60 protein-coding genes (1 of these 60 running past the window's edge) are annotated in these 57,671 nt (G+C 43.1%); 18 read left to right on the top strand and 42 right to left on the bottom strand.

The features are described from left to right. Positions 1-78: 78 nt before the first annotated feature. The 4 genes from G493_RS33370 to G493_RS28535 all read right to left on the bottom strand — a co-directional run bounded on the left by G493_RS33370 (position 79) and on the right by G493_RS28535 (position 3,323). Positions 79-576: a hypothetical protein gene (locus G493_RS33370; protein WP_153306460.1), complete on the bottom strand. Its 498-nt coding sequence runs from the start codon at positions 574-576 to the stop codon at positions 79-81. Between the two features lie 13 nt (positions 577-589). Further along, positions 590-964 (bottom strand): hypothetical protein, encoded by a 375-nt coding sequence (locus tag G493_RS0108860; protein WP_028580088.1) that lies wholly within the window; start codon positions 962-964, stop codon positions 590-592. Between the two features lie 384 nt (positions 965-1,348). Further along, on the bottom strand, positions 1,349-1,915 hold the full coding sequence (locus G493_RS0108865) for a hypothetical protein (RefSeq protein WP_028580089.1): 567 nt from the start codon (positions 1,913-1,915) through the stop codon (positions 1,349-1,351). A 685-nt stretch (positions 1,916-2,600) separates the two neighbouring features. Continuing rightward, positions 2,601-3,323, bottom strand: a complete 723-nt coding sequence (locus tag G493_RS28535; protein ID WP_051309159.1) for a class I SAM-dependent DNA methyltransferase — start codon at positions 3,321-3,323, stop codon at positions 2,601-2,603. A 70-nt stretch (positions 3,324-3,393) separates the two neighbouring features. Here G493_RS28535 and G493_RS0108875 point away from each other — a divergent pair, with 70 nt between their 5' ends. Further along, a complete protein-coding gene (locus G493_RS0108875; protein WP_028580090.1) occupies positions 3,394-3,792 on the top strand; it encodes a hypothetical protein in 399 nt (132 codons plus the stop codon). A gap of 64 nt (positions 3,793-3,856) precedes the next feature. Here the strand turns inward: G493_RS0108875 and G493_RS31995 are convergent, their stop codons facing one another. The 6 genes from G493_RS31995 to dnaN all read right to left on the bottom strand — a co-directional run bounded on the left by G493_RS31995 (position 3,857) and on the right by dnaN (position 12,724). Beyond that, complete coding sequence (locus G493_RS31995) at positions 3,857-4,936, bottom strand: META domain-containing protein (protein ID WP_161629813.1); 1,080 nt, start codon at positions 4,934-4,936, stop codon at positions 3,857-3,859. 72 nt (positions 4,937-5,008) lie between these two features. Continuing rightward, positions 5,009-6,013, bottom strand: coding sequence for an NAD(P)H-dependent glycerol-3-phosphate dehydrogenase (locus tag G493_RS0108885; protein ID WP_035274094.1), 1,005 nt, complete (start codon positions 6,011-6,013; stop codon positions 5,009-5,011). Continuing rightward, positions 6,009-8,516, bottom strand: coding sequence for a DNA gyrase subunit A (gene gyrA / locus G493_RS0108890; RefSeq protein WP_028580092.1), 2,508 nt, complete (start codon positions 8,514-8,516; stop codon positions 6,009-6,011). The genes G493_RS0108885 and gyrA overlap by 5 nt, the downstream gene beginning before the upstream one ends. Before the next feature lie 86 nt (positions 8,517-8,602). Beyond that, positions 8,603-11,014 carry a DNA topoisomerase (ATP-hydrolyzing) subunit B gene (gene gyrB, locus G493_RS0108895; protein WP_028580093.1) on the bottom strand — a complete coding sequence of 804 codons (2,412 nt, stop codon included), beginning with the start codon at positions 11,012-11,014 and terminating at the stop codon, positions 8,603-8,605. Positions 11,015-11,095: 81 nt separating this feature from the next. After that, positions 11,096-11,584: an asparaginase domain-containing protein gene (locus G493_RS0108900; RefSeq protein WP_028580094.1), complete on the bottom strand. Its 489-nt coding sequence runs from the start codon at positions 11,582-11,584 to the stop codon at positions 11,096-11,098. 9 nt (positions 11,585-11,593) lie between these two features. Beyond that, a complete protein-coding gene (dnaN, locus tag G493_RS0108905) occupies positions 11,594-12,724 on the bottom strand; it encodes a DNA polymerase III subunit beta (RefSeq protein ID WP_028580095.1) in 1,131 nt (376 codons plus the stop codon). Positions 12,725-13,007: 283 nt separating this feature from the next. Here dnaN and G493_RS28545 point away from each other — a divergent pair, with 283 nt between their 5' ends. Beyond that, on the top strand, positions 13,008-14,117 hold the full coding sequence (locus G493_RS28545; RefSeq protein WP_051309161.1) for a serine hydrolase domain-containing protein: 1,110 nt from the start codon (positions 13,008-13,010) through the stop codon (positions 14,115-14,117). 72 nt (positions 14,118-14,189) lie between these two features. On the opposite strand, the gene G493_RS28550 is transcribed toward G493_RS28545, so the two are convergent. The 4 genes from G493_RS28550 to G493_RS0108930 are packed head-to-tail and all read right to left on the bottom strand — an operon-like array spanning position 14,190 to position 15,388. Beyond that, on the bottom strand, positions 14,190-14,378 hold the full coding sequence (locus tag G493_RS28550) for a hypothetical protein (RefSeq protein WP_035274058.1): 189 nt from the start codon (positions 14,376-14,378) through the stop codon (positions 14,190-14,192). Positions 14,379-14,390: 12 nt separating this feature from the next. Continuing rightward, positions 14,391-14,738 carry a hypothetical protein gene (locus G493_RS0108920; protein WP_028580096.1) on the bottom strand — a complete coding sequence of 116 codons (348 nt, stop codon included), beginning with the start codon at positions 14,736-14,738 and terminating at the stop codon, positions 14,391-14,393. A 12-nt stretch (positions 14,739-14,750) separates the two neighbouring features. Then, positions 14,751-15,083 carry a hypothetical protein gene (locus G493_RS0108925; protein WP_028580097.1) on the bottom strand — a complete coding sequence of 111 codons (333 nt, stop codon included), beginning with the start codon at positions 15,081-15,083 and terminating at the stop codon, positions 14,751-14,753. 47 nt (positions 15,084-15,130) lie between these two features. Continuing rightward, positions 15,131-15,388, bottom strand: coding sequence for a sulfurtransferase TusA family protein (locus G493_RS0108930; RefSeq protein ID WP_051309162.1), 258 nt, complete (start codon positions 15,386-15,388; stop codon positions 15,131-15,133). 279 nt (positions 15,389-15,667) lie between these two features. Between G493_RS0108930 and G493_RS0108935 the strand changes: the two genes are divergently transcribed. From G493_RS0108935 to cmk, 8 genes are all read left to right on the top strand, one after another. Then, entirely contained in the window at positions 15,668-16,936 is a 1,269-nt protein-coding gene (locus G493_RS0108935) for a YeeE/YedE thiosulfate transporter family protein (protein ID WP_232363735.1), read from the top strand. Between the two features lie 141 nt (positions 16,937-17,077). After that, positions 17,078-17,695: a 5-formyltetrahydrofolate cyclo-ligase gene (locus G493_RS28555; RefSeq protein WP_051309163.1), complete on the top strand. Its 618-nt coding sequence runs from the start codon at positions 17,078-17,080 to the stop codon at positions 17,693-17,695. Continuing rightward, positions 17,667-18,743 carry a histone deacetylase family protein gene (locus G493_RS28560; RefSeq protein WP_035274060.1) on the top strand — a complete coding sequence of 359 codons (1,077 nt, stop codon included), beginning with the start codon at positions 17,667-17,669 and terminating at the stop codon, positions 18,741-18,743. The genes G493_RS28555 and G493_RS28560 overlap by 29 nt, the downstream gene beginning before the upstream one ends. 5 nt (positions 18,744-18,748) lie before the next feature. Then, positions 18,749-19,786, top strand: coding sequence for an HD domain-containing phosphohydrolase (locus G493_RS0108950; protein WP_035274061.1), 1,038 nt, complete (start codon positions 18,749-18,751; stop codon positions 19,784-19,786). A gap of 96 nt (positions 19,787-19,882) precedes the next feature. Then, entirely contained in the window at positions 19,883-20,167 is a 285-nt protein-coding gene (gatC, locus tag G493_RS0108960; protein WP_028580101.1) for an Asp-tRNA(Asn)/Glu-tRNA(Gln) amidotransferase subunit GatC, read from the top strand. A 146-nt stretch (positions 20,168-20,313) separates the two neighbouring features. Further along, positions 20,314-21,774: an Asp-tRNA(Asn)/Glu-tRNA(Gln) amidotransferase subunit GatA gene (gene gatA, locus G493_RS0108965; protein WP_028580102.1), complete on the top strand. Its 1,461-nt coding sequence runs from the start codon at positions 20,314-20,316 to the stop codon at positions 21,772-21,774. Positions 21,775-21,778: 4 nt separating this feature from the next. Beyond that, positions 21,779-22,891, top strand: a complete 1,113-nt coding sequence (gene hisC / locus G493_RS0108970; protein WP_028580103.1) for a histidinol-phosphate transaminase — start codon at positions 21,779-21,781, stop codon at positions 22,889-22,891. Next, on the top strand, positions 22,884-23,570 hold the full coding sequence (gene cmk / locus G493_RS0108975; protein ID WP_028580104.1) for a (d)CMP kinase: 687 nt from the start codon (positions 22,884-22,886) through the stop codon (positions 23,568-23,570). Before hisC ends, cmk begins: the two co-directional genes overlap by 8 nt. Positions 23,571-23,761: 191 nt before the next feature. On the opposite strand, the gene G493_RS0108980 is transcribed toward cmk, so the two are convergent. The 7 genes from G493_RS0108980 to pal form a co-directional block, all read right to left on the bottom strand. Beyond that, on the bottom strand, positions 23,762-24,982 hold the full coding sequence (locus G493_RS0108980; protein ID WP_028580105.1) for an FprA family A-type flavoprotein: 1,221 nt from the start codon (positions 24,980-24,982) through the stop codon (positions 23,762-23,764). Between the two features lie 202 nt (positions 24,983-25,184). Further along, positions 25,185-25,532, bottom strand: a complete 348-nt coding sequence (locus tag G493_RS0108985; RefSeq protein ID WP_028580106.1) for a DsrE family protein — start codon at positions 25,530-25,532, stop codon at positions 25,185-25,187. 290 nt (positions 25,533-25,822) lie between these two features. Continuing rightward, entirely contained in the window at positions 25,823-25,981 is a 159-nt protein-coding gene (gene rd, locus G493_RS32955) for a rubredoxin (protein WP_084813495.1), read from the bottom strand. Positions 25,982-26,217: 236 nt separating this feature from the next. Further along, positions 26,218-26,592: a desulfoferrodoxin gene (locus G493_RS0108995; protein WP_028580107.1), complete on the bottom strand. Its 375-nt coding sequence runs from the start codon at positions 26,590-26,592 to the stop codon at positions 26,218-26,220. A 359-nt stretch (positions 26,593-26,951) separates the two neighbouring features. Then, positions 26,952-27,542, bottom strand: coding sequence for a peroxiredoxin (locus G493_RS0109000; RefSeq protein ID WP_028580108.1), 591 nt, complete (start codon positions 27,540-27,542; stop codon positions 26,952-26,954). Between the two features lie 58 nt (positions 27,543-27,600). Then, positions 27,601-28,242, bottom strand: a complete 642-nt coding sequence (locus G493_RS0109005; RefSeq protein WP_028580109.1) for a Fur family transcriptional regulator — start codon at positions 28,240-28,242, stop codon at positions 27,601-27,603. Positions 28,243-28,773: 531 nt separating this feature from the next. Beyond that, positions 28,774-29,394 (bottom strand): peptidoglycan-associated lipoprotein Pal, encoded by a 621-nt coding sequence (gene pal / locus G493_RS32000; protein ID WP_051309164.1) that lies wholly within the window; start codon positions 29,392-29,394, stop codon positions 28,774-28,776. A gap of 403 nt (positions 29,395-29,797) precedes the next feature. Here pal and G493_RS0109015 point away from each other — a divergent pair, with 403 nt between their 5' ends. From G493_RS0109015 to G493_RS0109035, 5 genes are all read left to right on the top strand, one after another. Next, on the top strand, positions 29,798-30,529 hold the full coding sequence (locus G493_RS0109015) for a basic amino acid ABC transporter substrate-binding protein (RefSeq protein WP_028580110.1): 732 nt from the start codon (positions 29,798-29,800) through the stop codon (positions 30,527-30,529). A gap of 68 nt (positions 30,530-30,597) precedes the next feature. Continuing rightward, positions 30,598-31,386: an amino acid ABC transporter permease gene (locus tag G493_RS0109020; RefSeq protein WP_028580111.1), complete on the top strand. Its 789-nt coding sequence runs from the start codon at positions 30,598-30,600 to the stop codon at positions 31,384-31,386. Further along, positions 31,373-32,113 carry an amino acid ABC transporter ATP-binding protein gene (locus G493_RS0109025; protein WP_028580112.1) on the top strand — a complete coding sequence of 247 codons (741 nt, stop codon included), beginning with the start codon at positions 31,373-31,375 and terminating at the stop codon, positions 32,111-32,113. Before G493_RS0109020 ends, G493_RS0109025 begins: the two co-directional genes overlap by 14 nt. After that, complete coding sequence (gene arfB / locus G493_RS0109030; protein WP_028580113.1) at positions 32,113-32,562, top strand: alternative ribosome rescue aminoacyl-tRNA hydrolase ArfB; 450 nt, start codon at positions 32,113-32,115, stop codon at positions 32,560-32,562. The genes G493_RS0109025 and arfB overlap by 1 nt, the downstream gene beginning before the upstream one ends. A gap of 58 nt (positions 32,563-32,620) precedes the next feature. Beyond that, complete coding sequence (locus G493_RS0109035) at positions 32,621-32,920, top strand: cupin domain-containing protein (protein WP_035274064.1); 300 nt, start codon at positions 32,621-32,623, stop codon at positions 32,918-32,920. A gap of 64 nt (positions 32,921-32,984) precedes the next feature. On the opposite strand, the gene bioD is transcribed toward G493_RS0109035, so the two are convergent. From bioD to G493_RS0109080, 8 genes are all read right to left on the bottom strand, one after another. Then, positions 32,985-33,686: a dethiobiotin synthase gene (bioD, locus tag G493_RS0109040; protein ID WP_028580115.1), complete on the bottom strand. Its 702-nt coding sequence runs from the start codon at positions 33,684-33,686 to the stop codon at positions 32,985-32,987. 64 nt (positions 33,687-33,750) lie between these two features. Next, the gene (locus tag G493_RS28570) at positions 33,751-34,572 is read right to left on the bottom strand and encodes a glycerophosphodiester phosphodiesterase (protein WP_051309165.1); all 822 of its coding nucleotides are present in this window, start codon (positions 34,570-34,572) and stop codon (positions 33,751-33,753) included. An 8-nt stretch (positions 34,573-34,580) separates the two neighbouring features. Beyond that, the gene (bioC, locus tag G493_RS32005) at positions 34,581-35,354 is read right to left on the bottom strand and encodes a malonyl-ACP O-methyltransferase BioC (protein WP_051309166.1); all 774 of its coding nucleotides are present in this window, start codon (positions 35,352-35,354) and stop codon (positions 34,581-34,583) included. Positions 35,355-35,631: 277 nt separating this feature from the next. Further along, positions 35,632-36,096: an SH3 domain-containing protein gene (locus tag G493_RS0109060; protein WP_028580117.1), complete on the bottom strand. Its 465-nt coding sequence runs from the start codon at positions 36,094-36,096 to the stop codon at positions 35,632-35,634. A gap of 9 nt (positions 36,097-36,105) precedes the next feature. Beyond that, positions 36,106-37,014 (bottom strand): 4Fe-4S binding protein, encoded by a 909-nt coding sequence (locus G493_RS0109065; protein ID WP_332308211.1) that lies wholly within the window; start codon positions 37,012-37,014, stop codon positions 36,106-36,108. Continuing rightward, on the bottom strand, positions 36,996-37,181 hold the full coding sequence (locus tag G493_RS34625; RefSeq protein WP_035274066.1) for a CD1871A family CXXC motif-containing protein: 186 nt from the start codon (positions 37,179-37,181) through the stop codon (positions 36,996-36,998). Before G493_RS34625 ends, G493_RS0109065 begins: the two co-directional genes overlap by 19 nt. 16 nt (positions 37,182-37,197) lie before the next feature. Next, entirely contained in the window at positions 37,198-38,067 is an 870-nt protein-coding gene (locus tag G493_RS0109075) for a ParB/RepB/Spo0J family partition protein (protein ID WP_028580119.1), read from the bottom strand. An 88-nt stretch (positions 38,068-38,155) separates the two neighbouring features. Continuing rightward, complete coding sequence (locus G493_RS0109080; protein WP_028580120.1) at positions 38,156-38,923, bottom strand: ParA family protein; 768 nt, start codon at positions 38,921-38,923, stop codon at positions 38,156-38,158. 265 nt (positions 38,924-39,188) lie between these two features. Between G493_RS0109080 and nadB the strand changes: the two genes are divergently transcribed. Next, complete coding sequence (gene nadB / locus G493_RS0109085) at positions 39,189-40,805, top strand: L-aspartate oxidase (protein WP_028580121.1); 1,617 nt, start codon at positions 39,189-39,191, stop codon at positions 40,803-40,805. A gap of 17 nt (positions 40,806-40,822) precedes the next feature. Here the strand turns inward: nadB and G493_RS0109090 are convergent, their stop codons facing one another. Beyond that, a complete protein-coding gene (locus G493_RS0109090) occupies positions 40,823-41,686 on the bottom strand; it encodes a hypothetical protein (RefSeq protein WP_028580122.1) in 864 nt (287 codons plus the stop codon). A gap of 189 nt (positions 41,687-41,875) precedes the next feature. On the opposite strand from G493_RS0109090, the gene G493_RS0109095 reads away from it, so the two are divergent. Next, complete coding sequence (locus G493_RS0109095; protein WP_035274067.1) at positions 41,876-42,262, top strand: DnaJ family domain-containing protein; 387 nt, start codon at positions 41,876-41,878, stop codon at positions 42,260-42,262. Positions 42,263-42,331: 69 nt separating this feature from the next. Here the strand turns inward: G493_RS0109095 and G493_RS0109100 are convergent, their stop codons facing one another. The 9 genes from G493_RS0109100 to G493_RS0109140 form a co-directional block, all read right to left on the bottom strand. Next, positions 42,332-45,259, bottom strand: a complete 2,928-nt coding sequence (locus tag G493_RS0109100; RefSeq protein ID WP_028580124.1) for an insulinase family protein — start codon at positions 45,257-45,259, stop codon at positions 42,332-42,334. Positions 45,260-45,276: 17 nt separating this feature from the next. Then, entirely contained in the window at positions 45,277-45,726 is a 450-nt protein-coding gene (gene dtd / locus G493_RS0109105; protein WP_028580125.1) for a D-aminoacyl-tRNA deacylase, read from the bottom strand. A gap of 309 nt (positions 45,727-46,035) precedes the next feature. After that, entirely contained in the window at positions 46,036-46,764 is a 729-nt protein-coding gene (locus G493_RS0109110; protein ID WP_028580126.1) for an RsmE family RNA methyltransferase, read from the bottom strand. Positions 46,765-46,856: 92 nt separating this feature from the next. Continuing rightward, positions 46,857-47,372 carry a dihydrofolate reductase gene (locus G493_RS28585; protein WP_051309167.1) on the bottom strand — a complete coding sequence of 172 codons (516 nt, stop codon included), beginning with the start codon at positions 47,370-47,372 and terminating at the stop codon, positions 46,857-46,859. Between the two features lie 366 nt (positions 47,373-47,738). Further along, positions 47,739-48,794, bottom strand: a complete 1,056-nt coding sequence (gene recA / locus G493_RS0109120) for a recombinase RecA (RefSeq protein ID WP_028580127.1) — start codon at positions 48,792-48,794, stop codon at positions 47,739-47,741. Between the two features lie 24 nt (positions 48,795-48,818). After that, positions 48,819-50,057, bottom strand: a complete 1,239-nt coding sequence (locus tag G493_RS0109125; RefSeq protein ID WP_028580128.1) for a CinA family nicotinamide mononucleotide deamidase-related protein — start codon at positions 50,055-50,057, stop codon at positions 48,819-48,821. Positions 50,058-50,296: 239 nt separating this feature from the next. Continuing rightward, positions 50,297-51,619, bottom strand: a complete 1,323-nt coding sequence (gene mtaB, locus G493_RS28590; protein ID WP_035274069.1) for a tRNA (N(6)-L-threonylcarbamoyladenosine(37)-C(2))-methylthiotransferase MtaB — start codon at positions 51,617-51,619, stop codon at positions 50,297-50,299. A gap of 1 nt (position 51,620) precedes the next feature. Continuing rightward, positions 51,621-52,685 carry a tRNA 2-thiouridine(34) synthase MnmA gene (gene mnmA / locus G493_RS28595; protein ID WP_035274071.1) on the bottom strand — a complete coding sequence of 355 codons (1,065 nt, stop codon included), beginning with the start codon at positions 52,683-52,685 and terminating at the stop codon, positions 51,621-51,623. A 154-nt stretch (positions 52,686-52,839) separates the two neighbouring features. Beyond that, positions 52,840-53,211, bottom strand: coding sequence for a helix-turn-helix domain-containing protein (locus tag G493_RS0109140; protein WP_028580129.1), 372 nt, complete (start codon positions 53,209-53,211; stop codon positions 52,840-52,842). Between the two features lie 573 nt (positions 53,212-53,784). Here G493_RS0109140 and G493_RS0109145 point away from each other — a divergent pair. Further along, the gene (locus G493_RS0109145) at positions 53,785-54,159 is read left to right on the top strand and encodes a diacylglycerol kinase (protein ID WP_153306461.1); all 375 of its coding nucleotides are present in this window, start codon (positions 53,785-53,787) and stop codon (positions 54,157-54,159) included. Positions 54,160-54,204: 45 nt separating this feature from the next. Here G493_RS0109145 and G493_RS32010 read toward each other — a convergent pair whose 3' ends face one another. The 3 genes from G493_RS32010 to G493_RS0109160 form a co-directional block, all read right to left on the bottom strand. Continuing rightward, complete coding sequence (locus G493_RS32010; protein ID WP_051309168.1) at positions 54,205-56,163, bottom strand: aminotransferase class I/II-fold pyridoxal phosphate-dependent enzyme; 1,959 nt, start codon at positions 56,161-56,163, stop codon at positions 54,205-54,207. A 166-nt stretch (positions 56,164-56,329) separates the two neighbouring features. Next, on the bottom strand, positions 56,330-57,445 hold the full coding sequence (locus G493_RS0109155; protein ID WP_028580131.1) for a GGDEF domain-containing protein: 1,116 nt from the start codon (positions 57,443-57,445) through the stop codon (positions 56,330-56,332). Between the two features lie 161 nt (positions 57,446-57,606). Further along, on the bottom strand, positions 57,607-57,671 hold the 3' end of the coding sequence (locus tag G493_RS0109160) for an energy-coupling factor ABC transporter ATP-binding protein (protein ID WP_028580132.1). Its footprint extends 676 nt past the window's final position; only the last 65 of its 741 coding nucleotides appear in the window; its start codon lies off the right edge, out of view; the stop codon is at positions 57,607-57,609.

Genomic DNA, 57,671 nt, shown 5'->3' on the forward strand with positions numbered 1-57,671 from the left:
AAGCCGCTAAAGCAAGGGCTCGTGGATACAGGACCAAACCAAACCTTATCACTATCGCATACATTATCGGTGGGAAACTTAATTATGGCTTACCCACATGATGTAGCGAGGAGCCTTTTTTTTCATATCTTTCGGAATATTTATTTTAATAGAGTATGAGCCATTTGATTTTACATTAACAGTTTTGTATGGTTTTGTTGAACCTCCAGATTGGAATAGAGAAACGCGGTTAAATTTAGAATCTGTTTTTCCATAAATTGTAACAGATGAAAATGGTGGTCTATTTGTTGCTGCGAATAATGAAGATTGAAAAAAAAATATGACCACACAGATAGAAAACAAGGTTGATATCCTAAATTTCATTTTGATAATCTTCTCTCTTTTTAAATAATACGTGAATATATAAATTAAATCATAATTTCTTTCACCGACTGTTGTTCGCCAAATGGCTCCGCGAGTCGCGCAATACTTGGTAAGGGCTGCTGGCTTGGCTTTGCCCGACAGGGCTTCCTGTTTTATAACAGGACACCCTGCAAGAAGCGCTAAGCTTCGCTTGGCACACGAACGTTTAACCACTCGGTTATGTGTTCTATTTTATAGTATTTTTCACAAAAACGAATGTACTGAATAATATTATTGTAAAATAGAAAATCCAGCTAAATGATAATTCAAACGGCTTTGACCAAGTAGGATCAAAAATTAAATAGCTGATTACAATACTGATACCAGAAATAATTACAGTAATTACTAAGGTTGCGTAATATATTCTATAGCTTCTGGATTTCGCTAAACCTCTTTCTGAAAATTTCTTTTTGTTCTGCTCACTCTTTGTTGCAACATAAGCAAAACCTACCAAAACGGTGCCAAAAAGAGTCCCTGTTAATTTTTGCCCAACATCCCCATCAGTTAAAAGAAGCATTGGAATAAAACTAACAGCCAATAGAATTGTTAAGATATTCCTCATTTTTATTTATCCAGTTAATTCCACTCACATTGTCGCTGTGCTTGACGCAGTCAATACAGCGATTCATGGTGGCGAAGTCGCCATGAACGTTGAGTTTACCCGCCGCCAAAGCTGTGGCCGATAAGCTTCAATAAAATTTAGAACTTTTTAATACCATAGGAACCTGGGAAAAACCGGAGGGGTTTGACGGTCAGGTCAAGCACCGGGTCATACTCTTTTTATGGCTGAGTTATTCATCTACCGTAAGCGTCTCATCACTTCAGGTGATGTTGATTTTATCCGTAATATCCTCCTTCATCTTTCATAAAGATCCGCAAAGTTGGTATTCCTTTCCTTCGTGACACACGCAAGCTTCAGCGAGTTCGCGTTGACCCGTTTTTTATCTTAATTATTTGATTTTTCATTTTTAATTGATGGTATTTTAAGCATCAGTTCATTTGCAGATTCTGAGTCATACATGTAAAATTCTTCTTCATGAGATACTGCCTCTAACCAGATCTCTCCTTGTTGAGAGTAAAACACAAGATCCTCTGGAAGACAGGGGCTTACCCAAGAGAATAGACCTGGTTTACGATTACTGTCTATACGCCAAGAAGCTTTAGATTCTCTGTCTGGACAAGCGAACTTCGCTGGAATATCTTTTAGCTCCTTTATGCTCTCATGATTAATCAGGAATTTTCTCAATATAGGAAAAATTGCTTTTTTATCAGTAACCCATTTGCTTGTAATTATTTCTTCAGATACCTGATGGCTTTTGAGCAACTCATGTATTGTTTTTGTGCTTTCATCTAAAGCTAGATCATATTTCCATACCAATGAAAATGCCGAGCACTTTGAAGCAGCAAAATCAATAAGCTTTTTATATTCTTTATTTACTGGTTCAGAGATTAATTTGATCATGTTCAAAAAAATAAATGCTGTGCTGACCAGCGTGGTGGCAAGTGCAAGCAAGCGTAGCTTGGTTTGTGATATTCACGGTATCAGGTGAAACTCTTGGTTATTTTACATTCGAGTCAATTTGCCTTGTTAGGGAAAGTTGAGTTTTTCCGCTTTCCTCACTTTAAACAGACCGAATTCACAAAACCTTTGATTAGTGGATGCGGAGCGCCTGGTGCTGATTTAGTTTGCGGCACAACAAGGTAATCAGAAAAAATTTATTGCTCGATAAGAAACATACATCCATGGTCTTCCCGGCAAGTGAGCATAATAACTTGTTAATAAAGAGTGTAGAAGACTGAGCTTCATATTCCTCGTGCTTCGGATCCTTTATTCCAAGTAGATTCCTTGCAAGTTCTATGACGGCATGTTGGAAACCACCAGCACAGGTTCCAAGATGCGGAATATCATTCAGACGCGAAAAGTAATGGCACAACGCACACACGGGCAAGGCTATTAAATGGGCTCCCAGGCGCACTCCAAATACCCACATAATTTATTAAAAGTCCATCCCTTTCTCTGTCTACGAGTTCAATGTCAATCCATTCATACTTGAAATGGTATCCTTCATTTAAATTGTCGAGAAAGTTATTTAGAGTCACATGTGGTTAAAAACCCATGAAATATTATAGCAATTCTAGATTTCATTTATCGTCTATTTTGTAAGATTCCTCAAGATAGATGGCCCACTAACAAAAAGCTAACTTACAATCCGTTTGCCGATGTAAGCACCGCCCCGCACCTTGGCTCCTGTATATTCTTCTACGACTTTCAATCCAGCATCGGTCATTGCGGATAGGTACTCTTGCCGGGAGAAAAGGCCAATCTCCATGGATTGTCTATGGTAGGTCACCTCATTGTTCTCCCCGAGCAAGTGATGGAACGTCACCTCTACAATGTTGGGTTCTTTGAGACGCACATTCTCCATGCGAGCTATTTTAAAATCCGGATTGTCGGCGCTATCAACAACAATTAGTTCCTGAAAATCCTCGACAGTGCTCCAAGGGGTAAGCAGTACCAATCCGTCGGGCCGCAAGTGGCTGGCAATACGTTTCATGGATGCACGAAGATTATCTACGGTTTGGACGAACCCGATGGACCCATACAAACAGATCATGGCGTCAAAATCTGCCTCTAATTCAAAATCGATAAGATTGCCTAAATAGAACCTGAGATCTGGAAACTTTTTTATGGCCAAAGCAAGCATATCCTCGCTGAGATCAAGACCGGAAACATGGTAATCGTCTTTGAAATAGGGTATATGCCCGCCCGTACCACACGCCAGAATCAGTAGATCGGCCTGTGAAGGAACACCATGCTTGGTCAGCAGTTCCTTCACCTTGGCAGCTTCCGGTGCGTATTCGCTGTCGTTCACATAAAGGGTGTCATAATATGTTGAAATGGTTTTAAAATCAGAATACATGATATCTTTCCTTTCTCACTATTAGCTGCATCGCGGTACTTGACGGGACATTTAAAACCGTCCCTCTCCAATGCTTGATTTTCAATTTCTCCACTTCCCCCATCAATATGCAGAAAAGCAGAAACGACAGACTTCATGGAAGGATGATTCTTACAAAATAGGCATGGCCGGTTTATATAACCCTGCAGACGAGATACTGGCCTTAGTTGCTACTTATCAAGCTTCGCCTTTTATGGAAGTCGAGGGATATCGTCGGTTGGCTCTTTTGAAGGTGCTAGCCCATGTCGAACAGGTTTCATCGGAACATATGCAGGCGTTTCTTAATGACCATGTTGCCGATTTAGGTGATCCATACACAGGTGAACCGATGTTATGGGATGCGAATAGGCTAATACTATCCGTCGAAATAATCCTATATTTCAATGAGATAGTTCTACAACAAAACTACTCGGCATTCATTGTCGCTTAATGAGGGTCGAGTCTCATTCTTAATAATATTTATTATGAATCCAGAACTATGTTGGATTTCAAATTTACTGCTGGGCCTGTAAGGTTAATACATTAACTTCTCTACTATTCTTGAGATAAAGAGTATCTTCTTCTATCTTAAATGATTCAGTCGTGTCAAGTGCTTCAAAAAAAGCCCTTTCTACTTCTGTCCCTTTTGGACAGGCCATTCTTGTTGAAGCTATCTTATTGAAAAGGAATATTTCCCCTTTGAAAAGGTAGGTTCCACTAAATCTATTGCAGCCTGCAAAACCGTTCACCTGTTTACTCTCAGCATTCAAGGTAAAAAAAGGTGTGCGTAAAGAATCCATATCATGCAATGGTTGACCTTTTATCTTTGTTACAATCCAGGTTGGGCCTATTAGCCCTTTCTTCGTTTTATAACCAGAACAATCCTGATCAGGATAGATACGATTGAATCTGTCGACTACCAGAATATCACCATTTTTTCTTGATATGAGATGTCCCTGGAAAGATGTCAGGAGGCCTTCACCTTTTTGATGTGGCGTGCTTTTATATTGCCTGTCCATTGCATAAAAATCAGCACTTGCATCAACCGGAAAAGACACTCCACTGGAACATTCTATGAGCATATTATTTGTATTACTTGCTGAATACATACCACGAATTTTAACAACATCCAAAAAAGGTTCTACGGATTGTTGCCTGTATAAATCATAGCTTGCAAGCTCTTCAGGGTTAGTATTTTCTTTATCGAGAAATCGTAATGTCTTCTCATCAACGATCTGATAGGTTTTCAGAGCTCCAGCTTCTTTACCCAGAATAATGAGCTGTTCTCCCTTATCATATCTCCATAGCCGCATCTGCGCTTCTGTTTCAGTTTCACCTGTGGAATAAATATATTCCTTACGAAGTTGGTATAAGCCGTCATCACGGAGATTTAGTGTTAAATCAACGTGTTCACACTTATCACAATCTATTTTTCCAATAAATGTAGCGGGCAAATTAAATGGAAAAGTGGATGTCTCTTCCGGCTGAGGTTCGTTTTGAGGTTGTTTGGAACTGCATCCTGCAATAAGAATAAGACAGAAAATTAAGAGACATATATATATTCTATTCCTGTAATCCCTTATTTTTTTTTTCAATCTCATCATATCTGTCCCTTGACGCAGACTGTTATGCGTCTTTAATTTGCTGCCATTAACACGTTACAAAACTCAACATGTTTCACATTTTAACCCTCTGCTGAAAAGATCTTTCACAGCAAGGCGGCAGTCCTTATTTTCGTAAAGTATTTGATAAACCTGTTCAAGTATAGGCATTTCTATGCCTCTTTCCCTGGCAAGATTATAGCATGATTTGGTTGTTTTTACTCCTTCCGCAACCATGGTCATTTCTTCAAGAGTCTGTTCCAAAGTCTTTCCGGAGCCTAATTTCAAACCAACAGTTCTATTTCGGCTTAAACTTCCAGTACATGTTAATACTAGATCTCCAAGTCCACTCAAGCCTGCAAAGGTTTTTTGATCAGCTCCCAGGCTTACCCCCAGTCGAGTAATTTCCGCTAAACCTCTGGTTATAAGAGCTGCCCTTGCGTTGAGGCCATAGCCCAGACCTTCACAAATTCCTGCCCCTATGGCTATGACATTTTTCAAGGCTCCGCAAATTTCCACCCCTAAGACATCTGTGGAAGTGTATGCACGAAAAAGGTCTGTAGAAAAAAGTTCTTGTACCAAGGTGGCTGCATCATCATCACTGAAAGCTATGGTGACAGCGGTAGGTTCTCCCGCCGCCACCTCTTCAGCAAAGCTTGGTCCACTCAGGGCACCGAAAAAGAATTTTTTTGCTACAGGAGATTCATCTTTCATAACCTCGGTCATTGACATGAGTGTATTCAACTCAATACCCTTGGTTGCTGAGACAAAGAAAGCTCCATCCTTTACGTTGGGCAATATTATTTTGAATACGTCTCTGAATCCATGGGAAGGAACGACCATGACAACACAATCTGCATCTGATACAGCCCTGGTAAGATCCGACTCCAGGCTGAGATTTGCTGGAAACGATTTTCCAGGAAGATACTTGCTGTTCTGCCTCTCCTTTTGGAGTAGTTGCATATGTTCCTGCCTATGTCCCCACAGGCAGGTTTTTTCGCCTTTCTCGGCCAGGAGTATAGCCAAAGCAGTGCCCCAACTTCCTGCGCCAATAACTGCTGTTTTGTTAATCTTCACTTGATTCGTCCGCTTGTTCGGTTAAATCATCATCGCCTTCTTCATCAACAATATCTTCTCTTGCAAGCATTGAAAGACCTACCACGTACTCGTCTTCCTCCAGGTTTATCAATCGTACTCCCTGAGTATTTCTTCCAATGATACGCAATGTATCCATAGGCATACGAATGACTTTACCGGAGTTTGCTATCAACATTACCTGGTCCATATCATCAACGGTCAGCACACCAACAACATATCCGTTTCGTTCGCTTGTTTTTATGGCAAAAATACCCTTTCCACCCCTGTTCTGAATTTTATATTCAGATACAGCTGTTCTCTTACCGTATCCATTCTCGGAAACAGTAAGGATGGAGTCATCGCCCTCTACCACAGCAACTCCCACAACTTCATCTTCCTGGGACAGGTTTATCCCCTTAACACCTGATGCCATACGTCCCATTAAACGCACATCAGATTCATGGAAATGGATGGACATACCTTTTTTAGTTACTATGAAAATCGAGTCATCTCCAGAGGTGATAGCTGCGGTGATTATTTCGTCATCATCCTTGATAGTCAGACCAAATTTTCCCCTGCGTAATGGTCTTTTATATTCTGATATACTGGTTTTCTTTACTCTGCCTTTCTTGGTAACTGTAAGGACACTTCTGCTGTCGTCTGTATTGGCAAGATCTGTCACTGGCAGGATGGCAGCGACCTTCTCGTTATCCCCTAACTCAAGAAGATTGACTATAGCCTTTCCACGTGCTGTCCTTCCGCCCATAGGCAATTCATATACCTTACGCCAGAATACCTTTCCGGTACTTGTAAAGAATAAAAAGGTATCCAGTGTTGATGCTGTGTAGAGATTGGTTACAAAATCATCTTCAAGGGTTGTCATCCCTTTGATGCCTTTGCCCCCTCGTTTCTGAGCTCTGTATAAAGACAACTGGTTTCTTTTGATATACCCGGAGTGACTAACGGTTACTACCATTGTCTCCGGTGCTATCATGTCTTCTGGCAGAATTTCATCAGGAGCATCAATAATCTCTGTTTTTCGAGAATCACCATAATCTGTTGTGATCTGCTCAAATTCCTCACGGATAATCTGCATGATGAGGCCTTCATCACTCAAAACCTTTTTCAACCAGGCAATTTTTTCCAGAATTTCATTATACTCCTGAATTATTTTATCCCGCTCAAGTCCGGTCAATCTCTGCAGGCGCATATCCAGGATAGTTTGAGCCTGAATTTCAGAAAGATCAAAACGACGAATGAGTTCTGCCTTTGCCTCAGCCGGATTGGCTGCCGCCTTAATCAATTCAACCACCTCATCAATATTGGAGATGGCTATCTTTAATCCTTCCAGAATGTGGGCTTTTTCTTCTGCCTTTCGCAATTCATAGGCAGTGCGCCGATAGACAACCGTGCGTCTGTGTGCCAGGAAATGCTGTAAAATTTGTTTCAGATTAAGAATTTCCGGACGATTATTGACAATGCATAAAAGAATAATTCCGAAACTTTTTTGTAAAGGAGTCATTTTAAATAGCTGATTTATAACCACATCAGCTATTTCATCCTTCTTCAGATCAAGAACGACGCGCACTCCATGACGATCAGACTCATCACGTATTTCAGATATGGAATTGATTCTCTTTTCTTTAATAAGCAAGGCGATTTTTTCAACCAATGCGGCCTTGTTTTGTTGATAAGGTATTTCCGTTATAACAATGGATTCGCCATTTTTTCCACGTTGTTCCACATGGGTTTTGGAACGCATGATAACAACGCCTTTGCCTGTTTCATACGCTTCTCTTATTCCTGCCCTGCCGCAGATAAAGCCACCAGTTGGAAAATCCGGTCCATGGACATGTTCCATAAGTTCATGGATACTTATATTCGGATTATCTATTAAATGTATAAGGCCCTCAATAACCTCTATAAGATTGTGTGGTGGTATTTTTGTCGCCATACCAACCGCAATACCTTCTGAGCCATTAATGAGGATGTTAGGTATTTTGGAAGGTAATACTGAAGGTTCCTGTAATGAGTTATCATAGTTTGGAACAAAATCCACTGTATCTTTATCAAGATCAGCTACCAGTTCCTGATCGAGACGGGTCATGCGGGCTTCTGTGTAACGCATTGCAGCAGCGCTATCTCCATCCATGGAGCCAAAGTTACCCTGACCGTCAACCAGAGGGTAACGCATGGAAAAATCCTGTGCCATACGTACCAGTGTATCATATGCGGCAGAATCACCATGTGGATGAAATTTACCTATTACATCACCGACAATGCGCGCTGACTTGATATAAGGGCGATTATAGGTATTTCCCAACTCACGCATGGCAAAAAGGGTTCGCCTGTGTACAGGTTTTAAACCGTCACGAACATCGGGCAGCGCCCTTCCAATGATGACCGACATAGCATAATCCAAATAGGATTTCCGTAATTCTTTTTCTATGGCTATTGTCGGTTTTTCCATTTCCTGTATTTCAGAACTATCTGTCATTATTGTTTCCTGAATGTAAAACTAAGCGGTGAATTTGTCTTTTTGTTTGCAGGTTGTTTCCCAAAACTCTCTTTTAAAACAATTCACTAAATATCAAGATCTGATACTTCCAGAGCGTGATTTTGAATAAATTCTCTTCGAGGTTCAACCTTGTCTCCCATCAGGGTGGAAAAAACATCATCTGCCATTTCAGCATCATCTATTTTTACCTGAACCAATCGCCTGTTTTCAGGATTCATAGTAGTATCCCACAACTGTTCAGCATTCATTTCACCAAGACCTTTGTAGCGTTGCAGATGACTACCTTTAAAAGTTTCTGTCTGCACAGTTTGTATGAGCTGATGCCAGTCTTCAACCTTAGATTCAGTTTCTTTACCGCCAGCACCGCTACGAATAAGTGTAAAACCACATTCCAGGTACGAAGCAATATGCGAATAAATTTCCAATGCCTGTCTGTATTCGTTAATTAATGGAATATTAGGTCCAAGGGTTGTCATATACATTGCCTGTCCCTGGAATGTTATATCAACCTCATAACAGGCTGGTCGCCAACGGCATGAACGAATGTTTCCTGTAATGGGATTAAGTGGTTCCATTTTCCGAATCAGTTCTTCAAGAAAATCCTTATCCTGAAATTGATCAGCTGAATGCACTTTTTGTTGAAGCAGAAAAAGAACCATCTTGTCTGCGATATTCATGCGTTCAAGAAAAGTCAGTATCTTTTCAAAATGGGACAACCGCTGAAGTAATTGCACCATTTCATCGCCCATTAAGATCTCATCCTGTTCTGTCTGGATGGAAAATAAACTGCTTGCCTGGGAATAGAGATGATTATTTAAATCTTCATCATCGAGGAAATATTGCTCTTTTTTACCTCTCGCCAATCTATAGAGAGGGGGTTGCCCAATATATACATACCCATTTTCAATTAATGGCAGCATCTGTCGGTAGAAAAAAGTCAGAAGCAGTGTCCTGATATGTGCTCCATCCACATCAGCGTCGGTCATGATAATGATTTTATGATACCGGAGTTTATCCATATCAAACTCTTCACGACCGATCCCAGTTCCGAGAGAAGCTATCAGTTGTTTAATTTCCTCGGAATTTAGAATTTTATCAAACCTTGCCTTTTCCACATTCATAATCTTGCCGCGTAAAGGCAATATGGCTTGGATAGTTCTGTCACGTCCCTGTTTAGCAGAACCACCTGCAGAATCTCCCTCAACAATAAATAACTCTCGTTTGGAGGGATCTTTACTCTGGCATTCTGCAAGTTTGCCTGCCATCATGACAGACAGTCCACCTTTCTTTCTTGAAAGTTCTCTTGCTCTTTTTGCTGCTTCCCTGGCTCGGGCAGCCTCTACGGCTTTGCTGAGTATTCTTTTGGCTACCGCCGGATTCTGTTCCAGATAGATGGTTAACTTTTCAGTGCAGACGGAATCGACAATGGATTTAACTTCTGAGTTGCCGAGCTTGGTTTTTGTCTGGCCTTCAAATTGAGGATTAGGCACCCTGGTAGAAATGATACAGGTAAGTCCTTCACGAACGTCATCACCACCCATTTTCTCTCGGAGATTTTTAGGGACAACGTCATCATTGGCATACCTGTTTATACATTTTGTGAGCGCAGTTCTGAAACCTGCCACGTGCGAACCTCCCTCTTTTGTATTGATATTATTTACAAAAGAGAAAAGTCTTTCCGAATAACCATCAAAGTATTGAAAACATATTTCCACCTGCACCTGATCTTTTTCGCCAGTAACAAAAATAGGATCCTGGTGAACAGGTGTACGTTTTCTGTTCAGATATTCCACATAGGAGACGATCCCACCTTCAAAATGAAATTTATCCTCTTCCCCGGTTCGTTCATCCTTGAGGTAGATGCGGATGCCTTTGTTTAAGAAGGCCAGTTCTCGCAATCTGTTTTTTATAATCTCATATTTAAAGACTGTTGTTTCTGTAAAGATGGATCCATCCGGAATAAAATGGATAATAGTACCGGTTTTGTCGCTGGTTCCTATTTCCTCCAACTCACTTGTCCGGATACCTTTTTCATAGGTTTGTTTATAAACTTTACCATTTCGCCATATTTCAGCGTAAGCAGTGGTAGACAAAGCATTAACAACCGAAACACCAACGCCATGCAAACCACCGGAGACTTTATACGTTGAGTGATCAAATTTACCACCGGCATGCAAGGTGGTCATTACCAATTCAACAGCAGATATACCTTCTGTTGGATGAATATCAACCGGGATACCGCGGCCGTTATCTGTAACTGTTACTGAATTATCTTCGTGTATGGTTACTCTAATCCGGTCACAATAGCCGGCTAATGCCTCATCTATGGAGTTATCAACAACTTCATAAATCAAATGATGTAAACCTTCCTCAGCAGTATTGCCGATATACATGGAAGGCCTTTTTCGTACTGCTTCCAGACCATCCAGAACCTTGATTTGTTCGGCTCCATATGATGATGTATTTTGTTCGCTCACTGTATTCCTTTGTGTCTATTCAATAAGAAAACACCATCAGTACTCTGAAGGTGTCAACGTGGTATGTTCTAAAAGATCTTTTCAGGTTTCAAACCTGTTTTTGCTAACGTTTTTTGAAGCGTTAACAGGATCAAAAATTCTTCCATTCATAGCAATATAAATACCTGAAGGTAATATCTGCGTTGCAGAAACAGCATACCCTATATTAAAAACCGCATCACTGATTCGTAAACTGGCTGGCTGCATTGATCCAGTAAAGACAATGGTTTTTCCTTGTATGGGTAACAATTTTCTAGCTGTTGTTATCATGGTATCAGTTCCGTGTGTGATCAAAATACGATTACAGTCTTCATTGAATACCTTGGTATAGATTACATTGCGGTCTTCTTCAGTTATATCGAGGCTATCTTTCTTTAATATAGATTCTATAGAATAAGAAAAAGTCACATTTGCCTCTTTAAGGACTTCAGATATATGCGGGTCGCCAACTTGATATTCACTTTTTGCGTCAAAATAAATTTTATCTATTGTACCGCCAGTAGTGAATATTTTTATTGTTATATCTTCCATGTAATATGATTATAATTTCATAGGCATAATAATACTAAGAAATCCAACATCATCATTGGAAGTAATTAAACAAGGGCTTTCATCAGAACTTATAGCAGCCTGCACGGTTTCTCCTTCAATAACCTGAAGAGTATCTATGAAATATCTGCAGTTAAAACCTAGAGAAAGAGGATCACCTTCATATTCAACAGAAAATTCATCTTTTGCAGATCCATAATCCGCATTTTGCGATGTCAATATCATCGTTTTATCTTTTATTTCCATTTTTATGGCATGGAAAAGATCTTCGGTGAAAAGATTAATTCTCTTTAAACTCTCTAAAAATCTAAGTCTGTTTACGTCTATAACATTATCCCTGTTAATAACGCTGATTATCGCGTTAAAATCAGGAAATTCACCTTCCATTAAGCGAACGATAAGAATGGCATCTTCGCTTTTTAAGACAGCCTGCTTTTCTTCAATTCCAAAATAGATGGCATCTCTGTTTTCACAGAATTTTCGAATTTCCTGAACACCTCGCCGGGGTATGAGGGTTGTGGCTGGCAGCTGCAGGTTATCAACACTTTCATCAACTTCTTTTGACATGATAGACAGTCGGTGGCCATCGGAAGAAACCATGCGTAGGAAGAGCTTTTCATCCTCCCTGCTCTTTTGAAACAGGGCAGCTGTGAGGCTGTACATGTTTTCTTTATCCTGGGCTATGGAAAAAATGGTTTTATCAACCAGGTCCGAAATAACAGCACTGTCGATGCTTATGAGTTTATCCTGATCATGCTCTGGGAATTGAGGAAATTCATCACTAACCATCCCAGCCAATTTATAGACGCTGGGACCCGCTGTAATTTCAACCCAGTTATTCTCTTCTTCTTTAAACGATATGGTGGTGGATCCTGACTCTCTTGCCAATTCAAAAAGCTTTTTAGCAGGTAAAGTAAGGCTTCCTTCTGAGATTACTTCTGCAGGAACGTTTTGCTTGAGTCCTATCTCGAGATCCGTTCCCGTGAAGATTACCTGATCATGACCTACTTCCAATAAAACATTGGATAAGATAGCCAATGTTCCCTTTTTACTGGTTATGTTCTGCTGGGTGCTGATTGCTTTAAGTAATTCATCCCTGCCTATGTTGAACTGAAAGGCCATAAGTATAAATCCTTTTTTATATATAAAATTTTATTGTTATTATTAGTGGTGTTGAAATGTTGGTATTGTACTTAATTAATTATTTTTGCGTTATAATTATGTGTTACAAATTTTGTTTATTGATTTAGGATAGAGTGTGGAAAAGTGATATTTATGAGTTATTAACAATCTTTTCACTTTTTCCCGAACAGGTTATGAACAGAGTTATCAAGATTAGGGTAAAAGTACTCGAAAATGACTGAAATATCAAACTAATTATGTCCCTGGCTGTATCTTAAAAGCAATGAAAAATCAAATTGATAATCAACTGGAAAGGGTCTGTTTGGAGGGGGTTTGTCAAGGTGTATTTTCTGCTGCCGCTGCGGCTGTTTGTTTTACAGCTGAAAAAGAGAGGAAGTGGTCAATATTCACATGCGGAGCTACCGGTTATTCACCTGGTTATAGCCCTGTAACTGCGCAAACGATATTTGACCTTGCGTCCTTAACCAAACCTTTGAGTACAGCTCTCTGTATTGTTCATCTGATTGTTGATAACTTATTAACGATTGAGACTACCCTTGCTGATATCTATCCTGATCTACCTGTCTCACACGCAACTATTACCATTGGTCAGCTTCTTGCCCATTGTAGTGGTTTGCCTTCATACAGAACGTATTTCACTGGGTATAAACCGGTTTCGTCTCCTACGCATACGGAGATACTCGTCGATAGTATATTGGCAGAATACCTTGAAAATGAACCGGGAAAACAGATCTTGTATAGTGATTTGGGATATATTCTGCTTGGTGATATTATCGAGAGAATAAGTGGAAAAAGGCAGGCTGTTTATTTTTCTGAAAAAATAGCATCACCACTGGGGTTATCTGATGACCTTTTTTTTCTTCACAGCTCTTGTCGTAGATCCCGTTGTGATTTTGCCGCCACAGAGCTGTGCGGTTGGCGAAAAAGGGTAATACAGGGAGAAGTACATGACGAGAATTGTTGGTTTATAGGTGGCACGGCAGGCCATGCAGGGTTGTTTGGTACTATCAAAGGGGTAACTGTACTTGTTGAAAAAATGTTGGCTTCCTGGGTGGGTGATGTGCATAGCCAGGCTTTGGGAGGGGAAGTATTTACAATTCTTCTTCAGTTTATGTATAAGGGAAGTGAAAGGTATATCGGATTTGACAGGCCAACCCCAGGAGCTTCCAGTAGTGGCACATATTTTTCAGCGGATAGCGCAGGGCATCTTGGTTTTACTGGTACATCTTTCTGGATGGATCCCCTGAAGAATGTAGCTGTTATTTTACTCACCAACAGGGTGCATCTTTCAAGATCCAATGAACGTATAAAAGCATTCAGACCATATTTTCATGATATGGTCATGGAGGCTGTTCAAAAAGCGCATAAATAAAAAAAGCGCTCTACCTAAGAAGTAGAGCGCTTGGTACTATTCACAGTAATGTGTGTAAACTGTGGACAGGTATTACCACCAGCAAACTGTTTTATCCGCAGCCCAGATTTTCTGGAACAGGGTATCATAGTTTGGGTTATTAACATAGAGCTTGAATTCATCAGCGTCACGGTCACGGTTGAGGATTTCAACCAGTGTCTGCACATCGCTGTTTGGCTCAGAACGGTATACCTGCAGAATTTTCATTTTTTCATCGCTCATTGGTAGTACTCCTTATTCTCCACATGCCGCTGGCGGTTCGTGTGATTGTTTAGGAAGCCCGTAAGGGATGATGACATCTGCTTCACGCATTTTCTCGCCAAGCTCTTCCAGAGTGATGTTTGTCATCTCTGTTCCTTCAGGCAGATCTGTTGGTGCATCGACACCGCAGCTGAATACCTCACCTTCCATATCAGCAATCCAGGCAATGTTCTCTGCCATATAATCGGACATACGCGGAAACTCGCCATTCATGATGACAGGGTAGGCGTAATGGTTTTCAACAGCAAGACCCAGGCCGGAGCGAATACCATCGTTGTATACACGGTTGGCTATCAATACATAGATTTTCAGTGATTCCATATCCGTATCTCCTTACATTACGATATATTTGGCGCATTCTTCAAGGATAGCACCATGAAATGCCTGAGTACGCATTTGCTTGTCGGTCAGTCCAGGAGGAATATCGGTTACGTTATCGAATCCCTCGCAGATGTAACTGTCAGCACAGATAGCAACATCTTCAACTTTGCACATCTGGGTCAGTTCAAGAAACTCTGGACTTTTGGTAAGGTGAACGGATTTGAAAGTAAAGAAAACCATTACCTCTTTTCCGGCTCTTTTTGCAGCACGTGTAAGTCCGAGAATATGCCGCATATTTTGATTGCTGGTAACAAAGATACCAAGTTTATTCGGATCAGCAGCCATTGGCTTTTCCTCCTCGAAAAGGATGTTTTAGTTAAATAATAGAGTAATTATCCTTTTTTGATAAAAAAGCTGATGTATCCGCTCTCTTCTTTCTCACCAAGGTATTCGTGACCGGCACGTTCGCACCAACCAGGAATGTCGTTTCTGGAACCTGGATCGGTACCCATAACGTGGAGGATCTCACCGGAACCAATTTTACCTATTTCTTTTTTGGTACGAAGCAGAGGCATAGGGCAGCTCAGGCCTTTGGCATCCAGTACTGATGCTACATCCAATCCGTCAGGTGCAACTTTTACATCACTCATTTTTTTCCTCCTGAAATAAAAGAACAGTTTAAAGGTCTGTTTTACACACGAAAAAAGACAGTTAAAAGTATAGAAGAAAGGGGGTTTTGTCAAGGTGAATCCTGAATCAGTATTCAGGTCATTATTACCCGGATCTATGAATGAATGCAAATTCAATATTGTGTTATAATGATTTGATTAATTGAGCTTATTGACAAATTAAAATGGCACAGGTATTTTAGGTACTTTTTAATGGATTCGGCTAAAGTTTTACTTTTTTAGAGGGCCTAAGGAGGGCAGATGATGGACGACATTAAGCTGTTTTGGCAAAAGGTGAAGAGGCTGTATAAGATTCTTTGCCAGGATGAGTGGAATGCAGCAACCACCGGTGTTATTGTTGCATTACTGAGTATTTTAATTATGGCCTGGTGGCGGCCATGGGGTGCTGTGGGCGCGATCCGTAACTGGGGTGACTGGATTCTGTACGGTATCGGTATTTATGGAGATAACCTCTCAGAACTCGTAGGTATTACCGATGGAGAGGATTTTCTTTTAAAACATTCCATTTGGTTTAACTCCGGTTCTGTCATTGGTCTGGGATTAATAGGTGGTGCTTTCATTTCAGCCTGTCTCGGCGGACAGTTTGCTTTTCGTTTTCCACCGGTGCGTGAGTATGTAAAAGCAATGATTGCCGGTGTACTCATGGGTATTGGTGCTGCACTTGCTGGTGGTTGTAATGTTGGCGGTATGTATAATGCCATTGGTAACCTGGCAGCAAACGGTTTTGCCATGTGGGTGGGACTTGTTCCCGGGGCTATATTTGGACTCTGGCTCCTCTATAAGGAAATGGAACATATCTCATGGGGTGGCGGCGGTTCTTTCACTCTAAATATTCCCTATCCCATTCAGTGGGTAGTCGGCGTAGCTGGTGTTGTCGGATTGGTTTGGGCTGCTCTCCAGTATGCCAATATGGAACCTGATGATGCTGAGGAATATATAAATTCTCTTTGTGGTATCGTACTTATTTCTGCAGCCATCGGATATGCAATGCAGCGTGGTCGCTGGTGTATGATTCAGGGTTTTCGTGAACCACATATGACTGGCGACAGTACCATGGCCAGATCTGTAGCGCTCTCCATCGTTATTGTAGCCGTTGGTGCAGCTGTACTTAAATATGGTGTGCCTATCCGTCTTGAAGGCGAATCTGTTCTGAATACAGCTTATTACGTCAGCCCAACCTTTGGCTGGGGTGCTGTTGTCGGTGGTTTTATTTTTGGTGTCGGCGCGATGATGGCAGGTGGTTGTGGTTCCGGTACCCTGTGGCGTGTTGGTGAAGGCCAGATCAAACTGTGGCTGGTTGTACCTTTCTTTGCAGTCTCCAACTCATTGATGAAAGCTTTTTTCAAGGCATACGAGATCGAGTCAAACGGCTGGCTTGGTAAACAGGTGTATTTACCTGATGTAATGGGATATGGCTGGACACTGGGTTTGATAATAATTTTTGCTGTTATCTGGTGGCTGATTGTTTCCTGGAATGAGGATAGCAACAAGCTCTTGCTGCCTATGTAACTTTTTGTTTGTTTATTTTATTGAAAAGGCGGTATCCTGAAAAAGGGATGCCGCCTTTTTTTATAATTTTTACAAGGGGTAGAGTTCGTTGGCTGTTTATCGCAAGGTTCATGACGACCTTTTTTCTGAGATTCTCTGAAAATGATGAGTAAAGAAAGGTTACGAAAAGATATACTTCTACTGCGCGATAATCTGAGCCCCCTGGAGCAAGAACAGAAAAGCAGACGGATAAACAATATTCTCTTTTCTTCTCAACCATACATTCAGGCAGAATCGGTTTTCACGTATCTTCATTTTCGCAGTGAAGTACAAACTTCCATGCTTGTGGAAAAAATATTACTCGATAACAAACGGTTGTATGTTCCAAAGGTTGACCCTGTTGAGCACACCATGGAAGCCGTTGAGATTACAGATCCTGTAAAGGATTTAACCATTGGATATATGGGGATTGCCGAGCCTGGAAAAGATGTTGGTAAAACTGCAGATAGTCATGGTGAACTTATGGATCTTATTGTGGTTCCTGGTGCAGTTTTCGATATAAAGGGAAACAGGATAGGTTATGGTGGTGGCTTTTATGATAAATTTTTTTCCAAGCATAGCGGAAAAACTTTTCGTCTGGCCCTTGCTTATGATCTACAGATAGTTTCCTCTATACCCGTGGAGACTCACGATGTGCCGATGGATTGCCTTGTGAGTGAAGATAACATATTCTTTTTTACAGACCATATCTATGAGAACAACAGCTGTATACAAAGATAAAAGATTTCTTGACCACAATCCTGGTAAAACCCACCCGGAAACGCCTAAAAGACTTGAAAAAATATACCAGGTACTGGAACAGAAGGATGTATCCAGACATTTTCTTTTTCCCTCTTTTTCTCCCCTCTCTGAAGATATACTGTTGTATAATCATTCTCAAACGATGATTGATGAAGTGGCTTTAACAGCAGGGAAAACAGCAGTATATCTGAGCGGTGATACACGAACATCTGCCCTTTCTTATGAAACTTCCCTCTTAGCTGCCGGAGCTGTAATAGATGGGGTTCGTCGAGTATGTGATGGAGAGGCTGATAATGCATTTTGCCTTGTTCGTCCGCCAGGGCACCATGCGGAAAAACATAAATCCATGGGATTTTGTCTGTTTAACAATATAGCACTGGCGGCTCATTACTGTTTACGACGTCTTGGGTTGAAAAAAATACTCATTGTAGATTGGGATCTGCATCATGGCAATGGTACCCAGAAAAGTTTTTATAATTCGGCTCAAGTTCTTTTTTGTTCGTTGCATCAATATCCTCAATATCCCGGTACAGGTTCTATTGAAGAAATCGGTCAGGGAGATGGAAAAGGCTACACGATAAACATTCCATTAAAAGGTGGATTCGGAGATGCAGCATATGGCAAAATATTTGAGGAAATAGTAACGCCTGTAGCCTTTCAGTATCAACCTGATATAATTCTCGTTTCTTGTGGTTTCGATATTTATCAGGGAGATCCGCTGGGGATAATGCGTGTTACGTCTGCCGGTTTTGCATATATGACCAGAAAATTGGTCAATATAGCTGAACAGATCTGTAATGGGAAAGTTCTGATAACATTGGAAGGTGGGTATAACATGGAAGCCATGCATCATGGCTCACTGGCCGTACTCCAGGAACTCTATGGAAGTCCAATTCCAGGAATAGCCCCGTATCTTACCGATGAGACAGTAATACAATCTCGTTTATCAGACAGCAATGTGGATATATTGCCTCATCTGAAAAATATTCTTGGGCAGTATTGGACCTTTCAGGATAGCAACGTATAAAAACTATGGGATCACATATTCTTATAGCTGACGATGATTTGCTTGTACGCTCAGCAATAGAAAAAATTCTGACCCTTTTTCAACACAAGGTAACATCTGTTTCAAATGGATATGAACTGCTTGAAAAGGTGAGTGACGATTTTGATGTCATAATTTTAGATATCAATATGCCGGATATGGATGGTTTTCAGACCCTGGAAGAACTCAATAAGCTCAATCTTGAAATACCGGTTCTTTTCTTAACCGGGGCTGGTTCCATGGATTATGCCGTACGGGCCATTAACCTTGGAGCCTATGATTTTTTAACAAAACCCATTGAAGATATCGAAATTTTTCATGTTCGCGTAAAACGTGCCATCGAAAAACGGCACTATATCCTCAACGAAAAACGAAATAAGGAAAATTTAAAAGCAGAGGTCCTTGAAAAGACCAAGGAACTTGCTGATAAAAATATTCTTCTTGAAAAATACAGCCATCATCTGGAGCGAGCAACTCTTTCTATCATGTCCAGTCTGCAGACGGCCATGGAAGAAAAAGATGGATACACCGCAGGACATACTTTGCGAGTAACCGAATTCAGCATGAAGTTGGCCAAGGCTACTCAATTGAATAAAGATGATCTGATTGTATTACAGAGAGCCGCCCAATTTCATGATATAGGCAAATTGGTTATTGATCTTTCCTGTATTCAAAAAGCTGGGCCACTTAATGATGAAGAATGGGCGTTAATAAAAAAACACCCTGCTGTAGGGGCAAGTATTATAGAGCCGTTGAGCTTTATGGATAGAGAAAGGGAAATAATTCGTCATCACCATGAAAAAATCGATGGTTCTGGTTATCCTGATGGTATTTCAGGCAATGAACTTGACACGCTTACCCGAATAATTACCATCGCAGACAGTTACGATGCCATGACTTCACGGCGAAATTATCGTAAAAATCTTTCCACGCAAGAGGCTGTAGAAGAATTACGTCGTTGCGGAGGCACCCATTTTGATCCTGAACTGGTAGAAATCTTTGCCGGGGTTGTTCTTTCTTCCTAATCGCAGTATAAAAACAATTCTATTGTTTCCATAAAGTAGTTTGCTGATATTTTTTTACTGGATCTAAGAGAAACTTCTATAAATATACATGATTCCATGAAAATTACCCTCCAAGAAGTACAACGTGTGGCTCGTCTCGCCCGTCTTGATTTAGGTGCTGAGGAAAGCGAAAAGATGACCCAGCAATTGGATAACATCCTCCAATATGTGGCTAAGCTCGATGAGGTGGATACTACCGGTATTCCTGTAACAACCCATACCCAGCAGGTCACAAATGCTTTCAGGGAAGATGTTGTTCAGCCTTCTCTGGATCGTGAAAAAGCTTTGGCCAATGGCCCTGAACAGAATGGAGAAGCCTTTGTAGTGCCCAGAGTTATATAGAATATTTCTTCCCGGGTATGGACAGATACTCAATACACAGCATATTTTTGTATAACCCTTTGAGTCCACATTTCTCTTCCACCTAATCCCTCACAAGATTTGGGTACGGGAAGTATACTATTTCCATCACTATTGATCAGACCGATATGCACTATTATTCACTGACATTGCATGAAGCATCGCAGAAACTTGCCCGCGGAGAAATTACTTCTCTGGAACTTACCCAGGCCGTTCTCGGACGTATTACCGCGGTTGACGGCAGAATCAAAGCCTATTTGAGTGTATATGAAGATGCGGCCTTAAAACAGGCTGAAGAGGCAGACATGATGAGAAAAAATGGTCAGGGCAATCCCTTGTGTGGAATTCCCCTGGCTATTAAGGATGTCCTCTGTACTCAGCATATGAAAACGACTTGTGGCTCACGTATTCTTGAAAATTTCATTCCACCCTACGATGCCACTGTAGTTCAGCGCCTGCAACAATCCGGAGCTGTTTTACTTGGAAAACTTACCATGGATGAATTTGCCATGGGATCCACCAATGAAAATTGTGCTTTCGGGGTTCCGGAAAATCCTTGGAAAGCCGGATATGTTACAGGTGGATCCAGCGGTGGATCAGCAGCAGCTGTATCAGCAGACGAGTGTTTTGCTGCGCTGGGCTCAGATACAGGTGGTTCCATACGTCAGCCAGCATCCCTTTGTGGCGTAGTGGGCCTCAAACCTACCTATGGAAGGGTATCCAGATATGGCCTTGTAGCTTTTGCCAGCTCATTGGATCAGGTTGGCCCAATCACCAAAGATGTACGTGATGCTGCGCTCATGATGAACTGTATTGCAGGGTATGATGAAAAAGACTCCACATCCATCAAGACTGCAGTACCTGATTATACAGGTGCTCTGACAGAAGGCCTGCAGGGAATTCGCATAGGAGTGCCCAGAGAATATTTCGGTCAAGGCCTTGATCCAGAAGTTGAAACCATCATTAATAAAGGAATTGATGCCCTGAAAGATGCTGGTGCTGAAATTGTGGAAGTTAATCTACCTCATACCGAGTATTGCGTAGCTGTTTATTACCTGATTGCTCCAGCCGAGGCTAGTTCCAATCTTGCCCGCTTTGATGGTGTGCGTTACGGATATAGGAATAAAGAGGCGCAGGAGCTTCTTGATATGTACAATACCAGTCGATCACAAGGATTCGGAGACGAGGTTAAAAGACGTATTCTCATAGGTACCTATGCCCTTTCAGCCGGATATTACGATGCCTATTATAAAAAGGCTTCCCAGGTAAGAACATTGATAAAAAGGGATTTTGAGAATGTCTTCAGCAGCTGCGATCTCATTGTTTCGCCTGTTACGCCAACACCTTCCTGGCCAATAGGCGACAAAGCTGACGATCCTCTTTCAATGTATCTCAGTGATATTTTAACACTTTCTGCAAATCTTGGCGGTATTCCGGGGATGTCGGTCCCCTGTGGTTTTACACAGGCAGGTTTGCCGGTTGGTATGCAGATGCAGGCCGGTCATTTTCAAGAAGAGGTTCTCTTGAAAGCCGGATATAACTTAGAAAAACAGCTTGGTATTGCTGGTATAAAACCTGATTTAGGATGATTCCATGAAGTTGCAAGTACCCAAAAATATAGCTGAGATAATCCCCTACCCTCCAGGAAAACCTATGGATGAACTGGAGCGGGAATATGGCGTAACCAATGCCATAAAATTGGCTTCCAATGAAAATCCATGGGGACCATCTCCCAAGGCGGTTGAGGCTGTCCGTGACCAGCTTGTTAATCTGCATCGCTATCCTGATGGTTCAAACTATTACCTTGCTCAGGCTCTTTCCCACTGGACCACTGCTGATCCGGAGGAAATCGTTTTGGGAAATGGCTCTAATGAAGTCATAGAGTTCCTCGTTAAAGCCCTGGTTTCACCCGGAGATGAAGTTATCACATCACACCCTTCGTTTTTGATGTACCAAAAGTTTGTACAAGTTCGCGGAGGTAAAAATCTGGTTCTGGATCTTAAAGGTATGCATCATGATCTGGATGCCATTATTGAGCACGTAACACCTAAAACAAGATTAATTTTCATTGATAATCCCAACAACCCAACCGGTACGTTCATAGGAAAAGCTGCTTTTGATGATTTTGTCCGCAAATTACCGGAAACAGTAGTTGTTGTGCTTGATGAAGCGTATGTGGACTTTGTCGATAAAGACCAGCAGATAGATATATTTTCCTATATAAGAAACTCTGAAGGACTTCCAGGCCTGGTGAGCATGAGAACTTTTTCCAAGGCTTTTGGTCTGGCTGGTCTGCGAGTGGGTTTTGGTCTTATGCATCGAGATCTGGCCGATATGCTGCACAGAGTACGGCAGCCCTTCAATATTAATTTATTGGGGCAAATCGGGGCGATGGCGGCGTTGAATGATACAGACCACTATGAGTATACCCTCAGGGAGACCGAAAAGGGATTGCAGTGGTTGAGTGAGCAAGTGGCTGAGCTTGGTTGTAAGCCCTACCCTTCTCACACCAATTTTTTCCTCATCGATGTTAAAGGAGACGCTACCAATTTGTATGAGGCAATGCTGCATAAAGGTGTAATAGTGCGCTCCATGAAGGCCTATGGATATCCACAGTTTATTCGAATAACAGTAGGAACAGCAGCTGAAAATCAACGATTTGTTCATGCGCTTGCCGAATGTCTTAAGGAACTGGCATATGTCTGACGCATTGCGGGTGGTAACCATCGATGGCCCATCTGGCGGGGGAAAATCAACAGTCTCCCGTGGGGTGGCCGCAAAACTTGGTTTCACTTATTTAGACACTGGGGCTATGTACAGGGCTGTTGGCTATGCCTGCAAACAAAATAATACGCATCTTGACCATCCAGCTGCGCTCTCTGACTTGCTCAGAGATTTGCGAATAGAGTTGCGCCCAGCCGTGAATGCAGAGAGTGATGTTCAGGTTTTTCTTAATGGCGTGGATATTTCTGCAACGATTCGCACCACCGAGATGGGAATGCAGGCTTCACGGGTATCTGCTTTGCCAGAGGTTCGCAGGTATCTCACCAGGCTTCAACAACAAATTGGCGCAGTTGGAGAAGTTGTCGCTGAAGGAAGAGATACGGGAACCGTCGTATTCCCTGATGCGTTATGGAAGTTTTATCTTGATGCGAGCCCTGAAATACGTGCAGGAAGAAGAGCCGCTCAACTTCGAGATAGAGGTGAACAGGTTGATGAGCAGGAATTATTGAAGCAAATCATACAACGTGATCAAGACGACAGTCAACGAGCTATAGCTCCACTAAAAAAAGCAGATGATGCTATTTTTATTGATTCCTCCAGTCTCAGCGCCCAGGAGGTAATCAATACCATGGTGAAAATAATAGCTGAAAAAGCAATGTGATTGACTTTATCTATTCATCAAAGAATTGTATTCAGATACACCTCTTGTTTTAAGGGTCACGGAAAAAAAATTATCCAATCTTGCTTGTCTCTCAACTCGGTAACGTTGTCGCGTCAATGGCTCAATACGGCCAGTATGGTACCATTGACGCGACAACGTTACCAAACCGATATCCTAGGCAATTTTTGAATCTACAGAACGGATTTAACCTCTTTACCTTCCCGCATATCCTTCATGGAAGAAGCAATGGTTTTACCTAATTCTACACATTGGGCAAGATGTTCTTCTCGTGGTACATATTGCACTTTAAGACCTTGATGACACATGGTGAATTTCATTTCTTTGAGGGCATCGTTCATAAGCCCCACTGCTTCACCGGACCAGCCATAGGAGCCGAAACAGGCACCTATTTTATTGGTAGGTCTCAACCCCCGCATATACATGAGAAAACCAGCCATTCTAGGTAGCATGCCATTATTCAGTGTTGGGCAACCCAAAATGACGGCACTTGCTTCAAGAACCACTGTCATTACATCACTGCGGTGATTTATCTGCAAATCGAGAAACGTGTAACTGACACCCTCTTCCTGCAAACCTTCGGCTATACTTCTTGCCATTTTTCTGGTTGATTCCCACATCGTGTCATACACTATTACAACAGTACCATTACCCTGGTTGTTGCACCATTTTGCATAGGCATCAATGATCTTTTGCGGATTGGATCTCCAGACAACTCCATGATCCGGTGCAATCATGTTTATGGGCAACTGCATTTCAGATACCTTGGCCAGAAGCTTTTTTATCAAAGGTGAGTACAAGGTAAGAATATTTGCGTAGTATTTTGTAGCCTCATGCATAAGAACACTTTGATCAACCTGATCATCAAATCTTTCACTGGTGGCAAGATGTTCTCCAAAAGCATCATTGGAAAAAAGAATCTGTTCTTCCTTCACATATGAAAACATGGAATCCGGCCAGTGAAGCATTCTTGTTTCCATGAAACTCAAGGTTCTCTCTCCAAGAGATAATTCGTCCCCGGAAGCAACCACATGATATGGCCAGTCTTCATTATGAAAATGCTGTATTAAGGCCTTTTGACCCATCTTTGAGCAGATAACCTTTTCAGGGGTAACAGCGTTGATGATTTCGGGTAATGCCCCTGAATGATCAGGTTCTACATGATTGACCACAAGATAATCTATCTTTTTCGGATCGATTATGGCTGTAATACAATGTAACAACTCATCAATATAAGTCTTTTTCACCGTGTCGATAAGGGTGACTTTCTCATCAAGTATAAGATAGGCATTGTAAGTGGTTCCGCGTTCTGTGGAGTATCCATGAAAATCGCGGGTCAACCAGTCAATGGCCCCAACCCAATAGATATTTTTTGCTATTTCAATAGGTTTCATAGTTGTATATAAACTGTATCAAGAAACGAGACGCAGGGGATATATAGTTTCTAAACCGGTATCTGGCGGTTGTCAGAGAAAAAATTCAGATCATGCCATTTGAGTACAATAGGCAAAGCTATGTTTTTAATATGATAGCGGTTAGTTGTTTCTGAAAAAAAACGAACTGAGCAAAAAGGGGTATTCTCAGACAGCTTCCAGCTTAAAATGTGAGAACAGTGTACCCTTGCTCCAGGTATTCAGACATTGCCGGATGTCCTGCCATATCACCGATAAGAGGAATTTTTTCCTGTTTAATGTCCTCGGCGGCTCCTAATTTGTTAGAGCAGGCTTTACAAGCCCCGATAATCAAGCCCAACTCTTTTGCCTTGATATATAGTTGATGTAAAAAATGTCCTTCTTTAGCCATCTTAGCCACAAGGGTAACTGCTTCACCTTCCAGTACGATTTTTCCTTCCATGTTTTTTTGATGCATATCTATGGCATTAAGAAGGACATGGATAAAACAAAGAGGATCTCCTCTAAAGGCAAAAAAAATAGTCTTATTCATAGGTGGCTCCCAAAAGATATATTGGTTGAAGGAAGTTGTTTTATGCCTATGCTAGAAAATGTAAGTAAGAGACGTATCGAAAATGGAATCTGTAGAGGCTTGATGTGTGCCTGACAAAATATAATTGCTATAAAAAGGTAAAGAAGAGCTTTTTTATAAGCATCTAAGAGCAAGATAATCCTGATAGCTATCTGTGTGCTACAGGAGAGTTATCACAATAGTATGTGAAAATGTGGAAAGGCAGCTATAAACCTCCGATCATGCATTCATGATCGGAGGTTTATGGTATATCAGGCTTCTTCGAACTCGTCCTTGCCAGCACCGCATGTTGGGCAGACCCAATCTTCAGGAACATCTTCCCATGCAGTGCCTGCAGCTACGCCGTTGTCGGGATCGCCAGCTTCAGGATCGTACTCGTAACCACAAACTACGCATACATATTTTTTCATTACTTTTTTCCTTTTTGAATATCAGGATTTAGAACAACAGACAAGTTATCTCTTTTCTTAGCTGTAAAAGATAACAATACTGTTAAGTTTATGTTTTTTTTGAATAAATAAACTCATACCTGCAAGGATAATGAATTATGCATTCCCTGGGAATGCATGATGATCTCCAGTGCTGGTACAGTAAATTTATAATATCTCGTACATCGTAGAACTTGTAAAAACTATTATGGCTGGGTTCAGGCTTTCCACAGACCATGCAGGTTGCAGTATTCACGGGCAGAGACCTGTTCAGCCTCAACACAGAAGAAAGCTTCCGGAGCTTCTCCTGGATTAAGATTCTGACGATAAACTTTACCATCAGCGATGAGTTCAACCCATTCAATCCAGTGTTTTTCTTCCATGGGGTGAGGTACGGAACCGACTGTGACTTTATAACCACCGTCAACTTTTTCGATTACAGGGACGTGTTTTTCCTGTGCCGCATCCACAGTATTCTCAGACATGAGATCCATTGGTTGCCCACAGCAGACTAATTCTCCGGCCCCTACATGGAGCACTTCTACAATGTTGCCACACAGCGCACATTTGTATACTTCGTTCTGTTTAGTCATCGTTAGTCTCCTTGTTTAGCTGGAATAAGGTATAGATAGGCAGCCATAGCGAAACCTTTCCTTCGTATGAAGGGTACAGCTTATTGGCTGCCGATAGATACTATTGTTACCTAAATGATAAGAAATATCCATAACTATACGCAAATTATCATAGCAGGAATATCTCTCGCACAATAATAGGCTATCTGTTTATTTCTCTGATTCGCACAATATTTTTGAAACAGCTTTTTTTCACTAGGCAGTAACAAATTATGCGTTCAGGGTTGATAGCACAAGTTACGTAAGAGAACTTTTCTGAAAAAATATTTTGCAGTAGTTATGTTATATGCTGCTACAAATTTGTCCGCAATATATTCAGATTAGTTGTGCTTGGTTAAGTAGTCTGCCACCCCTTCAGCCGTAGGTTTCATAGCGTCCTCACCGTCTTTCCAGTTAGCTGGACATACATCTCCATATTTCTCATGGAATTGTAACGCATCTACCATGCGTAGTGCCTCTTCAATATTTCTGCCTAGGGGCAGGTCGTTGACCACGGCGTGACGTACAAGACCTTCCTTGTCTATCAGGAAGGTACCGCGGAGGGCTATTCCTACATCTAACAATACACCGTAATTACGAGAAATTTTTTTGTCAAGATCAGCAACAAGCGGGTACTGAACCTGGCCAATACCTCCTTGGTTCACAGGAGTATTTTTCCAGGCAAGATGTGAAAATTGTGAATCAATTGAAACACCTATAATTTCACAATTTTTCTCCTGAAATTTTGAGAGATGTTTATTGAATGCGAGTATTTCCGATGGGCAGACAAAGGTAAAATCAAGTGGATAGAAAAAAAGAATGACATATTTACCACGATAATCAGAAAGTTTGAAATCTTCTTTTATGGAGTTATCTGCAAGAACAGCGGTTGCAGTGAAATCAGGTGCCGGTCTTGTAACTAATGTGTTCATGATGAAGATCCTTTATGTAAAAATATGAGATATATATTATATTTGAATATAAGCTTCTTTAATCGAGAGCTTTTTTCCCTTCTTCGGTTATTTCGTATTTGCATCGGACAGGACTTGCGACATAACCCTTTTTTTTCAAAGCAGTTATTTGACAACTGATTTGCTTAGGCTCCAGACTGGTTACAGAAGCGATGTCCTTACTGCCACAAGGGTCATTGCTTTTAGCGAGGGCTTCAAGTACTTCTTTTTGTTTGTCACTTAATTCGCATGATGAACAGCCCATTTTATTATCTCCTTCTAGTTCCTTTTTTTGTTTTTTTCGGCAATCAGGGCAAATACCATAAAATTCTATTCTGCATCCCGAAATGCGATAGCCTTTTTGTTCTTTTTGACGGACAACTATTTTTTGCGTTTTGGGTAGATTTATGTTGTCCACACGGTGACATTTGACACAGTAAATATGATCGTGTTCCTCTAGATCATAGTCAAAGCGTTTTTGCCGACCGCTTATTTCAACCTTGCTTATTACGCCGGCTTCGAAAAGAATTTCCAGATTTCGATACACCGTTGCGAGACTGATCCTTGGCAGTTTTTTTCTAATTCGCTCATACAATTCATCCGCAGTTGGATGGCTTGTCGATTTCCTCAGTTCAGCGAGGATAATTTCACGCTGATGTGTCATTCGTAATGTATGTTTCATGCTGAGATTTATTCTCTATTAATATTTAAAACTAAATGTACATAGTAATTATTATCAAGTCAAGAAAAAAAGTTATCCGTTAAAAATCAGGAGGTTTTGTTCACATAGAAGCGTGAAATCTCAAGAACCTCTATATATAAAATTTCGGTAATATTCCGATGGAATCTGGCTCAAACGGGTTAGTCTGGAAGGCTTACCTGATCAAAATCGCGATTGCCAAAATATGAAGCGCCTTTGGTCAATTACAGTTCGGAGGTAAGTGAAACCAAAAAGATACAGACTCCGTGATGAGTTATAAGAATGCTTTTTGAAAAATGAGGTGGGATAAAATGAGTTTCCAGGGGAAACGAGAACGATCAGGGTCACGGAAAATAACAAATATCCACAACTTTCGTAGGATATCGGTTTGGTAACGTCGTCCTGTCAAAGGTTCCATACTGACAGTATTGAGCCATTGATGCAACGACGTTACCGAGTTGAGAGACAAGCAAGATAGGATAATTTATTTCTTCCGTGGCCCTAAAAGGATAACTATTCCAGAATGAAATCGTCACGTCGATTTTGCGAAAAATCAAAATCACTTTGCCCGGTGAATAGCGGACGTTCTTCGCCATAGCTAATTGTACGAATACGGTATTCTTCAACACCGAGCTCTATGAGATAATTCTTTGCATTCTGGGCACGGCGTTCACCAAGGGCAAGGTTATACTCATTGGTCCCTCGATCATCACAGTTGCCTTCGACAAGGACGTTTTGATTTGGATTAGTTTTGAGATAGTCGGCATTATGTTCAATTCTCTGAATCTGGTCACCACGTATGGTTGCCTGATCGAAATCGAAGTACACAGGTTGCATTTCCATGGACGAACGACCATAGGTCTGCTTATATTCGTCACTGTTTTTATCTCCAGCAAAGCCTAAACTGCCAACATTTTCCCCGTTAAGAGGTGCAGAATCCAGAGATTCTTCGCTTGGACCCAGCTCTTCTGTAATCGTACCCCTACCATTGGAGTAGTCGATGGATTTTCCTTCAGGCATGTTGCTGCCTGCTTTTGACGTGTATGGGCCTACCTGTTTTTTGCCGCAACCTCCAAGCATGAGAACTGTTGCGGCTATTGCACATGCAATGGTCAAGCGTTTGGGCGTAGTCATAGAGATTTCCTCGTTCAGTGTGACAGATGATTGGCTACATAACACCGATTTATAACGGTTTATTTATCGGTGAGTCAAGGGAAACCTAACAGAGCGTTGTCTACAGGGTATGGACGATGCCGATGATATACTGTATGCATAATGGTAATTATTAAAGATTTTATCAGCCGGTTGTAAGGAATAATTTCGAATAGCTTCATTGTTTGGAGAGCATTTTATGTTACCGTTATGCATTAAAAAAAACGACATATTTTGTGTCAGGTTGTACGAAAAAAATAGCTCTATCAGATTGTTGAAAACCGGCAAAGCAGTCAATCTTTATACTTTTTATTGCCGATGTGCGACATGAATGGTACATGGTTGAACTTCAGATACTAATTCATATTTATGGGGGTTATCTCTTATGAAGAAATTGCTTTTTGTCTTAGGAATGTTCCTGATTTTATGTAATTCTGCATGGGCGGAAAAGGAAATAGTTTTTGCTACAGATGCTACTTGGCCCCCCATGGAGTTTGTCAATGACCAGAAACAGGTTGTTGGATATGCAATAGATTATATGACAGCTGCCGGAAAAGAAGCCGGTTTCAAGGCTGTTTTTAAAAACACTGCCTGGGACGGCATTTTTGCGGGCCTGGCAGCCAGCAAATATGATGCTGTTGCTTCTTCTGTTTCCATAACAGAGAAAAGAAAAAAAGCCATGGACTTTTCCGAGCCATACTTTACCGTTCGTCAGGCCTTGATTGTTGCGAAAGATTCAGCCGCCAAAAGCCTGGAAGATCTCAAGGGGCAGAAAGTCGGCGGTCAGATAGGTACCACCGGATATTTCACAATAAAAACAGTGGACGGTCTTGAGGCAAAATCCTACGATGAAGTTGGGTTGGCCATGGAAGATCTCAATGTCGGCCGCATTGCAGCAGTGGTTTGTGATGATCCTGTTGCAGCGAACTATGCACTGGATAAATATAAAGATACTCTCAAAATAGCTGCTGTTATGGAAAGCGGCGAAGTTGAAAATTACGGTGTCGCTGTAAAAAAAGGAAATAAGGAAATTCTCGACCTTATAAATAAAGGAATAGCTGCCGTTAAAGAGAAGGGAATTGACAAGGAACTTCAGGAAAAATGGATAGGCCAGTAAATCCCGCTCATATTAATATGCAATAACCGGGCTCCTGAGCCCGGTTTTGTTTTTCAGATAGTGAAGATATGTCTAAAGACGATATAACCAAGATCGAAGTTGGCGATGGTGCGGCCATTCCTTCTCCTGATGATAAAGGCCTTGTATCGGCTTGGTGGGTTGCCCTGATAGGCACTGTCGGGATGTTGATTGCCTTGCCAGTGCTCAAGCCTGACCCATACCTGACCATACTTAAATTTGTGCCTGATGGCATTGTTGTTACCTTTGAAGTAACAATCCTGGCAATTGTATTCGCCATCATTATAGGCCTTTTAACCGGTTTGGGAAGGCTATCCAGCAACCGCTTTATCAATATGATAGCCTCACTCTACGTGGAAGTGGTACGGGGCATTCCATTACTGGTGCAATTGTTTTATATTTATTTTGCCCTGGGACGTATTGTCCGTGTCCCTGATATTGTAGCAGCAGTAATTGCCATGGCGTTTTGTTATGGGGCATATATGGGAGAAGTCTTCCGTGCAGGTATCAGTTCCATTGATCATGGTCAAACAGAAGCCTCTCTTTCTCTCGGATTTGATAAAAAACAGACCATGGCCTATGTGGTACTACCCCAGGCTTGGAGAACTATCCTGCCACCAGTTGGGAATGAGTTTATAGCCCTGCTAAAAGATACTTCTCTTGTTTCCATTCTCGCCGTGGCTGATATTTTACGCCGGGGTCGGGAATATGCAGCTGAGAGTTTCAACTATTTTGAGACCTATACCATTATTGCTCTCATCTATCTGTTGATTACACTCCTTCTTTCCAAACTTATAAGCGCTATGGAGTACCGTTTAAGCCATTATGAACGTCGTTGAGCCGATAATTCAAATACAGAATATCAATAAATATTTTGGTGCTTTTCACGCTTTGAAAAATGTGAGTCTGGATATCGCACCTGGCGATAAAATTGTGGTTCTGGGACCTTCAGGGTCTGGAAAATCGACTTTACTCAGGACCATTAATAAATTGGAAACCATAGATTCCGGCACCATCATCGTCGATGGGCATGATCTTACCGATCCCGAAGAGGATATCAATGCTATTCGCATGGAATTAGGTATGGTTTTCCAGAGTTTTAACCTATTCCGTCACCTTTCAGTGCTGGATAATCTTACCCTTGCGCCTGTAAAACTCAAAAAAATGGAAAAATCACAGGCCAATGATATTGCCTTGCGTCTGCTGGACAAAGTTGGGTTACGAGACCGGGCTGGTCACTATCCAATTCAGCTTTCTGGTGGTCAGCAACAGCGTGTAGCCATTGCCAGAGCACTGGCAATGGAACCCAAAATCATGCTTTTTGATGAGCCGACATCAGCTCTGGATCCTGAAATGATAGGTGAAGTCCTTGATGTCATGGTTACCCTGGCCAAAGAAGGAATGACCATGGTTGTGGTAACCCATGAAATGGGGTTTGCCAGAGAGGTGGCTGATCAAGTGGTGTTTATGGATCAGGGGGCGATCGTTGAACAGGCTTCTCCTGATGTCTTTTTTGATAATCCACAGCATCAACGCAGCAAGTTGTTTTTGCAACAAATATTGTAATGGAAAGAGACTGGAGCACAGAAAAGGAAGTACAGATCATACCGTCACTGTCTATACCCATGGCAGAACTGCACTTTCGTTTTTCACGGAGCGGAGGTCCCGGGGGGCAGAACGTTAATAAGGTTAACACGAAAGTAACGCTGCTGTTTGAACCTGCCAACTCAGCTTCACTCACTCTGCAACAAAAAGAGTGTATATTCAATAGATTGGCTAATAGGATCAATCAGGCCGGGCAGCTGCAGATTCAGGCCAGTGAATACCGAACTCAGCAGGGCAACAGGAATGCTGCCATAGATCGCTTTGCAACCCTCTTACGTGGCGCCTTGCATACTCCTAAGAAACGAAAAAAGACAGTGGTTTCCAAAAAGGCAAAAGAGCGGCGGATCAAACTTAAAAAAACTCGATCTTTACTCAAACGTTCAAGGGGAAGGGTGGCCGGGGAAGAGTAATGCTTTTCCTGAAACTATTCTTCCACTTGGTACATTTCAGTTTACGTGAGGTGTGACCATGAAACAACTTGCTCCGGGGATATGTATAGAAACTCTTGTTGCCGGAGATTTGACCCATATGGTTAAATTTCATCTCTCAGGCGGAGCAGAATTGCCTGTTCATTCCCATCCCCATGAGCAGACAGGTTACCTGCTGAGTGGTCGAATAACCTTATGTGTTGGAGATACAAACATTGAGGCTGTGCCGGGAGATAGCTGGTCTATTCCCGGAAATATCGAGCACAGTGCCCAGGTGCATGAAGACTCAATTGCCCTGGAAATTTTTTCTCCTGTCAGGGAAGATTATCTTGAAGAGTAATCTGGCCCCCTGTCTCTCCATGATCGCCTGATTGAGGCATGAGCCAGCTTAGCAAACCAGCTTGCTAAGCCAGATCGAATGTTTGCAGGGAGTTAAGTAAAATCTGCCAGTTTACAGCCATACTTTCACGTATGTCTGGCAGCAAGAGCACATGGGAAGGAAAACCATAGTCCTTGAGTGCTTTTTTACATTCTGCGAGTGTATCCTGGACAATTTCTCCGCCTGTAGCCTTATACAGATTGTATACCAACCCAAGCACCTGGACGTTTCGGTTCTTTAAGGCCTCAAGACTTAACCTGGTGTGATTAATTGAACCAAGCTTTGGGGAAGTAACTAGAATCATGGGGTATTTTTTTTCTGCCAGGTAGTCAATGAGAAGGAGATCCTCATTCAGAGGAACCATAAGACCTCCAGCTCCTTCCACCAGTAACCATTCATGTGCCTGCTGTAACTGGAGCGTTGCCTGATCAAGTACTTCAGCTTCAATTCTTTGCTGAACCAGCCTTGCTGACAGGGCAGGGGAGGCCGGTTTGGGAAAAACATAGGGGCAGGTAGTTCCCTGAAGATCAAATGGTGTCTGCTTGATGCCCATCATCTTTCTATGCAGCAAGATATCCTCAGACACATCTTTGCATCCTGTTTGCACCAGTTTCAGCGTTGTTACTGTTTTTCCCATCTTATGGAGATAGGAAGCCAGAAGACCGGTAACAATGCTTTTGCCAATATCCGTATCAATACCTGCAATACTAACAGTTGTACAAGACATACTCTTTTACCACATGTTTAATGTTTTCTTAATGTGTTGATTTTCCGTATTATTACAGGATGCTTTATTCAAGAAAATCAGTGAAAACAGAATGAACTCCCATCTCAAAAAGTTCTTTTTTCCGGTTGGGATCATTTACCGTATATACATTAACAAGGATTTTTTTTGCTCCCAGTTCAGCAATCAGATTTGAATCAACCATATCATCAGCAGGATGGTATGCGATCACGTTAAGCGTTGAAAGATACTCCATGAGATTCTCTGGATGCTGTTCTTCAACCAGGGCAGCGGTTGCTATCCGATGATTTTTATAGCTGCAGAATTGAAGGTAGTGATGGTTGAATGATGATATAAGCACCCTATCAGTCATTTTTGCCCGGTCAATATCATATAATACCCTGTTAACAAGTGTTTCGCCTGCTTTTGAGTTTTCAAGATCCTTGAGTTCAATATTGATTGGCAGATCCTGTTTAGCTGCCCAGTCGAGAATTTCAAAGAGCGTAGATATTTGCTGGGGAAGCAATTTTTCAAGCTTTTTTGTATCAACTTTGCCTGAAGCAATTGTCTGAAAAGGATCTTTGGCAAGAAACCAGGAACCCATGTCCAATTGAACGAGTTCGCTCAGAAGAAGATGCGATACACGATTTTCACCGCTAAAGGGATTCTTCAACTGGTCAATATTGCTGGTTCGGGTAAGAGTTGCATCGTGTATAACCACAGGGATTTCGTCCCTGGTCAGACGAACATCAAGTTCTATGTAGTCACAACGTCCCAGAGAACCTGTGAAAGCTGCCCTGGTATTTTCCGGGAAGCGACTTCGATACCCCCGGTGTGCTGCAATATAAGGAGGATGTGGAAAAAATAATCGCCAGGGGTGTTCTTTCATGTTTACCACTATATTGTATGTTTGGGACGGGCCATGAAATACATGGGGTGATAGGTTAGCCGTACACCCTGTTCTTCGGCAAACCGCTCTTTATATTCCCTGATAAACTGTTTCAATTGCCTCGGTGTCCATGCTTTGGTTCCAACGGCATTGACTCCGGTCTGGCGAAGATGCTGCAGAACCGCCATTGGTGAAGGGAAAAAGAGCAGATCCTGGGATTCAAATTCTTTGATCACTGTAAAACATTGACTCGCATATCCAAGAATCGTAGACAGGGATTCATAGGCTAGACCAATCTGTGTGATATCTCTGATTTCCTGCAGATTATGTGTGCCGTAGAGTGAAATTGCCAATAATCCATTGGGATGCAGGTGCTGATGAAGCTTCGCAAATAGAGCTGGCAGGTTATGCATCCAGTGAAAGGTTGATGAGGACACTATGAGGTCATATGTACCTGTAAGCTCGATAGACTCAATATCACCGCTTATAAATGTCCCTCGGCCATTGATGGTGGAAATTTTTTGTTCCACATAGGGCCGGAAGGATTCAACCAGGTCTATGGCTGTGAAGGTGATAACATCAGGAAATTTTTGAATAAGCCTTCTGGTGAGCAACCCGGTACAGCAGCCGACTTCAAGTATGGAAGAGGGCGGCTTTGTAAGGAGAGGGCATAGAGAACCAAGGAGTTCATCAGCTACAATGTGTTGGATGGCTGCCTGTTCTTCGTAGGTTGAAGCAGCTTTGGCAAACCGCTGCTCAATGAGTTTTTTGTTTGGAATCATTGTTTTTAGGCATTTTCAGCCCGTATTTGCCATAGCTTTTAAAGATAGTAACACCTACAACAACATTGTCCAGCCACATTGCATAACTCGCTGCACAGCTTATAAAACAGTATCTGCAAAAGAGGCGCAGGTTTACCGAATTGTCTATTATGGTAAGCTCAGGACGGCAAATCTGTTGTATTGACAAGGTATTGATACACCACAGTATACCTGTTTGTACAGCCCTCCCTGTACATTAGGGATTCAGGTGCAGGGAAGGCCGTACCTTATGAAGGAATCAGTATCCCCACAGTAGACTACGTTTAATCCAACCTGTAATGCCTTTTTCGTGTTCAACATGCACCCAGCCATTCTTTTGCTCCAAAGTCTTGAATACGACCCCATAATAAGCTTGTGCAACGATGCGATTGTTTGTTCCCGGACCACTGCGGACATTGATTTTTCGTTTGGTTTTTTTATGTACATTGACAATCATATGAGGAGATGAAGTGGTAACCATCTTATGTACCCAGCCAACACTGCCTTCAAAATCCTGCACACGGTACCAGTCTCCTTTCTGTGTGAGAACTTTTAAAGGAAAACCTGAGCCAAGCTGCCAGAGCACCTTGTATTGTGTTCCAGGGCCTGAGCGCATATTGATGTCGTCTCCTTTGATAGAGAGCATTTTAGCAGAGGCGATGGAAACCTGGAGGAAAAATAAGAGACTGATGATGAGGAAAAAACAACAAGATTTCGCTTTCATAAACTGCGGCTATGGGTGATGGTTTACGGATTGGGTCGAGTGTGGATACAGCTTGAAACCCGCCAAGTCGACAGATATTGCGTTAAAGGTACAAGCTTCGGTCATGCATTTCAAGCAATTGATGCACTCAGGGCTGTTTGGAGTCTCATTAAAATGAATTTCCACCGGACACACAGAATGGCATGCTTTGCAATTGGTACATCGTTGCGGGTCTAATTGAAGACGGACGAGACTGACTCGATTAAAAAGGCCATAAAAAGCACCCAGGGGGCAGGTTGTACGACAGAAGGGGCGTGAGCTGCAGGTAGACCAGCCGAGATAGGCGAGCAGAATAAGCAATTTGCTCAAGAAAAGCAGGCCTGCGGCTGCGCGTAAATATGGAGTAAGTGCAAGCATGGGCAGTCCTGCTTCCAGTGTACCTGCTGGACATATGTATTTGCAGAACCAGGGATACCCCAGACCATTGTCATGCACTATGAACAAGGGCAGAAAAAAAATGAAGAGAATCAGAAACAGGTATTTGCCGTATCTGAGCGACGGATATATGGAAAATTTTTTGGTAGGTAGGGCATAGAGTATTTCTTGGAGTAATCCGAAGGGACAAGCCCATCCACAGATAAATCTTCCCAAGCTAGCTGCCAGTATTCCCATGGATCCAAGCACGTAAGCACCAAAAAAGGAACTTCCCATACTCAAATTAAAACGAATAGTCGCAAAAAGCTGCTGCAGACTGCCTAAAAGGCAATAACTGGTAGACGCGGGGCAGGAGTAACAGTTTAAACCAGGGGCACAAATTATTTTAAGAGGCCCCTGATACAGTGAGCGTGTGAATGGAAATAGCCAGAAACCGTTTGATAGAAATATCCAGATGGTTTGAACCCATCTCCGTAAACACTGCATTACCCGATACCAATGCATTCAAGACAGATTGACTTTGCCTGCTCCAATACTCTGCCGGGTTCGCCGGTACCTATACCAATGAGCCAGAGAAGGAGAAAAAAGAAAATCAGGAATAAGGGCATTTTACGTAAAGACGGCTTTTCTTTTTTTGCTGTCAGCTTGTGCCTGTATGTTGCTGAGCCCATCACTACATTTCAGAATTTATTCTTTGGATAAGAGGCTTACCAGACGATCCAGGTCATCACTGGAATAGTAATCAATTTCCAGTTTACCCCGTTTGCCATTTTGGACAATGCGCACTTTTGTGTTGAGACGGTTGGTAATCTGGGTGACCACCGTGGTGCAGTACTGTTTTGGTAATCCTTCTGGTTTAACAGTTTTTTTCTGCTCTTCCGCTGCAGAGGCTTTTGTCTCTTTGCAGAGCTTTTCTGTGGCCCGGACACTGAGGTCTTCTTTGATGATTTTGTCCCGGACTTCCTGCATCCTTCTGGGATCATCTTTCAAGCGCAACAATACCCGTGCATGGCCTTCACTGAGATTTCCATAGGAAACATCATTTTGAATAGAGTCTGGAAGATTGAGCAGTCGTAGAACGTTGGTGACAGTTGACCGTTTTCGGCCAACCTTTTTAGCAACTTCTTCCTGGGTGAGATTGAATTCTTCAACCAGTCTGGAATAGGCCAGCGCTTCTTCAATGGGGTTGAGATCATGGCGCTGGATGTTTTCAATCAAGGCTAACTCCAGATTAGTCGAATCATCCTTTTCTTCCATGACTACCACAGGGACCTCTTCCTGTTGAGCCATTTTGGCTGCACGTAGTCTTCGTTCTCCAGCAATAAGGTTGTATCGGTTGTTTTTGCTTCTAACTACTAAAAGGGGCTGTATAACGCCTTTTTCTTTAATGGACTCACAGAGTTGCTCTAGTTTATCCGGATCAAAATACGATCTCGGTTGATCTGGGTTTGGGTCTATCTTGTCGATATCACACAGAAAAAAACGCTCCTCATCTTCTTGAGGTTCTGAGGAGAGCAGGGCTCCAACCCCTCTGCCGAGGACACTCTTTTTACTCATTGGTTATTTTTCCTTCATGATAGCCTACTTTGAAAGGTGTAAGGACAACTGTAGGTAGTATTAATCCTCACTGTCCATTACATAGGCGTTAGTTAATTCTGTCGAGAAATTCTGTGCTCAACTTGATGTATGCTTTGGCGCCATTGCAGCTGTTATCATACTCTATGATCGTTTGACCATGGCTGGGGCTTTCGCTCAAACGGACATTGCGAGGAATGAAATTTGTGTATACCTGATCCTTAAAGTGCTTACGGATTTCCTTGGCAACAGAATAGGTTAACTTGTTACGGCGATCATACATGGTCAATAGCAGCCCTTCTATGTAGAGTTCCCTATTGAGCCCTTTTTTCACCCGTCGGATAGTGTTAATAAGTTGAGCAAGCCCTTCCAGGGCAAAGTATTCGCACTGCAAAGGAATAAGCACTGAGTCTGCTGCTGTGAGGCTGTTTAGGGTCAGCAATCCCAGGGAAGGGGGGCAGTCGATAAAAATAAAGTCAAAATCATCCCGAACCTGGCGAAGAATTGATTTAAGTCTTTTTTCCCTGTTTTCATGATTGATGAGTTCTATCTCCACGCCAACCAGATCAATGGAAGCTGGAAGAATATAGAGATTTTCAAGATTTGTTGGATGGATACAATCCTTTGCCTCCTGGGTACCAATGTAGCAGTTATAAATGGTTCCATCGTTTCCTTCTGCAACGCAACCAACACCACTGGAGGCATTTCCCTGGGGATCGGAATCCACCAGTAAAATCTTTTTTTTGTTAACCGCGAGTGCGGCTGAAAGGTTCAACGCAGTTGTTGTTTTGCCCACGCCCCCTTTCTGGTTGGCTAAAGCCACAATTTTAGCGCACACACTATTGCTCCATGTAATTGTGTCTGTCCGGAGGTGGTGGTACAAGTCACCACACCTGCTAAATGTTTAAAAAAATCAAAGAATAGCAGCTCTCAATTCTTGAAACATGAGCAGGAGTTTCTTCCCCGTGCAGAACGAGTCTTACTTTATTGACGAAAACAAAAAACAGTATACTATACTCTGCCGTGTCAGAGTACATTTCTCTGCCGCGTTAAACGAATTTTTTCCTCATGTTTCACGTGAAACATGAGAAATTGGAGGCGTGATGAAGTACGATAGCGATGTTTTGGTGATTGGTAGCGGTATCTCAGGGTTGTCGTTTGCTCTCAAAGTTGCCAAGTTTGCGACAGTGACGCTGGTAACAAAAAAAGAAAAAGATGATACAGCAACTAATCTCGCACAAGGGGGCATAGCAGCAGTTCTTTCTGTTGAAGATTCAGTCGACGCGCATATTCAAGATACACTAATATCAGGGGATGGAATTTGCGATGAAAAGATTGTGGAACTGGTAGCTAAAGAAGGCCCTGACAGAGTGCGAGAACTGGTAAACCTCGGTGTTCGTTTTCAAAAAGGTAAACAAGGGGAAGAGTTTGACCTTGGTATGGAGGGAGGGCATTCTGCACGCAGGGTTGCCCATGCCTACGACCTTACGGGACACGAAATTGAGCGGGCGTTACTGGAGCAGATAAAAGACAATCCGCGTATTGAACTGCTTGAAAATCATCTTGCCATCGACTTGTTAATTGAATCCAAAGTGAAACATCGCAAGTCTTCTCCACAGGATAGCGGGGATCGCTGCTTAGGTGCCTATGTTTTAAACAGGCAGAGCGGAGCTGTTCGTACACGGCTGGCAAGGGTGACTGTTCTGTGTACAGGTGGTTGCGGTAAAGTGTATTTATATACTACCAACCCGGATATTTCCACAGGTGATGGTATTGCCATGGCATACCGAGCTGGTGCCAAAGTTGCAAATATGGAATTTGTTCAGTTCCATCCAACCTGTTTTTTTAATTGGGAAGCAAAAAATTTCCTTATTTCGGAGGCTGTAAGAGGAGAGGGTGGTGTGCTGATCAATGCACAGGGGGAAGCCTTCATGAAAAAATATGATAAACGTGGCGACCTCGCAACCAGAGATGCCGTAGCGAGGGGCATTGATGCTGAAATGAAAGAGAGTGGTGCAGATTGTGTGTATCTTGATATTACACATAAATCTGCTGATTTTTTACAGACGCGTTTCCCCAATATTTATGCAACCTGTAAGAAATATGGTATCGATATAGCCGAGCGTCCCATTCCTGTTGTACCGGCTGCTCACTACATGTGTGGAGGGGTTCTGGTTGATCAATATGGACAATCTTCGCTAAACAATCTCATGGCCCTAGGAGAAACTGCATGTACCGGCTTACATGGAGCCAATCGGTTGGCCAGTAATTCGTTGCTGGAGGCGGTTGTTTTTGCCCATCGAGCTTCTCAATATCTGGAAAAGCAGATCAATGAGTACAGACAACAGCCATGTTATGATGTTGAACCTTGGAAAACAGGTGGGGCGGCAACACTTGATGAGTCGATTCTTATCAATCACAATTGGGATCAGGTTCGCAGGCTGATGTGGAATTATGTTGGTATCGTTCGTCGAACAAAACGACTCAACCTGATGCAGACAAGATTAGATTGGATGTTGAAAGAAATAAAGGATCATTTCTATGATTATCTTTTGACGGCCGATTTAGTTGAGTTACGTAACCTGGCAGTTATTGCTGATTTGATAGTTCGCAGCGCCAGTCAACGGCAGGAGTCAAGGGGGTTGCATTATACACTTGATTATCCCAATCGAGACGATACGAACTGGAAGAAAAACACAGTCCTGTCTCGAAAGGGATAAGGCACGGATTGGTTAAACTATTTCGAAAGCATTTCTTTTAGCATATTCATTCCCTGTTCAATTTCTTCAAGGGATGGCTCATCAGATTCCTTTTCTCCAGAGGGCGGTATTAACCCGGTTGGTATCATACTTGCCGGGTTAGACTGCAATTTCTCCGCACCATCTGGTTGTTTCAATGTATCCACAATTGAATGGATAGCCTGTTCCATGATTGATTCTTCCTGGGTATTGTGTGTGACCTGAATATCCTTTGGGCCGGAGAAGACTTCTTCAGGAGGAATATTTTTCGTATCTATGGAGGTGGCTTCAACAGCAGTATTCATACCCATGATGGATGTGGAGGAGCGCATAACAATATCTGTACCGTGGAGAAGATAGGTTGTGCTCATAGATTCGATGGTAACTTTATCGCAACTATATCCAAGGATTTTCTCTGCATTCTTTTCCGTTGTACCATTGAGATTGATCATCAGCGACGGACCGACTTGTTTGATGTTGGCATCAAAATTCTTCTTTTCTTCTTTGCTGAGTTGTTCATACGCCTGTTGATAGATAAGTTTTGGATTTTTTACTTTATCGGCTTCACCTTCGGTCAGATCATAACTGATAATCCATTCGGGTGTGGTAATTTCAATGGACTGCGATGTGGTTGTCATTCCCATCATGGAAGAAGTAGTTGTATTGTGCACAGCACGGAATGCACCATTATCTTTTACATACAAGGTTTCTGTACCTTTTTCAGTGCCAGTAAGGGTGTAATGAATTGTAGCCTGTTCAAAGGGTAGGGTAAATTCCCATGGTTTATTCTGCGCTTCACTATTTGAAACATACAGGCAGAGTAGGCAAAGTGCCGTACAGCAGAAAAGATGTAATTTGTGCATGCAGATCTCCTTTTTTAGGATATGATAATAAAGAAAGAAAAGCCAGCGGTTGCATGTGAGTATACTTTGCCGTAAAGATCCCAAGTACTGCTAAACGATGATCGCTTGATCGAAACTTTATTGCAATAACACCCATACCCACATATGGCTGAAGACTCCCCGATAATCTAAAACAATGTATCGAGAATAATGTTGACTGCAATACATTTTATTGCTGAACGTCGAATTGAAGAGGCTATGGAGAACGGTACGTTACCTGATCTCTCCCATTGGAAAAACAAGCCCTTGCCCAAAGACGATATGGAACATGTTCCAGCCGACTTGAGAATGGGATACAGAATATTAAAAAATGCTGGTTATCTCCCGGAAGAGGTAAGTCTGAGAAAAGAAATTCATCGCACAGAAGATCTTCTTCGGCAAACGACTGATGAAAAAAGTAAGTATAAGCAACTTAAAAAATTACATTATCTGGTTTTCAAACTGGAGACCAAGATGGGGAAGACATTGAATCTGGATGAGGATTCTCCATACTATGAAAAAGTGGTGGATTCCATAGAGGTGAGATCAAAGAAATAACAGGAAACTAGCTGGAATGAAATGAAAAAAACAGCCCATCAATACGTCATATTGATGGGCTGTTTGCGTTTACAGGGCCAACGTGTCGTCAAAGACGATGTCTGCACCTTTGATTTTGGCTTCATTACCAATGGTAACTTTAACACTTTCATCCCTCAGACGACTGAACAGAGGGGCGTACTGTAAGAGATCCTCTTTGGTTGTCGAAAGTATTTCCTGTATCCGTTTTTGTTTGAAATCAACAGAAACGCCATTCAGAAAATCATTACGCGCATTGATCCCTTTTGCTGCAGGACCTTGATGGGGAGTAAATGTGCCGTATGTTCCTATGATCAATTGACTAAGGGCATCCGGGGTAAGTTTCACTTGTTCAATGGCCCGTTGCAAATCATCATACGCCGCATAGGTTTTATCAACCTGCGGATCACGGTAACTCACCAGACCAAAGTTGCCTGTTAAGTGGTTGAATTGCACAAAACAACCATACGCTCCTCCCATCTGCCGTACCGTGTTCCATAGGTAATCTCTGGATATCCATGTCTTCAGCACTTCAAAAGATCCATGGTATGCATCATTTTGTTGAAAAAGAGAACATCCCTGGACGTTGTAGACAATTTCCGAAGAGGTGCAAAAAGCCTGGGTCGCGGGAAATGAGGTAAATTGATCGGAAGAATCCGGGGTAATACCATTATCAGAAAGGGCATCCAATACAGAAGGAACAGCACGTTGAAAACGGGAAATGTCGTCTGTTTCAGCCGTGATATTCATGAATAAACCCTGTCGATGTAAAATGGTACAACGGATGGTTTCTAGAGCTGATAAGAATTGACCTTCATTTTCCGTATAGGACTGAGCCAGTTGTTTCAGGTTCAGATAGGCGTAAGCACCATTGACATATTCATTGTACTTGCCAGCTGTACTCAGGTGGCTGAATACCCTGCTGGTAGCGAGGGTATATCCTTCGCTCTGCACAGAATGCTCAGCCCAGGCGAATTCACGTTGCACAATCTCTGCTATACGTTTTCTGTTTGAGAGATCCAGGTCTCTGATGACTTCGCTTATGAGAGCCAGGGAACGGTCAAGATTTGTGGAAAGGGTTTTCAGGGACAACCAAAGAATAGGGGAGAGTGGCTTTGCCTGTTCCTTGTTCAGGTAGGTATTAAAGGAGTGACTGAATCCACCGGTGTATGTATTGATCTGTTTTGCAAATTGTTTGTAGTCAAGTGTTGTGGTTCCCAGCTCTGTAATGAGAACGCCAAAGAGATCAAGGTAGGGTAGAACATTCAGGGGCAGTTTGCTGCAATCAAAACCGAAATCAATATAGCAGATGCTGTTTGTCGGTAAATCACTGACCAGAAGAGGGGTGTTATCTATTGTATAGGTTGCTGCTTTGTGAATAGGAGGTGTAGGGTCAAGGTCATCAATGGTCAATGAGGGTAATAGATCCAATGTGGCCTGATCTGTGGCTGTGGCCTGGAGTGCTGTGAGTTCCTGAGTTCTAAGAACAAGTGAACTTCTCTCTTCAGCACTCATCTGTTTTGTATAGTTCTGTAACCTGTTTTGCTCTCGCTGTCTGTTGGCAATAAGCCGCTCTGGGTCTGGACGCAGCATAACCGTGGCTGTGGCCTGGTTGTCCAGAAGGTATTCTTGAACCAGTTTTTCAAAATATCCACCTTGCGCAACCTTTTCCCGAATATCCCGGAGGATGGGATTTAGGTCAAGGGGATCAAAAGGATCCATACCATATTTCATTGCAGGAAGGGCTTTACCTATAAGATCGAGCCCCCGTTGGGCTTTGTTCATTTCCTCCCGTAAATTGAATTCAAATTTATTCAATTCGGCCAGGACAAGTTCCTGGTCAAGTCCCTTCTGGACCATTTCCTCAAGAGTCGTCTTGTACAAGTCCTGAAATGGTTTACACTGTTCCGGGTCAGCACCGACAAGGTATGTCATCATGACAGTCCTGTGGGCACTGTTGGCCAGGAAAACTCCTCCAAAATCTTTACAGAGCCCAGCCTCCGTTATTGCATTTTTTAGAGGAGACGCATCGGAGTTGAACAGGATATGGGCAATGATTTGAAAAGCAGTGTTCTTTGTCCTTTCATCCACTGTCCCTATGAGACTGCTTACCGCAAGATACGTTTTGTTTTTCAGGTCAGCGTCAGGCTGGACAGGGTAGGTGTCGTCTATGAAAACTGGCTGATCAATAACTGTCCCCGTAGCAATAACTGCTGGATCAACCTGTGTATCAAAGGCTTGTAAAAAATTATCTTCCACATATTGCAGTTCTTGTTCAAGATCCGCATCGCCATAGAAAAAGAGAGTGCAATTGGATGGATGATAGTGACTTTTGTGAAAGTCTACAAAAGCCTCATAGGTAAGGTCTGGAATATAGGCAGGGTCGCCACCGGATTCATGGGAATAGGTGGAACCGGGTAACAGACCTTCAAATGTATTGTGAAAAAGAGCGCGGATTGGGTCGGAAAATGCTCCTTTCATTTCGTTAAAAACAACACCTGAAAACTGGATATCCTGGTCCGCTTCTTCCAGGTGATAATGCCAGCCTTCCTGTTCGAAGGTGGTTTTCAGCAAAAGCGGATTAAAAACAACATCACAGTATACATCCATGATGTTGAAATATTCGGTGATATTGCGCGTAGCGTAGGGATACCATGTGGTATCAGAGCCGGTCATGGCATTAAGGAAGGTCATGAGACCGCCTTTATGAATTTCACCAAAGACATCCTTGACGGGATATTTGCTTGAACCCATGAGTACGGAGTGCTCCAGGATATGGGCGACTCCGGTTGAGTCTTCAGGAATAGTGTTGAAAGATACACAAAAGGTTTTATTGCTATCGCTATTTTTTATGGCCAGAGCTTTACAGCCAAGCCGTACATGTTTGAACAGATATACATCAGAATGAAGTGAATCCATTCTACGTTTATCGACCAGAAGAAAATTATGATATTGTTTGCCAGGAATAAACTCAGTCATTGAATCTCTATATGTGGTTAAAAAAGTTTATGGGAATCCAAAAGCATGGTTACTGGACCACTGTTTACGAGTGAAACCTGCATGTCAGCCTGAAACACACCTGTTTCCGTGGTCACATGTCTTTGACGACATTTTTCAATAAACTGCTCATACATGGTTTTAGCTTTTTCTGGTGGTGCAGCAGATGACCAACTAGGTCTCCGACCCTTTCGACAATCGCCATATAGCGTAAATTGCGAAACGACCAATAGCTTGCCTTGTACGTCCAGAAGGGACAGGTTCATGCGTCCCTCATTATCTTCAAAAATACGCAGGTTCAGAATTTTATCAACCAGCCATTGCAGGTCCTTTTCCGTGTCATCACTGTGAACACCGAGGAGGATAAGAAGACCGTGATCAATGGAACCCGTGCATTGATCGTTGACATTTACGTGAGCTTTACTCACCCTTTGAAGAACAGCTCTCATATCATTGTACGTCCATTTAAAGAGAAATAAAGGGAGGAGAACGGGTATATCAGGGAAAGTGTACTTTATCTGACAGGTTTTCCTCCCTTGCATTGCGATGGTGCTTCCTGAAAGACCATAAGTATGCATCATACTCTCTGCCAGTTATGAAATCTCTTTCTCGAACTGATAAAATTGAATTGTAACCTTAGGGTGGGGTAAATCAATTGAATACAGCATAATTATCGGGAAATTTCAGAAAAAACTACCAGTGCGGCAACCGGAAGACTATGACAGGAAAATGGATCAGGGAAAGAGGAAGAAAATACTCTACAGCTGTACTGTTGTTTGCGTGAGATATTTCAGAATGGAACAGGCAGCTAAGGCGGCAGTTTCTCCACGCAAAATATATTCACCAAGACTTACAGGACAAAAGCCCCGACCTAAAAAATAGGTTGTCTCCTCATCATGCCAACCTCCTTCCGGTCCAATAAGGACAGATACCGGGCCAGGAGTTGCGGACAAGGCCAGCTGTTTTGCTGTGTGTCGTTCATCCTCATGGGCTATGAATTTGTGTAGATAGCCGTCAAGAGGGATTTCCTCTAGTTCTGAATAAAGTGTCAAGGTCATGGGAACTGGACGGCGACATTGTTTGCAAGCTTCAACAATAATGCGCTGCCAACGTTCCATTTGCGAGTCCACAGTTTTACCGGCAGCATAGTACTGACTTGGAAAAAGGATGCAGTGTTCAACGCCCAGTTCTGTGGCTTTCTGGAGTATAAAATCCATTTTTTTACCTTTAAGCAGCGCCTGTATTAATGTGAGAGGGTAGAGGGGCGCTACAGGAGACTCGTGTTCACAGGATTCAATTTCAGCACAGACACTGTTTTTATTCACAGTAAGTAAACGTGCCTGGAGTATTCTACCTGTACCATCGAAAAGTTCGACTTTATCACCGACACGGAGTCGTAAAACACGGCAAATGTGGTGAGCTTCCTGACCGGTTAGATATACCTGGGTGGATTGAATACTTTGAGGTTCGATAAAAAAACGTCGCATATGTACCGTATGAAAGATTGATGATAGTTGAGAAGTGATGGGCTGTATTCTACCTGGACAATGTTGCACGTGCAACATTAGCCGGACAATGATCAGGCAGGGGAAGACATGTCTGTAAAGACATGCCTCCGTCGATAACAGCGTATGGTGTAAGAGGGTGTCCCGATAACCCGTACACAGCCTGTTTCTTGAAATACTGACTGGTTGATGTCTGGAAAATAGGCATCGCCGTCAATATGGACATCTACCGTGGTTAAGACAATTGTTTCGGTACATGGCAAGGCCTGGGTATACAGCTGCTGGCCACCAATAATGTATACAGGTTGTTCAGGGGGACAAATTTGAAGGGCCGATGACAGACTGTGACAGACCTCACACCCTGGAGCTGTAAACGTTGTGTTATGGGTAATGATAATATTGGTTCTCTGGCTTAAAGGTCCTGGAAGGGAAACAAATGTTTTGCGCCCCATGATCACTGTGCTGTTAAGGGTCATGAACCGAAAAAAACGCTGCTCAGAGAGAATGTTCCATGGAATTTTTCCACGGCAGCCGATCACTCTTTCAGGAGTCATCGCTGCAATAAGAATAACATTATGGGCGTTGTACATTGAGGCCTGTGATTGTTGGATAGCTAGGTTTACAGCGTGCAGAGGATAAGCAATGCGTAAAAGATAATGCAAAACCCATCATAGGGGAAGTGGCTCAGCTTTACAACTCTCTTGTATGTATCACTTTTTATTGGGAACCTGAGGGAAGTGGGCCAAAGCAGCATATTGTATGTAGGTCAGATTGATCGTGCAAAGATCAGGTGCACTGTGATCAGTTACATTCTATCTATTAAAAAGAAATGCTGGGTAAGGTGAAAATGTGAGCTGAGCATGTGCACGATATGTCCAGGATGAATAAGGATGGCAAGGACGAAAAGGTCCGTCTGGTCGGATAGAAGCCAACCAGACGGAAGAAGAATGGACAGGTTACTTGTCTTCGGAAGGTGTCGGCTCGGTGTCTATCTGCCCAGGGGCGGCTATGCCAAGTCCAAGACGGAGCTTGGTGTCTATATCCATGAGCATGTCAGGATGCTCCTTGAGAAAGGTTTTAGCGTTCTCACGTCCCTGACCAATTCGTTCGTCATTGTAGGAGTACCATGCCCCACTTTTGTCTACAATGTTATGTTCAACACCAAGATCAAGCAGGTCGCCAACTTTGGAGATACCCTCCCCGTAAACAATGTCAAATTCAGCAATTTTGAAGGGTGGAGCTACTTTATTTTTAACAACCTTCACCTTGGTCCGGTTACCGATAACTTCCTGACCATCCTTGATCTGATTTGTTTTACGGATATCAATACGGATTGAACTGTAAAATTTCAACGCATTACCACCTGTGGTGGTTTCAGGGTTACCGAACATAACACCGATTTTCATCCTGATCTGGTTTATGAAAATCAGGACCGTGTTAGTACGTTTGATTACCCCTGTAAACTTCCGCATTGCATGGGACATCAATCGTGCCTGCAGACCAACATGCTGATCGCCGACATTGCCGTCTATTTCAGCTTTGGGTACAAGGGCTGCAACAGAGTCGATAACAATGACATCAAGTCCTCCGCTGCGCATGAGAATTTCTGTGATCTCCAAAGCCTGTTCACCAAAATCCGGTTGTGATATGAGCAGATTGTCCACATCAACACCAAGGCGTTCTGCGTAACTGGTATCCAGTGCGTGTTCTGCATCAATAAATGCAGCATTACCACCCATTCTCTGTGCCTGGGCAATCACGTGCAGAGCGAGGGTTGTTTTACCGGATGATTCAGGTCCATAGATTTCTGTTATACGGCCTCTTGGAAAACCACCAACTCCAAGGGCCAGATCTATGGATAGAATACCTGTGGGGACAGCCGGAACATTCTCCCGCTCATCACTTCCCAGACGCATAATAGCCCCTTTGCCAAACTGGCGCTGAATCTGGGTAATGGCGCTATCCACGCTTTTCAGTCTACCTTCGCTTATACTTTCTTTGGACGCAGCCATGAGCTCTCCTCTTTATTATGAACATTATTCTGCAAGTAAGGCTCGCCTGACAGTGTCTAACGCAGTGTAGGCTGTTTTTTCCTGTACTTGGTTACGATTACCGCTGAACAGATATTTCTCTACAGATACCTGCTTTTGGTGGAACAGGCCTATATAAACGGTTCCAACAGGTTTCTCTTCAGAACCACCGCCTGGCCCGGCTATTCCTGTGACAGAAACCGCCATATTGCATCCCAGTTTGGCTGCCGGACGTGCAGCCATGGCCCTGGCAGTTTCAGGACTGACAGCACCATAATTACGCAGTAAAGCATGATCCACACCAAGCAATTGTTCCTTGAGATGATTGGAGTAGGCAATAACACCGCCAGCATACCAGTTGGAACTGCCGGGTACCTTGGTGAGCATGCTGCCGATTAAACCGCCTGTGCAGGATTCAGCTGTGCAGAGAAATTTTCTTTTCTCAGCGAGAAGGTTTCCGGTTACTTCGGCTAATGTCTGTTCACCGGTGCCAAAGATATGGAGCCCAAGAGTATCGCGAATTACCTGGTCAGTTTCCTGAAAAAGATCACTCGCCTGTATTTTATCCGCTGCCTGTACTGTTGCACTGATATGCACTTCGCAACCTACAGGGTAATATCCTATCTTCACGCCCTGATGATTCTCAAGGTGGGCAAGCATGGAGTTGATAGCTGATTCTGTCATCCCAAAAGCTTTATACACCTGCTGATGGAGGAAGGTATCTTCCGGAGGATACCACTCCTGTAATGCAGGCATTACCTTATTCTTGAGAAGGATCTCCATTTGTGGTGGTACGCCGGGAAGAAAAAAAAGCGGCTTCCCTTCAAAGGGAAGAATGTATCCAGCCATATGATATGATTTATCCAAGATGGTCGCCTGTTCCGGTACCCATGCAAGTTTTTCTATGGCTTTTTTCTGCTGCGAACTCATATTTTTCAGACGCTTTTCCACACTGGCAACAACTTCTGGGTGCAGGATACCGGTTAATCCAAGTGCTTTGATGACAGCCTCGTTGGTAAGGTCGTCGGTTGTTGATCCAAGGCCTCCGGTGATAATAACAAAATCTGCTCGCTTAACACTTTTGCAGAGAAAAGAGCCGATCTGTTCCGGGTCATCCCCAATGGTATGCATTGCTGTAATGGTATGACCTGCAGCAAAAAGCTGTTGTGCAGCAAAGGCGCTGGTGGTGTTGAGAATACGCCCTGTGGTCAATTCATCGCCTATGGCTATTATTTCACCAATCATCTGTTATCCTTCAGTTGAACATAACTCTTCTCACGGGACACGCCATTTCAATCTGTGGGGACATCCGATTTCGCCGTTTCAAGCTTGTGTCAGGTGCAGATCTTCCCTTGCAGAGCGTTACATATTCAGGTTGAAACAGACGGCTACCTGATGAAGGAAAGTAACGGTATTCCGTATATGGGTAAAATGTTGTGCCTGTGGCTGCTTACGTGTGAACAAATTCAAGCACTTTACTTGGTTCACCTTTTTTCCTCAAGCATGTCGTGCAGCAGTGAACCCATGGGTTCACTCTTTTCAATGGCATTAAAATGTACAGGAACAATGGAATGGATGAGATTGGTTGGGCCTGCAAACTGCAAAGGAATATAATTCTCAGAAAATCCCTGGAGAAGACCAGACTTTTTATTGCGCCGTTCAACCAAAACGTTGCAATGACTTCCAAGCAAACGGTTATAAAAAGCAGATCGTAATTGTGTGTCGAGCTGGCGGAGTCGATTTACTCTGGCACTTTTTACAGGGCCGGCAATGTGACCCGGTAAAGCTGCGGCAAGGGTACCCCGGCGCATGGAATAGGGGAAAACATGCAGATAACTGATGGGCAGGTCTGCTATAAGTTGATAGGTATTTTCAGCCTGCTCATCGGTTTCTCCTGGGAATCCACCCAGTATATCGCACCCTATTGCTGCATGGGGAAGCGCATCATGAACTTTTTCGATCACTTTACGAAAAAAGGCAGTGGTATACCTGCGATTCATCCGTTCCAGAACCGTATCATCGCCGCTTTGCAGAGGGATATGCAAATGGGGCATGAAATTGTCATAGCGGCAGACAAGTTCCAGTAACATATCATTGACTTCTGTCGGTTCAATGGAACTTAAACGGATTCGCAGTGTGGGAAAGGTGTCGCAGAGCCTCTGTAAGAGAGTGTAAATAGTTTCGCCTTCCTGCAGGTCAAGGCCATATTTTCCCACATTGATACCGGTAATGACCATTTCCTTATAGCCCTGTTCGTAAAAAATATCGGTCTGGTTGAGTATTTTTTCCAGGGGCAAGCTGCGGCTCGGTCCTCGGGTATAGGGAACAATGCAGTAGGAACAGAAATTATCGCAACCATCTTGTATGCGCAGATAGGAACGGGTTCGGCCAGCGAAATTTTTTACAGGGAGATCACAGATCTGTTTAGCCCAACTGATTTTACCCATGAGTTCGACCAGATCAGGAGCATCCTGCTGTAATGCTGTATCAACGAGCAGGTGCTTGTAATCATTACCGACAAGGCAGGCAGGCGAGCCCAGTATATCAATGATTTTTGCCGGATCGACCTGAACATAGCAACCCGTAACCAGGACTCTGGCGTTGGGATTGTTCTGCATGGCGCGGCGAATGAGTTGTCGAGACTGTTGGCCAGCCTTGGCAGTTACGGCGCAGGTATTTATGATGTAAATATCTGCCTCTGAAGAAAAGGGAACCAGGGTACAGCCGGCCTCTTCAAAGCTGCTTTTAAAAGAGGCTGATTCAAACTGGTTAACTTTGCATCCAAGGGTCGTGATTGCAACGCGCATATTATACCTCGACCACTGATTGCTGTTCGATGATGCCGCTACCCACCAGGTGGTCTGCTTCGTAGAATACGGCGTATTGACCGGGGGTAACTGCTCGTTGCGGCGTATCGAACCTGATCTGATAACGTTGATCGCTGAGACGGTGCAGTTCGGCTGCTGCCGCTCGATGACGTGAACGGATTTGCACGTCACCTTCCCACTGTAAAGGTGGTGTCATGTGCCATTGTGTGTCGCGTACGATTAACGTGTTTAGCATGAGTTGCTCATTCTTTCCAACAATAACCTGGTTATGGCGTGCATCAAGGGCTACAACGTACCAGGGGGTGGCATCGGGAATCCCCAGTCCACGTCGTTGCCCGACGGTGTAATTCCATATGCCTGTATGGACACCGATGCATTTTCCGGAAGTTGTTACAATATCTCCCTGAACAGGACAAATCCCGTGGGAAGCAAGAAAATCTGTAAGATTTTCCTGGAGAAAGCAGACATCCTGGCTTTCCTGACCGCTGAAATCAAACCCCAGTTCGTGTGCTTTTCGGTACGTGTCGTCTTTAACGTAATTACCTAGGGGAAGAACCAGATGTTTCAGTTGTCCGGGCGTCAGCCGACAAAGGAAATAGGATTGATCTTTTTGCGGATCCTTTCCTCGCCAAAGTTGGGCAACGGTTTTGTTCTGCCTGATACGTGCATAGTGGCCTGTAGACATTAGTGCTATACCATGTTCCTGTATTGTCTGCATAAGCAGGCCAAACTTGATATGCCGGTTACAGTGCACACAGGGATTGGGTGTCAGCCCCTGTTTATACAAACCAGTGAAGTGGCGAATTACAATTTCCTGGAAACTGTCTCGAATATCAACACAGGTAAGAGGTATTTGCAGCTGTTCTGCAACGTGTGAGACTTTTTCGTGTTGTTGTTCAAGGCTATCCAGGGGAAGGAGCATGAAAAAACCATGGACCTTGTATCCGTTTTCCATGAGCAGCGCAGCGGTTACGGTTGAATCAACCCCGCCGCTCATGGCTACGCCTATTGTTTGGCCAGAGGCAACCTGGTGTTCTAAACTCATATGTGGTAAAAAGAGACTAAATATTCCGGGTTAGAGTGTTGGTGGTGAGATTAAAGAATAGTCACTTTGGGGGTAGAGGTGGTTCAACAGAAACAGAAGCAGTTGTAGAAGGGGTTGATTGAGAAGAAAAATTTCGGGCGAGGGAGAATGGCAATTACAGTAAACTTGTGAGGATGTCGCAATTTCTGCAGATGTCCATTTTTTCTTTCCAATTCATGTCTGCTGTGCATTCACATCGGGTTCCGCTTAAAAACCAGCAGAGGTGACCGGCCTGAAATTCCCATGCAGGGCACTCTTTTTTACAGTCACATTTTTTCAGGTTCCAGCAATCCTTGCGTTTGTTTGCCTTGTTGTAGCGATAGTTGACGAGAAGAAAATAGAGCTGTCGTTCGACATGAACCGGAATGGAGCGCCATCCCTGTTCATAACTCTGTACTGCTTTGAGAGAAACTCCCAGGAGTTCTGCCAAAGATTTTTGTGTTTTACCGAGTTTAGCTCGAGCCTCTGTAAATTTTTCGCGATCCATATCTTCCCATCCTGACGATATTCATTCACTCCACACTGTTTACAGATACCACATGGTATGTGCATGATCAATTTATTTCTTGTTAACAGTGCAAACTCATGGACTGAAAGAGGGGATGTACGATATTATGTATGCGTCGATTAGTTCAGGTTTCTACCGTGTGCACCTGGGACAGTTTTTGATGAGAGTTATTTTGGTCAGAAGATCTGAGTCCGTGCACTCAGGGGGATTGGCAGAGATAATGCAGCAGCATAGTTGGCTATACTGTAGTATATCAACTGGTTACGGACAGCGTGGATTCGTCTGCTCATAAAGGGCTTGTCCATAAGTTACGCTTGCACGTGTCTAGGAAACAATTTACGTAACGATACAGAGGTATCCAAACTCAAGCTCTGGGCTTCCCGAGTTCGGGAGATGGGTTAGTGCCTGTCCATAGATAGTCTTTTCGGAGTCTCGTTCCTTGCTTGCCTGCCCAATTTTTGCGTTATGCGTAAAATCTCATTCTCAAAGGCAAGCGTAGACTCCGATATCAAGTGAATATGGTTTGACCTAGAACCTAAGGTATATCAGGAAATGAATGAAGAGAATTTGAAACCCAATGGAAGAGGCCTTAATCGTATTGCAAGAGCCACCGAATGTTCCATAAAAGGTTTGAAGGCCGCCTGGCAGAACGAGGCCGCCTTCCGCCAGGAAGTCATTATGTGTGCGTTGCTCATCCCACTGGGGATCTATTTGGGAGAGACTGGTCTTGAACGTGCGTTAATGATCAGCTGCCTCTTGCTGATAATTATAATTGAAATTATGAACACAGCTGTTGAAGCGGTGGTTGATCGGATAGGTATTCAGCGGCACATACTCTCTGGTTTGGCAAAAGACCTTGGTTCTGCTGCTGTAGCCATCTCATTGCTTAACTGTGTTCTTGTTTGGGGTTTTATTCTGGTGGGTTAACAGGATTACAAGTACGGCTTTCTCGAGTTTGGTGCATAGCTGCACTTATGATTGTAGAAAATGGTTGATCGCTTCAATCGGTGTATTGAGCAATTCGGCCATGGTAACTGCGGTAATCAGGGCACGGGCGGCATGCGTACCAACGGCTTCCCGTGTACAGGTATATGTAGTGTTACCGGTGCGAAGAATGCCTTGCGACAGCTGGTTGTCCAGAATGACATGGGGTGCGTGCCGGGCAGCTGCCATGGTGTTGGTAAAAGGATCATCCCCGATCCAGAGCAATCTTTCCGGGGGGAGCTTGGCTGTAATATGCTCGATACCTTTGGTAATGGCAGGGTAATCTAAATGTGGGTCAGCCTCTATGCCGCTGACAATAAGCCAGTCGGGAACAGCAATGTCCAGAAGACTTTCAGCATCCTTTTGAGAGCGGATGCCATATTCAAAAATGAGTATATCTGCCTTTTCTTTCCCCCAGATAGCCTGCCTGGCAAGGGACAGAGGAAAAAAGAGTTTTTCCGGGATAGTTTTCGGCTTTTTCAGGCATAAAATGGAGAGCGGTAGCCCTACCTCGGTATTATAGGAGAGCAGCGTGCCCCGGGTTTTGTTCACGGAACTGAGCAGCTCAACCATGGTCCTCTTGAGAGTTGTTTTTCCCTTGATACCTGTAATGCCGATAACCAGCGCTTTATTTTGCCTGAGATAGTGACGACTGGCAAGGGCTAGAATCAGGCGGGCACCTTTTCCCATCAATGTGTGACCGGTTGGTTCTGGAGTTGCAGGCCGGGAATTTTTTACAGGGATTGTCTTATGCTGTCTTTGCCGGGGTTGGCGTTGAAAGAAGTATCCCTCAAGCCGGTCAAAACCTCTTTCCAGATCCTCCAGCTCCCGGCCGAAGTTAATGCGAATATGTGACTCGCCGGATGGTCCAAAGGCTATGCCGGGTACTGTAGCCACCCCCACTTTGTCGAGAATATCATAGGCCAGTCGATGGCTATTTTCGCTGTATTTGACAATATCTTTGATTCTGGGAAAGACAAAATACGTTGCCTTGGGGACCTGGTAATCCATGACCTGAGACAGCTCGTCCAGCCGGGTGATGCAATAGTTTCGACGTTTTTTGAATTCAGTTCGGAACTCTTCAAGAAAATCAGCTCCGTACCGAAGCGCACCGATAGCAGCGTATTGCGAGGGTACCGGCGCACAGGTGACCATGGCATCGTGAAACTTGACAATGCGGCTTATCCGCTGTTTGTCGGCGTGGACAAAGCCCACCCGCCAGCCGGTCATGGCATAGGCTTTGGAAAATGAACAGGCGCGAATGATTCTCTCCCTGGCTTCGGGAATCTGGGTGGCTGAAAAATGGGGCTCATCCACATAATAAAAGTCTTTGTAGACCTCGTCGATGAGTATGGTTAGATCATGCCGTTCGCAGATTTGTACCAGGTGTTCGGTTTTTTCCCTGGAAAATAGGGTGCCGGTGGGATTGTTGGGGCTGCAGAACAGGAGAAGTTTCGTCTTTTTATTGATTTTCCGTTCAATTCGCTCTACCTGAAAATCAAAGTTGTTTTCCTCGTCCAGCTCAACATATCGCGGTATGCAGCCGGCAATGGATACTGCTCCCAGATAGGAGGTGTAGGAGGGGCTGGGCAGCAACACTTCATCGCCAGGCGAAGTGAAGGCCAGCAAGGTCGCGGTAATGCCTTCGATGGAGCCTGCGGTCACCAGGATTTCACGATCCGGGTCATAGGACAACCCGTCCGCTTCCAGTGAAAGTGCGATTTCCTCCCGTAATTCGGTAAGTCCTGTAGTCAGTGAGTATTTGTCACAGAGACCTGCAGCGATTTTTTCCTGGGCAAAGCGGATGACACGGCGCGGAGTGCGGAAGCTTGGAATACCCTGAGCCAGGGAGACAGCGTCAGGCACACGTGAAGCTGCCAGTTCCATGGCTTTTATAGGGGACAGCTCAAATTGATCAGAAGGTGACGATTTAACCTGAAAGCTCATGGATAATCCCAAGGTACCGTTATGCTAGGAGTCTGTCGGAGAAAGCTCTTTTTCCCCATATTTGTGTTGTTTTTAGAAAATCAATGCTCGCACAATATCAACTGTATGGCTGTGCTTGATTTCCTGAATAAGCCTTAATCTTGGTCAAAATCAACATGGACAGATACTATGTTAGCTGTTGAGTAGATCGCACACAATTTTTTCCATCTTTTTTTGCCAGGTAAACTGAATCGTCCGCTACCTTTATGAGAGCATCCATATTCTCGAGGTCGTCATGGGAACAGGCAACGCCGATACTTACCGAACCCCGCCAGAAGCCTTCACCAGTCTTAATTTTGAGAGCATTCACCTTTAATTTTGTGTGTTCTCCCACATAAAGTGCTCCTTCCAGACTCGTGTTAGGGCAGATAATAAAGAATTCATCGCCTCCCAGTCTGCAGACTATATCGTCTGTGCGAACAGCGCACTGGAGTTCCTTTGCCAGTTTTTTGAGAACAATATCGCCAACACCGTGACCCCATGTATCATTAACACCCTTGAAATTGTCTACATCCACCATAAGGCAGGAGAGAGGCTGGTTACGGAGCCTTGATTCTCTTAAAAGCTTCTCCAGCTGGTTCATAGCAAAACGTCTGTTGGGAAGTAGAGTCAGGTGGTCGGTTATGGATATAATCTCCAAGGCTTTGTTTGCTTCTGAAAGTTCTCTGGTGCGCTCTATCACTCTTTCTTCCAGGGTGCGGTTGAGCTCCATCAACGCCTTGTTACGTCTTGATACCAGGGTAAAAAGCGTATTCAGCGCTATTAATAGAGGCTCCGTTGAGCTGCTCGCTTCTTTTTCTTCCTCCTGGTAAGCTGTTGCGGGCTTTATGCCCTGCCTAATGGCAGCAACTTGCCGAGCCATGTTTTTGTCAGATCCCAAGATATGATAAACAAGCCAGTGGGTGAGATATTCAAAAAGGGATTGGCAGTCCTCTTGATTGCGGACATCAATGGTTTCAATAAGGTTTGTAACGTCACTGACGAAGTCCCGGTGCTCAGCCAGGTGCGAGGAGATATGACGCAGATCGACCTGCATGTTGGCCATCAATTCTTCTTCAGTTTTGAAATGGCATTGAGCATATTCTGCCAGTTTATGAAAAGATTCCATGAGAAAATCTTCGGAAACCGTATGCTCAGACAAGGCCTGACCAAAGGTATTGAGCATGGTAATCAGGGACTGATGTTGCTCATCAACGAGATCAAGGCCTGTAATAAATTGTGAACCCCACACAAAAATTTCCATAACATGTGACTTTCCCTGGGAAATTGCTCAATAACAGCTGCAATGATATTGTGCACACAAGAGGAGAAAGCTATTGGATAGATTATATGGAGATTATATCACTTAGTAAGTACCTGTCCATAAATGGTTTTCAAAGGCAACACGTCACCTTGCCGACAGTATCAACAGTGCTGATGCTCATGGGTGTGGCTGCCCATGGGATGAGCATGTTTATGGTTGTGAATCT

The sequence above is a fragment of the Desulfogranum japonicum DSM 18378 genome, assembly GCF_000429945.1.
Taxonomy (GTDB): Bacteria; Desulfobacterota; Desulfobulbia; order Desulfobulbales; family Desulfobulbaceae; genus Desulfogranum; species Desulfogranum japonicum.

What these genes read in the sequence shown, in the direction of transcription:
- G493_RS32010 (WP_051309168.1), bottom strand. Translation starts at nt 56,163, where the DNA reads ATGAGCTTTCAGGTTAAATCGTCACCTTCTGATCAATTTGAGCTGTCC.
- dnaN (WP_028580095.1), bottom strand. Translation starts at nt 12,724, where the DNA reads ATGGCCTTTCAGTTCAACATAGGCAGGGATGAATTACTTAAAGCAATC.
- G493_RS0109015 (WP_028580110.1), top strand. Translation starts at nt 29,798, where the DNA reads ATGAAGAAATTGCTTTTTGTCTTAGGAATGTTCCTGATTTTATGTAAT.
- gyrA (WP_028580092.1), bottom strand. Translation starts at nt 8,516, where the DNA reads ATGACAGATAGTTCTGAAATACAGGAAATGGAAAAACCGACAATAGCC.
- G493_RS0109110 (WP_028580126.1), bottom strand. Translation starts at nt 46,764, where the DNA reads ATGCGACGTTTTTTTATCGAACCTCAAAGTATTCAATCCACCCAGGTA.
- G493_RS0109025 (WP_028580112.1), top strand. Translation starts at nt 31,373, where the DNA reads ATGAACGTCGTTGAGCCGATAATTCAAATACAGAATATCAATAAATAT.
- G493_RS0108930 (WP_051309162.1), bottom strand. Translation starts at nt 15,388, where the DNA reads ATGAGTGATGTAAAAGTTGCACCTGACGGATTGGATGTAGCATCAGTA.
- G493_RS0108980 (WP_028580105.1), bottom strand. Translation starts at nt 24,982, where the DNA reads ATGAAACCTATTGAAATAGCAAAAAATATCTATTGGGTTGGGGCCATT.
- recA (WP_028580127.1), bottom strand. Translation starts at nt 48,794, where the DNA reads ATGGCTGCGTCCAAAGAAAGTATAAGCGAAGGTAGACTGAAAAGCGTG.
- nadB (WP_028580121.1), top strand. Translation starts at nt 39,189, where the DNA reads ATGAAGTACGATAGCGATGTTTTGGTGATTGGTAGCGGTATCTCAGGG.
- mtaB (WP_035274069.1), bottom strand. Translation starts at nt 51,619, where the DNA reads ATGCGCGTTGCAATCACGACCCTTGGATGCAAAGTTAACCAGTTTGAA.
- G493_RS0109155 (WP_028580131.1), bottom strand. Translation starts at nt 57,445, where the DNA reads ATGGAAATTTTTGTGTGGGGTTCACAATTTATTACAGGCCTTGATCTC.
- G493_RS28560 (WP_035274060.1), top strand. Translation starts at nt 17,667, where the DNA reads ATGAGAACAACAGCTGTATACAAAGATAAAAGATTTCTTGACCACAAT.
- G493_RS0109020 (WP_028580111.1), top strand. Translation starts at nt 30,598, where the DNA reads ATGTCTAAAGACGATATAACCAAGATCGAAGTTGGCGATGGTGCGGCC.
- bioC (WP_051309166.1), bottom strand. Translation starts at nt 35,354, where the DNA reads ATGATTCCAAACAAAAAACTCATTGAGCAGCGGTTTGCCAAAGCTGCT.
- dtd (WP_028580125.1), bottom strand. Translation starts at nt 45,726, where the DNA reads ATGAGAGCTGTTCTTCAAAGGGTGAGTAAAGCTCACGTAAATGTCAAC.
- G493_RS0109035 (WP_035274064.1), top strand. Translation starts at nt 32,621, where the DNA reads ATGAAACAACTTGCTCCGGGGATATGTATAGAAACTCTTGTTGCCGGA.
- mnmA (WP_035274071.1), bottom strand. Translation starts at nt 52,685, where the DNA reads ATGAGTTTAGAACACCAGGTTGCCTCTGGCCAAACAATAGGCGTAGCC.
- G493_RS28555 (WP_051309163.1), top strand. Translation starts at nt 17,078, where the DNA reads ATGATGAGTAAAGAAAGGTTACGAAAAGATATACTTCTACTGCGCGAT.
- G493_RS0108925 (WP_028580097.1), bottom strand. Translation starts at nt 15,083, where the DNA reads ATGGCTGCTGATCCGAATAAACTTGGTATCTTTGTTACCAGCAATCAA.
- G493_RS0109145 (WP_153306461.1), top strand. Translation starts at nt 53,785, where the DNA reads ATGAATGAAGAGAATTTGAAACCCAATGGAAGAGGCCTTAATCGTATT.
- G493_RS0109005 (WP_028580109.1), bottom strand. Translation starts at nt 28,242, where the DNA reads ATGAAACATACATTACGAATGACACATCAGCGTGAAATTATCCTCGCT.
- G493_RS0108900 (WP_028580094.1), bottom strand. Translation starts at nt 11,584, where the DNA reads ATGGAAGATATAACAATAAAAATATTCACTACTGGCGGTACAATAGAT.
- G493_RS0109095 (WP_035274067.1), top strand. Translation starts at nt 41,876, where the DNA reads ATGTTGACTGCAATACATTTTATTGCTGAACGTCGAATTGAAGAGGCT.
- G493_RS0109125 (WP_028580128.1), bottom strand. Translation starts at nt 50,057, where the DNA reads ATGATTGGTGAAATAATAGCCATAGGCGATGAATTGACCACAGGGCGT.
- gatC (WP_028580101.1), top strand. Translation starts at nt 19,883, where the DNA reads ATGAAAATTACCCTCCAAGAAGTACAACGTGTGGCTCGTCTCGCCCGT.
- G493_RS0109000 (WP_028580108.1), bottom strand. Translation starts at nt 27,542, where the DNA reads ATGAACACATTAGTTACAAGACCGGCACCTGATTTCACTGCAACCGCT.
- G493_RS0109065 (WP_332308211.1), bottom strand. Translation starts at nt 37,014, where the DNA reads ATGCATTGGTATCGGGTAATGCAGTGTTTACGGAGATGGGTTCAAACC.
- G493_RS0108875 (WP_028580090.1), top strand. Translation starts at nt 3,394, where the DNA reads ATGCTTGATTTTCAATTTCTCCACTTCCCCCATCAATATGCAGAAAAG.
- G493_RS0109060 (WP_028580117.1), bottom strand. Translation starts at nt 36,096, where the DNA reads ATGAAAGCGAAATCTTGTTGTTTTTTCCTCATCATCAGTCTCTTATTT.
- G493_RS0108920 (WP_028580096.1), bottom strand. Translation starts at nt 14,738, where the DNA reads ATGGAATCACTGAAAATCTATGTATTGATAGCCAACCGTGTATACAAC.
- G493_RS28545 (WP_051309161.1), top strand. Translation starts at nt 13,008, where the DNA reads ATGAAAAATCAAATTGATAATCAACTGGAAAGGGTCTGTTTGGAGGGG.
- G493_RS0108935 (WP_232363735.1), top strand. Translation starts at nt 15,668, where the DNA reads ATGATGGACGACATTAAGCTGTTTTGGCAAAAGGTGAAGAGGCTGTAT.
- G493_RS28585 (WP_051309167.1), bottom strand. Translation starts at nt 47,372, where the DNA reads ATGTACAACGCCCATAATGTTATTCTTATTGCAGCGATGACTCCTGAA.
- G493_RS0109075 (WP_028580119.1), bottom strand. Translation starts at nt 38,067, where the DNA reads ATGAGTAAAAAGAGTGTCCTCGGCAGAGGGGTTGGAGCCCTGCTCTCC.
- G493_RS0108860 (WP_028580088.1), bottom strand. Translation starts at nt 964, where the DNA reads ATGAGGAATATCTTAACAATTCTATTGGCTGTTAGTTTTATTCCAATG.
- G493_RS28550 (WP_035274058.1), bottom strand. Translation starts at nt 14,378, where the DNA reads ATGAGCGATGAAAAAATGAAAATTCTGCAGGTATACCGTTCTGAGCCA.
- bioD (WP_028580115.1), bottom strand. Translation starts at nt 33,686, where the DNA reads ATGTCTTGTACAACTGTTAGTATTGCAGGTATTGATACGGATATTGGC.
- G493_RS0109090 (WP_028580122.1), bottom strand. Translation starts at nt 41,686, where the DNA reads ATGCACAAATTACATCTTTTCTGCTGTACGGCACTTTGCCTACTCTGC.
- G493_RS28535 (WP_051309159.1), bottom strand. Translation starts at nt 3,323, where the DNA reads ATGTATTCTGATTTTAAAACCATTTCAACATATTATGACACCCTTTAT.
- gatA (WP_028580102.1), top strand. Translation starts at nt 20,314, where the DNA reads ATGCACTATTATTCACTGACATTGCATGAAGCATCGCAGAAACTTGCC.
- arfB (WP_028580113.1), top strand. Translation starts at nt 32,113, where the DNA reads ATGGAAAGAGACTGGAGCACAGAAAAGGAAGTACAGATCATACCGTCA.
- G493_RS0109140 (WP_028580129.1), bottom strand. Translation starts at nt 53,211, where the DNA reads ATGGATCGCGAAAAATTTACAGAGGCTCGAGCTAAACTCGGTAAAACA.
- G493_RS28570 (WP_051309165.1), bottom strand. Translation starts at nt 34,572, where the DNA reads ATGAAAGAACACCCCTGGCGATTATTTTTTCCACATCCTCCTTATATT.
- hisC (WP_028580103.1), top strand. Translation starts at nt 21,779, where the DNA reads ATGAAGTTGCAAGTACCCAAAAATATAGCTGAGATAATCCCCTACCCT.
- G493_RS0109100 (WP_028580124.1), bottom strand. Translation starts at nt 45,259, where the DNA reads ATGACTGAGTTTATTCCTGGCAAACAATATCATAATTTTCTTCTGGTC.
- cmk (WP_028580104.1), top strand. Translation starts at nt 22,884, where the DNA reads ATGTCTGACGCATTGCGGGTGGTAACCATCGATGGCCCATCTGGCGGG.
- G493_RS34625 (WP_035274066.1), bottom strand. Translation starts at nt 37,181, where the DNA reads ATGGGCTCAGCAACATACAGGCACAAGCTGACAGCAAAAAAAGAAAAG.
- pal (WP_051309164.1), bottom strand. Translation starts at nt 29,394, where the DNA reads ATGACTACGCCCAAACGCTTGACCATTGCATGTGCAATAGCCGCAACA.
- G493_RS0108950 (WP_035274061.1), top strand. Translation starts at nt 18,749, where the DNA reads ATGGGATCACATATTCTTATAGCTGACGATGATTTGCTTGTACGCTCA.
- rd (WP_084813495.1), bottom strand. Translation starts at nt 25,981, where the DNA reads ATGAAAAAATATGTATGCGTAGTTTGTGGTTACGAGTACGATCCTGAA.
- G493_RS0108985 (WP_028580106.1), bottom strand. Translation starts at nt 25,532, where the DNA reads ATGAATAAGACTATTTTTTTTGCCTTTAGAGGAGATCCTCTTTGTTTT.
- G493_RS0108995 (WP_028580107.1), bottom strand. Translation starts at nt 26,592, where the DNA reads ATGACTAAACAGAACGAAGTATACAAATGTGCGCTGTGTGGCAACATT.